This window comes from Larkinella sp. C7 (assembly GCF_006149005.1).
Classification (GTDB): Bacteria; Bacteroidota; Bacteroidia; order Cytophagales; family Spirosomataceae; genus Larkinella.
The window spans coordinates 230,687-288,357 of the sequence record NZ_VBSL01000004.1 but is presented as its reverse complement, the minus strand read 5'-3'; the positions used below and the strand labels follow the sequence as shown (position 1 = coordinate 288,357).

Below are 57,671 nucleotides of genomic sequence, written 5' to 3'. Positions count from 1 at the left end.
CCCAGTAACATCGGCCACTCCGTATTCCGACTCAGGGTTACCCACCCCAGCAGGCCAATGGCTGCCAGCACCGTAAGTTGCAGGTGGGGAAAATCCCAGATCCGAATCCACCAGGCATCGACCCGAATCAGGTGTATGAACGAAATGGTGGTTATGACAAATGCGTATCCAATCAGAAAAGTGTCTATCGTGCTCATTTCAGGTTCAGTGGGTCATTCGTATCGTAAAACCGGAAAGCAAGTTAGAGGTTTAATCCTGAAATATATTTTTAAGAACCGGCAAGATCGGCCCTAAGCTATTTTCTGGCTCTCAGGCTTGTAAATAACACGCTTTTGCGATAGGTTTGCAGCATGAGAATGGCACCAATGCTTTAATCTTCCCTCCTGCGGTCGCTCCGACCTTGGGCCTTTTTTAGGCCTGTTTTCATATTGTCTTCTTGTCTTCACAAAAAACCTGGCTGGCTCCGGCACAGCTTTCTACCGATGTCTGTTCTTTTCAATCAGGAACAACGCGAACAATTTATCCAGGATGGATTTATTCGCATCAACCAGGCCTTCTCCTCCGAAACCGCCCGACAGACCCGAAATATTCTCTGGAAAGACCTGAACGCTGACCCGGACAATCCGGCAACCTGGACCCAACCGGTTATCCGGCTGGGCATGTATTCCCAGGAACCGTTCGTCCAGGCGGCTAATTCGCCCATTCTCCACCAGGCTTTCGATGAACTCGTCGGTCCGGGCCGCTGGCTTCCCTGCCGAAGCATGGGTACGTTTCCGGTTCGTTTCCCATCGGATACCGACCCCGGCGATACCGGCTGGCACGTCGACGCTAGTTTTCCGGGCGACGATCCAACAGACTACTGGACGTGGCGGGTAAACGTCCGGTCAAAAGGCCGGGGGCTGCTGATGCTCTTTCTTTTTTCGGATGTCAGCGAACGCGATGCGCCGACCCGCATCCGCGTCGGCTCCCACCAGGATGTCGCCCGCCTGCTCAAACCGGCGGGCGAAGCCGGGCTATCGTTTCCGGAACTGGCCGGAAAGCTGGCGGAATTACCGCAACGAAACGCAGTGTTGGCCACTGGAAAAGCCGGGACGGTGTATCTCTGCCACCCTTTTCTGGCCCATGCCGCTCAGCCCCACCACGGCCGGGAACCCCGTTTTTTAGCCCAACCGCCACTTCTGCTCCGGCAAGAATTGCAGATTGAAGGAGTGAAAGGGGCGTATTATCCGGTGGAAGAAGCCATTCGGCTGGCTTTGATTTTGTAATTTCAAATGAAAAATGATGAATGTCGAATGTAAAAGTGCATGGCGTATCCACCTACTTTTGCATTTAATATTCATCATTTTTCATTTATCATTCCTTGTATTTTCCCCTTGAAAATAATCACAATGCGTTTTCAGCACACACTGCGGACATTTGGGGAAACTCCAGGTACAGACCCGCTGGCCGTGCCAGTAAAAGTGGCGGTGGAAATTGAATAAAACCGTTGCATCCTGCGGCAAATAGGCCAGCAAAATGGCGTGGGCTTTCTCGGCGCTGACTTTCGGCCCCAGAATTCCCAGTCGCTGCGTTACCCGGTGAACGTGCGTATCGACGGGCAAAACCGGCTTCTGAAAGTTGAAAAGCAGCAGCAGGGTCGACGTTTTCGGACCGACTCCGGGCAAGGCGTTCAGCCAGGTCATGGCTTCTTCGGTGGTCATGTCCCGCAAAAAGTCGATGTTGGCTTCCCCGCGTTCGGCAATGATCCGACTCAGAATCTGTTTGATATACGGTGCTTTCACCTCCGGATAATTGGCGGTTTGGATTGCCGCCGTCAGTTCCTCCACTGGTGCATCCCGAATGGCTTCCCACGAACCAAAACGCTCCATCATGGTGCGAAACGCCGTGACCTCATTGGCGTGGGTGGTGCGGTGCGACAAAACCGTCGCAATCAACTCGTGCAGGGGTTCAAGCCGTCCGCGAATAGCCTGAATACCGTACTGTTGATTGAGGAGTTCGTGTACCAGTCGCGTTTTCTCGCTTTGATCCAGGGTTGTCATCGAAAAAAATGATTTTTGTCAGAACAACCGAATGTTTATCGACTTGGTTAATTGTCGTTGTACTTTTGCGGTTCCTTACCGCCCATTCTGCGAACCCAAATGACGACAACTTTCCTTCGTAACTCCCTTTGCCTGTGTCTGCTGACACTACTAGCCCTCACCGGTTTTTCCCAAACCCCTACCCAAACCATTCGCGGAACCGTCTACGACGCCAGCCAGAATCGACCGCTGGTCGGGGCTTCCGTAGTGGTTCAAAATTCAAAATCGGGTGCAATCACGGATGACCAGGGCCATTTCCGGCTGACCAACCTTCCCATAGGCCGTCATCAGCTCAGTGTTTCGTTCGTCGGGTACGAACCGTCGGTGATCAATGAGGTGCTGGTGGAATCCGGCAAGGAACAGGTGCTGGAAATTTACCTGCAACCCGGTGTGACCCAACTGGGCGAAGCCACGGCCATTGGCACCCGCACCGACCGCACGATCAGCGCCGAACACATCACCATCGAACAGGTGCTGCGGTTTCCGGCCAGCTACCTCGACCCCGCCCGGCTGGCGACAGCCTATGCGGGCGTGGTGACGACCAACGACGGTACCAACAACATTTCCGTGCGCGGCAACTCGCCCAACAGCCTGATCTGGCGGCTCGAAGGCGTCGAAATCGTAAATCCCAACCACCAGAGCAACGCCGGAACCATCGGCGACCGGCCCACGGCAAACGGCGGTGGCGTCAATATGCTGAGCGCCCAGTTGCTCGGCACAACCCGCTTTCTGACGGGGGCTTTCTCGCCCGAATACGGCAACTCGGTCGGTGGCGTCATGGACATGAGCCTGCGTCCGGGCAACAACGAACGCCATGAATTCATCGCCCAGGCGGGGTTGATCGGCCTCGATCTGGCGGCTGAAGGGCCGATTTCAAAGCAGAAAGGGTCGTCGTATCTGGTCAATTACCGGTATTCCTTTACGGGTCTGCTCGGCGCAATGGGTGTCACGTTCGGGGGCGAAGACATCCGGTTTCAGGATCTGTCGTTCAACCTGACCTTCCCGACCCGCAAAGGCGGACGGTTTACGGCGTTTGGCGTTTTGGGCAACAGCAGCAACGATTTTACGGCTCTGGCCACCGACGAACAGACGCAGGACAAAGACCGCAACTCCATCTCGTTTACGACGAAAATGGCCGCCGGGGGCTTGACCCTCTCCCAGCCCATCGGTACGCGCTTGCTGTGGAAATCCGCCCTGGTGTTGTCGGCCAACAACAGCGCCCGGAATCTGGAATCGCCGGGTGATGCACGTTTCCGGCCGAACTACGAGATGGACGACCAGTCCGGCTCGCGGTATTCGCTGACGAGTTCGCTGAACTATCGGATCAACGCCCGGAACAGCTTCAAAGCCGGTCTGTACCTGACCCGCGCCTATAATTCGGTGAATGTCTGGAAAGATGTGAACCCTTTTTTTATTGGCAGTTCGGCGAACAACGCCCTGTTCGCGGGATCACTGGAGGGCTGGATGATTCAGCCGTATGTGAATTACCAGTGGTTGCCAGCGGACAACGTTACGGTGAATGCGGGTTTGTTTTACAACACGTTTACCTTCAACCAAAGCCGGTCGCTCGAACCCCGGGCGTCGGTTCGCTGGGAAGTGCGACCGGGAAAAGCACTGACCGTTGCTTACGGTTTACACAGCCAGCCGCAACTGCCGCAGGTGTATCTGGCGAAACGAAATCCGGAAAACAAAATGCTGTTTAACAACGAAGACCTGGGCTTTACCAAAGCGCACCACATCGTTGCGGGGTACACGCACCAGCTCAGTCCGGATAGTTACTGGAAAATTGAAGGGTATTCGCAAATGTTGTTCGATGTACCGATCAGCACCGTTTCGGGCAGCAAGTTTTCGGCTGTGAACCTCATCGAAGCCTACGTCAGTGAACCGCTGGTCAATGCCGGGAAAGCCCGGAACCGGGGCGTTGAACTGACCTACCAGAAGTATTTATCGAAAAATTATTACGTGCTGGCATCCGGTTCGGTCTACGAATCGCGGTATCAGGCCGCCGATGGCGTCTGGCGCAGCACCCGGTTCGACGGCGGTTTTACGTCGGGCCTGACTGCCGGCAAAGAGTGGACCAAAAGCCGGGAAACCCGAAGCCGGATCTGGGGCGTCAACGGCCGGATTTCGTACCTGGGCGGCTTGCGCGACCGACCCATCGATGCGGTTTTGTCGCAGCAAGCCGGCACGACGGTCTACAGCAGCGAGGAGTTTAGCGTGCATTTCCCGGCGTATTTCCGCACCGATCTGCGGATTTACTGGAAAAAAAGCAAAGCCCGCTACAGCCGGACCCTTTCCCTGGATTTGCAGAACCTGACCAACGCGCAAAATGCTTTTTACAGCTATTTTGATGCGTTTCAGGGAAAAGTCGTGCAGAAATACCAGTTGGGGTTGATTCCGATTCTGAATTACCGCTGGGAATTTTAACGGATTGCGTCGTTCTGGTTTTTCGGAAACGGGCGGTACTTCACGAAGATTTTAATCCAGACGCGACGCGCTAACCGGAAGAAAAACGGCGTCAGGATAATCAGCGATGGTATGAGTCCCCACAGATAGGCGATTACATCGACTTCCAACAAAACGCCAACCAACACGAAGGTGGTGATGATCCAGGCCACGTAAAATGAATAGCTTACGTAGAGCGAGCCGGTATAAAAACCGGGTTCAGGCTCGAAACTCTGGCCACATACAGAACAGTTCTTGTGCATCTGATCGAATTTCTTCAGATTAAACGCACTTTTGGTTACAAAAAAGTCTCCTTCGTGACAGTACGGACACTTGTTGAATAATATGCTGTATAGTTTCGTACCTTTTCGCATGGACAATCAGAAGGGAAGCTATTTTCCAACCCGGAAAGCCTAAAATTAGTTGATTTTTGCCGGCTATTTCATAAACCGTATCCTATCATCACATTTGCATCCAAAAAGATGATACGAGCATGGTTTCAAAAAAAGATGATTTTGCTCACAAAATCCAACCGATTCAGGCGGTAGGTTTGTCAAAAAATTAATCTGATCATTCGTCATTTCGTTTCCATACCATGCACAATCTGGTTCCCATCGTTAGCCCGGAGCAGGCCGTCGAAGTCATTCAATCCGGCAATCGGGTGTTTGTTCACAGCGTTGCCCAAACGCCCCACCGGCTGATTGCGGCCATGGTCGGGCGGGCATCAGCCGCCGGGCTGCGTGACATTGAAGTGTGTCACATGCACACGGAAGGCCATCTGCCCTATTGCGAAGAGCAGTACGCCGGGATTTTCAGGCCGAACTCGTTTTTCATCGGGGCCAACATGCGCAAGCAGGTCAATGCCGGCATCGCCGATTACGTTCCGATTTTTCTGAGTGAAATTCCGTTGCTGTTCCAACGCCATATTCTGCCCCTCGATGTCGCCCTCATCCAGGTATCGCCCCCCGATCAACACGGTTTTTGTTCGCTCGGCCCTTCGGTAGACATTTCATTAAGCGCCGTTAAATCCGCCAAATACGTGATCGCCCAGATTAATCCGAACGTTCCGCGGACCCACGGCGATGGCATTATCCACGTCAAAACGATCCACGCGGCTGTCGAATGCGACGATCCTTTGTACGAAATGCCGCTGAAACCGGCGACGGTGACCGAACAGAAAATTGGCCGCTTTGTGGCTGAACTGGTGGAAGATGGGGCCACGCTGCAAATGGGCATCGGCGGGATTCCGAACGCGGTGCTGGCGGAATTGATTTACCACCAGAAACTGGGAATTCATACCGAAATGTTCTCCGACGGCGTGATCGATCTGGTCGAGCGGGGTGTCATTACCAACGAACTCAAGAAAGCCATTCCGTACAAACTGGTTTCCTGCTTTGCGATGGGAACGCGCCGATTGTATGATTTCATCGACGACAACCCCGCCGTGGTGATGAAGGAAGTTACCTACACCAACGACACGGCCATTATCCGCCGGAATCCGAAGGTAACCGCCATCAACAGCGCCATCGAAGTGGATCTGACGGGTCAGGTGTGCGCCGATACGATTGGAACCTATCAATATTCCGGCGTGGGTGGGCAGATGGATTTTGTGAGGGGAGCCTCGCTCTCGGAAGGCGGCAAACCAATTATTGCCCTGCCCTCGGTGACGAAATACGGCGAAAGCAAGATTGTGCCGTTCCTGAAAGAAGGCGCTGGCGTGACGACCACCCGCGCCCACGTCCACTACATCGTGACCGAATACGGGGTGGCGTATCTGTACGGTAAAAACCTCCGCCAACGCGCCCGCGCGCTCATCAACATCGCCCACCCCGACCACCGCGAGTCGCTGGAACGGCAGGCGCATGAGCGGTTTAAGGTGTTCGAATAAACGGCTTTAGGTTTCTGTCTGATCAAACAAAACCGTCAGCATCCGCTCAAACTCGGTTTGGATCGGTGCCGAAATGATAATTTCTTCGTCCGAAACCGGGTGTAGAAAACGGATTTCCAGCGCGTGTAACAACATGGTTTCCATCCCGAAATGCTCCTTAAACAGCTTGTTCTGTTTGTTGCAGCCGTGTGGCCGGTCGCCAATGATCGGGTGGAAGATGTGCGCCAGGTGCTTCCGGAGCTGGTGAAACCGGCCGGTTGTCGGTTTTAGTTCGACCAGTGAATAGCGCGAAGTGGCGTGTTTCCCAAACGGCAGTGCCACTTCGGTGCGCTGGAGCGTTTTCAGTTTTGTAAAAGCGTCCTGGGTCACGCCCGGTCCGACGCTTCGGTCGTCGCGCCGGAGCGGATAGTCGATTTCCAGTTCGTCGTCGGTGTAGCCCCGCACAATGGCCCGGTAGGTTTTGTGTACCTTCCCTTCGGCAAACTGCTGCTGCATGGCGGAATTCAGGGCTTCATTCAGTGCAAAGAGCAGAACACCCCCGGTTTTTCGATCCAGCCGATGAACCGGATACACCCGCTGCCCCAACTGATCGCGCAGAAGCTGAACCGCAAATTCGCTGGCATCACTGGCGATCATCGACCGATGCACCAGCAACCCGTGCGGTTTGTTAATCGCCACCAGATCAGGAGACTGATACAAAATTTCGAGCGGTTTTCGCTCGCGGGGCACTTCCCAAACCGGTTGTTCCTCGCCCATCAATACTTCGCCAGCAGGTTCAATAATTTCTGGTCCAGTTTGTGACCGTACCAGTCTTCATACGCCACGTCGGCCCGTTTGGAATCCAGCACCCCAAAATCTCCGCTGAATTCCCAGAGCGCAAAACCGATGCCGTTGCTCGTCAGAATGTCGAGCACATCGCCAAACCAGGCCAGAAAAACGTCGTGCGGGGTTTTGTTCCAGGCGCCACATTCGCCACAATGCACGCCGACGCCCTTATTGACCAGTTCGATCCACGGTTTGTAAAACGTTTCCAGCATCGCGCGGCTCAGGTATTTATCGCCCACCTGTCCCGGCCACTTCGGCATCGGCAGGTTCTCGGGATCTTTGTTGGCCCAGGGGGCTTTGTAGTGCGAAATAATGCCCGGATTGTAGCCCCGACAACTCTGCGCAATGTCCAGATCGGTGATTTCGGGAATCACCGACGAGCCCACATCGTTGCCATCGGCAATCACGAGGTGTTTCGGGTTCTCCTTGCGAATGGCTTCCAGAGCTGCCAGCGCTACTTTCCGATACACCGCTCCCGGCACCGAACTCCGTTTGGAAAGCTGGTCGTTCATGTCTTCCCGCATACTCGGCTCGTTCAGCAGATCGAAGCTGATTTTCTGATCGGACACGTTTTTGTAGCGTTTCGCCCAGAAGTTCCAGTGAAAATTAAACGCGTCCTGCGCGGGCTGATCGGTCCAGAGGTTGTAGGGTTCGTGAAACCCAGCGTTGACACAGTAGCCCGGTGCGCGGTGCAGGTTCAGGCTGACGTGGAGGTTGTGTTTATGGGCCATTGCCACCAGTCTGTCGATGCGTTCCACGGCCTGCTCGTCGATCTGATAGACTTCGTCGGGTGTGATGTTGCGGCTCCGGTCGAACTTCAGATAGGCCGGATACGCCATCGGCAGCCGGACAAAATCGAAACCCCAGTCGCGCATCCATTTGAAGTGCTCTTCGGCGGTCGGCTTCCGGCCCTGCGCCGGATTGGGTGAAAAGAAATCCAGCAGGTTAAAGCCTTTCCATTTCGGCAGTTTGTTTTTGGCAGCCGGAGCCGACGATGCGGCAAAAACCGCCGGGCCGGAAGTCGTCACGGCTGCGGCCAAAAGGCTGGTATTTTGAAGAAACGTTCGGCGTTGCATGAAAGATTATGGAATAGATACGGTGCAAACTTACTCAAAAACCGACCTGATCACCGCATGGCCCAGAGACATCCCTCACTTATGAATCTTTTCCACTTCGCTTTGTAACTTCAAAACCGTCTGTCTGTCGTCCTGTTCGATCACCAGAGCCGGATTGTCTTCGGAGCCGTTTCGCTTGATCTTTGATCCTTTGATGGTCTTTTCAATTTCCGCTTTGTGGACTTCTACTACCTTCCCTTCGGCATGACCGCTGGCGTATTTCCAGCGTACCAAGTCTCCCTTCCTGACCATGTTTTCCGTTTTTAGTTGACTAGGCCAGTAACCACGTGTGCTAAATAAATGTTTGGGCGCTCCGGTATGGTCACGTGGGTGATACCCCGTAACCTAAAACAACGAAACCTCTCCCCGGCAGATGGGTTTAGTCAATACATTAACGTCAGAAAAAATCATGAAAGCCGCTATCATCAATCATTATGGAGATGCTCACGAACTACACGTTCAGGAGGTACCGCAACCCACCATCGATTCCATCGACGATCCGCACCAGGTTCTGATCCGTGTGCATGCGGCCGGAATCAATCCGATGGACACCAAAGCACGGGAAGGCGGTATGAAATTCCTGCAATCAGGTCATTTCCCCAAGATTCTGGGGGCCGAGTGCGCGGGCGTGGTCGAAGCCGTCGGATTGATGGTGAAGGAGATCAAGCCCGGCGACCGGGTGGTGGCCTCATTGGGTTTGGCCGGAGGAGGCTATGCCGAATACGTCGTCGCGAAAGACAAGAACGTGATCAAACTGCCCGATGCCGTGGATTTTTCCCAGGCTGCGGCCATGCCCATAGCCGCCGGAACGGCGTTGCAGGCCTTGCGGGACAAAGGAAACCTGCGTCCGGGCGATCAGGTGCTGATCAATGGTGCCACCGGGGGCGTCGGCACGTTTGCCATCCAGATTGCCAAATTGCTGGGCGGTCAGGTCACGGCGGTTTGCAGCACGGAAGGTGCCGCGCTCGCCCGCCAGTTAGGGGCCGATCACATCATCGATTACCATACCGCCGATTTTACGAAAAGCATTGAAACCTACAACATTGTTTTCGACGCGGTGGGCAAAAGTTCGTTCGACGAATGCCGGAATATTTTAACCGAAAATGGTATATATGTTACCACCCTACCATCGCCGAAACAGATGCTGGAGCAGGTGGTGACGATTTTCACGGAGCAAAAAGCGGAGTCGATTCTGTTCACGTTTAGTCAGGAGGATATGAACTGGCTGCTGAAACAGGTGGCCGACGGCCAGTTGCTCGTGGTTATCGAGCGGACCTATCGCCTGGACGAACTCGCGCTGGCCCATGCCGAAAGTGAAGCCGGCCATGTGAAGGGGAAACTGGTCGTGGAAGTCGTGTCAGACCCAAAGACGAAAACGGAATAGGCTACAACCATCACTTACCCGACCCAGGTTGGGTAAGTGCCCCCGACTCCCTGCGCTGTTACCAGAAACTCGACACGTTGCGCGAAAAAAGCCATCCCAATTGATATCGGTAAATATGGAAAAGTTATCATACTGTTAAATTAAGCGGTTTTTTCGTCATTTCGGTACTAAAAAAAAGTATCTTTACTAACCCACAACTCTCAACCCGAAATGACGGACAGCAGAAGAGAATTTCTCAAAAAAGCCGCCTTGCTAGCCGGTGGCACAAGCCTGTTTCAGGCTCTCCCCGACTCGATCCAGAAAGCCCTCGCCATCGACCCCCAGCCGGGCAGCACCTTTCAGGATGCCGAACACATCGTCATTCTGATGCAGGAAAACCGCTCCTTCGACCATTGCTACGGGTCGCTGCGGGGCGTTCGGGGATTCAACGATCCGCGGGCGATTACGCTCCCCAACAAAAACCCGGTTTGGCTCCAGACCAATGCCGCCGGTGAAACCTACGCCCCCTTCCGGCTGAATTTGAAAGATACCAAAGCCACCTGGATGAGTTCGCTCCCCCACTCCTGGACCAATCAGGTGGATGCCCGCAACGACGGGAAATACGACAAGTGGCTGGATTCCAAGCAATCTGGCCGGAAAGAATATGCCAAAATGCCCTTGACAATGGGCTATTACAACCGGCAGGACATTCCGTTTTACTACGCCCTGGCCGATGCCTTTACGGTTTGTGACCAGAATTTCTGCTCGTCCCTGACCGGCACTACGCCCAACCGACTCTACCTCTGGACCGGCACCATCCGGGAAAAACCGGACCGGAACGTGAAAGCGAATGTTCGGAATGAGGACGTCGATTACGACGATCCGGCCCACTGGAAAACCTTTCCCGAGCGGCTGGAAGAAAACGGCATCTCGTGGCGAATTTACCAGAACGAACTGAGTTTACCCGTCGGCTTTGAAGGTGAAGAAGAGGGCTGGCTGGCCAATTTTACGGATAATCCCATCGAGTGGTTCGAACAGTACAACGTCGGTTTCTCGGAAGCCTACCAGCGTTTTCTGGCCAAAAAACTCCCCGAACTGCCGGGCGAAATTCAGGCTTTGACTGCCAAAATCAATGCATTGCCCGAAACTTCCAGCGAACTCCCCAAACTGAAGCGGGAGCTGAGCCGGAAAGAACAGGAACTGAAAATGGGCCGGGAACACCAGGTGAAATACAGCCGGGAAAACTACGCCAAATTGTCGCAGCGGGAGAAAAACCTGCACGAGAAAGCCTTTACAACCAACAAAAACGACCCGCATTACCACGAACTGACAAAGCTGAAATACCACGACGGGAGTATGGAACGGGAAGTTGAAATTCCGAAAGGCGATGTGTTGCACCAGTTTCGGACGGATGTAAAAAACCGCACGCTGCCGACGGTTTCGTGGGTGGTGGCCCCCGAAAACTACTCCGATCACCCCGGCGCGGCCTGGTACGGAGCGTGGTACATTTCCGAAATGCTCGACATCCTGACCCAAAATCCGGATGTCTGGAAAAAGACGGTTTTCATCTTGTGTTACGACGAAAACGACGGTTATTTCGACCACGTTCCCCCGTTTGTAGCCCCCCACCCCGACAAGCCCGAAACCGGCAAAGTCTCCAAAGGCATCGACACCAGCGTCGAGCACGTCTACATGGAGCATGAGTTGCAACGCAAAAGCCCGAACGCCCGGAAAGAAGCGCGGGCTGGTGCCATCGGGTTGGGGTACCGCGTGCCGCTCGTGATTGCCTCGCCCTGGAGCCGGGGCGGCAAGGTGTCGTCGGAGGTTTTCGATCACACGTCCATTCTCCAGTTTCTGGAAGTGTTTCTGAGCAAGAAAACCGGCAAGAAAATCGAAGAGTCAAACATCAGTGCCTGGCGACGGACGGTTTGCGGAGATTTGACCTCGGTGTTCCGGCCCTACAAAGGCGAGAAAATACCGATGCCGGCTTTTGTAGAGAAAAACGAGTTTGTCGAAAGCATCCACAAAGCCCAGTTCAAGGAACTGCCATCCGATTTCAAGGTGCTGACGACCGACGAAATCAACAAAATCAAAAAGGCTCCCTACGCGTCTCCGCTCATGCCCCGGCAGGAGAAAGGCCTGCGGTCGTCCCTCGCGATTCCGTACGAATTATACGCCGATGGGCATTTCGATCCGGACCAGAAAGCATTTGACATCACGCTGAAAGCTGGAAATGACGTTTTTGGAGCGAAGTCGGCGGGCTCGCCCTTCACGGTGTATGCGCTGAACAACTTCGTGTCGGAAAACGAAAACGCCGAGCGCGATGTGCAGGTTCGGAATTATGCCGTAGCCGCCGGAGACCGCCTGAGCGACCGCTGGGACATTCGGGAATTCGGGAACGAGACCTACCAGTTCCGGGTCAACGGCCCCAACGGTTTTTTCCGCGAGTTCATCGGAACCGGCAACGATCCACGGATTTCGGTTCAGTGCGACTACCAGCGTACGGTTCCGCAGGCCAACACCTTAACCGGTTCGGTTGAACTCAACATCACCAACCTCGATCCGGCCCGGGCGTTCACCATCGACGTGAAAGACAACGCCTACCAAACCGGCACCCAGACCCAAACCCTGGCCGCAGCCGGTTCGAAAGGAAGCCGGATCAGCCTGATTCTGGACCTGAGCCGCAGCTTCGGCTGGTATGATTTCAGCGTGACCGTAGACGGCCATCCGGTTTTCGAGAAGCGGTATGCCGGTCGGGTTGAAACCGGAAAAGAAGGTTTTACGGACCCGGTAATGGGTGGTGAGTTGGTTTGAGGGGAATCGAAAGCTAGGATTCTTTTGGCAACCGATTCAATACCAATTTAGGCTACATCCCATAAACCCTGATCTGCAAAGGCCAGGGTTTATTTATTTTACATTGAGGCAGCACGATAGGAATGGATTAAGAAGCCGTTTGTAAAATCGGCCCCAATCCCCTTACTTGCCAATCTGTATGAAACCGTCGATCTGGAATCTCCTTCTGCTGCTGTACTGTAGCACGGCTTTGGCCCAACCGCTTCCCACACCCGCTAACCTGACTGCGATCCAACAGGCTGAAAAACAGGTGGTCGTGCTCAACAACCCATCTGGACTGGTGCCGGTCATCGACCTTCTAAACATAAAGACCGCTATTGTGAATGGCCGTTACGCCCAGCAGGCGGTTTTTGATAGTCTGGCGGCCAAATACAGTCCGGTTACGGGCTTTTCACTCGGTGCAGCTCCGACCGATTCTGTTTTGTTTGACTTGCATGACCGGCTGAAACTGTATAATCTGGTCATTATTACGTTATCGGACTCCTCCCCCTTTGGTCCCAAGCTGCTGAATTTCATCGCCGATCAACAGGCGATCAATAAAGTTGTGGTGGTGCTGGCCGGAAGCGGAAAAAACCTGGCCGGTCTGGAATCCCTGCGTTGCCCTATCCTCTGGTATCCGGCCAATACCGCCGAAGGTGCCTCGGCCGCAGCCCAGATCCTTTTTGGTGGTATGGCTTCTGCCAATCGCCTTGAAACCACCTATAGCACCCTTTTCAAAGCAGGCAGCGGGCATTCGACGCCTAAAATCCGGCTGGGGTATTCGATCCCGGAGGCTGTAACGGTAAATAGTAAACGCCTGAAGGCGATTGATTCGCTGATGGCCGTAGCCATTGCCGATCACGTGACCCCCGGTGCGGTGGTTCTGCTGGCCAAAGACGGTAAAGTCATCTTTCACAAAGCGTATGGGCATCACACCTACGCGCGGGATGCCGTGACGAAAGCCGATGATCTGTTCGACCTGGCTTCGGTCACGAAAGTCAGTGCGACCACCCCGGCGGTTATGCGGTTGCTGGATCAAAAGGCGCTGGACCTGAAAACGCCCATCAGCACCTACGTGGCCCGAACCCGGACCATTCCGGACAAAGCAACGGTCACCATCCGGGAGGCCCTGCTCCACGAAGCGGGCTATACACCGTACATCAAATTCTACGAACAACTCAAACCGCTGGATCTCAGCTTCGACTCGTCGGCAGCCTATCCGACCAAAGTGGCCGACCGGTTTTTCCTCCGGGCCAATTATTTCGAAGAGGTCATGTGGCCCGTCACTTTGCAGTCGAAAGGCGGGACGCGGGGCAAATTCGTGTACAGCGATGTGAGCATGTACATGATGAAGGAAGTGATCGAAACGGTTTCGCACCAGAAGCTCGACGAGTTTGTTCAGAACGAGTTTTACCGGCCGCTCGGCATGACATCGACGGGCTATTTGCCCCGAAACCGCTTTCCCCGTTCCCGGATTGTGCCGACCACCGAAAACGACAACTGGTTCCGCAACATGCGCGTACAGGGTTACGTCAACGATCCGGGTGCGGCCATGGCGGGAGGTGTTGAAGGCCATGCCGGGCTGTTCGCCAACGCCAACGATCTGGCCATTCTCTACCAGATGTATCTGAACAAGGGTTCTTACGGCGGTCGCACCTACATCCAGCCCGCTACGGTGGATCTCTTCACGGCGGAACAATCGAAAACCAGTGGTCGGGGCTACGGTTTTGCACGGGCACCGAATCCGAAACAAGGTGCCAAAGCGTATCCATCGGCCCTGGCCTATGGACACAGCGGTTATACCGGCACCTACGTCTGGGTCGATCCGAAATACAACCTGGTCTACATTTGCCTGACCAACCGGGTGTATCCCGACGATTCCAAAACCTACGGCAAACCTACCCTGAACATCCGGGCGCTGATTCTGGACCGGTTTTACGAAGCCGTGGTGCAGGGCCGGTAAAACCGACCGCAAACTACCGGCATTTCTTCTCCTTCGTCAGTCCCAAAAGTAGCAGGGATTGACTCATTTGTGACAGCTTTTTCAGGCGTTGAAGCGGACCTTTGATTCATTCAAACGGACCAAAACAAAACTTTCATACGCCATGAAAACGCTCTCCAAATCCCTGCTCGTTGCTTTTCTGCTGACCTTGACCAGTGTCTCTGTTACGAAGGCCGATGTCTATATGTCTTTCGTACATCCCAAAAAACCGGTCACTTTCCAGAGTAGCCTATTTACCACCACCGAAGGCAAGCTGCGGATTGCGTTGAATAAACAAACCGGCGGAACTGTTCAGATTCAGATCGTTAACCGGGCGGGGGCTGAAGTGTTCAGCAAGCAAATTGGGAAAAACCGTCAAAACGCCCGGCTGCAACTGGACGTCCGGAACCTGCCCGACGGCGTCTATCAGGTCTCCATCACCAACGGCGTAGAAACCACCACCCAGGAATTAACGCTGGCCACTACGCCACCGGTGACGGCCACGCCCCGACTGATTGCGTTTCAGTAAAACCGCATCGACCAGTCAATGCGGTAACATCCCGGACTGATTATATCCACCCCGAAAGGCTGGCCCCGCAAGCGGTCAGCTTTTTTATTAACCAAAGCGAAGCCAGTTCGATCGCCAATCCTTTCGTACCTTGCTATTCTAACCCCAATTAACCAGCTATGAAACAACTTGCCCTCCTACGCCCTCAATCAACACGGACCTCATCAGGCAACTTAGCCGGTTGTTTCTTTCTGATGCTCTGGTTGCTGGTCTCGACCAACCTGTTGGCTCAGGATAAAAAGAAAATAACCGGCAAATCCGCAAACCGGGGTCATTCTAAAACCGCTGCGGGGTATGGCGGACCGAAAGACTGGAAACTGGGCGTTGCTCTGTATACGTTCAATCGGTTTCCGTTTCCCGAGCAACTCGCCAAGGCGGACAGCGCGGGGTTGAAATTTGTGGAAGGCTACACCTTTGGCCGGGCCGGAGCCGATCTCAGGGATTCGCTCCTCATGAATCTGTCGTGGTCGGGCATTGCCAAACTCAAGCAGCAGGTCAGCGACAAAGGCCTCCTGATGGAATCTATTTATTTGACCGGCGGCAAAACCATTGACAAATGGACGCATGAATTTGAATTAGCCAAAAAATTGAATGTAAAGTACGTCACGGCAGAACCGCCTGTAAATCTCTGGGATAGCGTGGATAGTCTGGCGGGTGTGTACGGCCTGAAAGTTGCTCTCCACAATCACTGGAAGGGCGTGAGTGCCTACTGGCATCCGGATTCGGTGCTGGCGGCCCTTAAAAACCATCCTAATTTCATGGTTTGCGCCGACATCGGTCACTGGCCCAAGAGCGGCATCAATCCGGTCGAGGGGCTGAAAAAACTGGAGGGTCACCTGATTGCCCTGCATTTGAAAGACATTGCCGCCTACAACGATCCGAAATTGAAAGATGTGCCGGTTGGCACGGGCGTCATCGATTTCCCGGAAGTCTTCAGGGAATTACAGCGGCAGCACTTTACCGGACATATTATTATTGAGCGGGATACGCAGGATAAACCCAGCAACTTATCTTCGGTGATTCAAACGGTCCGCTATTACAACGAGCAGTTGGGCCTGACACCGAGCCGGGGGAAATAAATGTTTTTATCGAAGGTAATCAGTATTGTGACGCCACTCATGCTGATGGCGCTGATCGGGGTGGTCATGATTGTCTACGGACTTTTGAACACCGGTCAGGAAAACAACATTCTCCAGTTTTTTTTCGGCATTCCCATTGCCCTGGGTTTCGCCGGAATGCATTTTTTAATTCGTCGGGTGCTGGAAAGAAACAACCTTCGGATCTGGATCCTGGAGACGCTGATCGTTGCCGCCCTGTGGCTGATTTACCCTCATCTTTAGTCGAGCCAGTTCTGTTTACGGACTAGGCTATTGAAGTCAATAGAAAACCGCCAGCCAGATGGTTTCTTCGTCTTCTTTCGTCCAGTCAACCCGGTGTTTGACATGAGCGGGCAGGTTCAGGTACGTGCCGGGGGTCAATCCGATGGGTTCGTCAACGCCCTCGATCCGCAGCCGGGCCGCCCCCTTTACGACCAACACCCATTCGTTTTCCGGCTGATCGTACCAGAAACCGTCCGGTGAAGTGTGCCCTTTGGAGACGATGCGTTCGATTTTGATGCCTTTCTCCGCCATCAGCTCTTCAAAATGTTCATCAGGCAGCGAGTCCGGAATGGCCGCAAACAGATTGCCAATGTTCATCGGTTAGTGGAACGTATTTAACGTGAATTCAGGATTCTTTTCAGCGCAAAATATGAATAGTCGACCCCTTTTTTTGACCCGTTAGGGTCACCACAGCGCAGCGTCAGTAGATAAAACCGGTCCTAGCGTGCCCATGTACCGTCAGGTACATAACCGTTGTGTACCTGACGGCACACGTAGCCGCATATGGGAAACAATTTCTAACGACGCTGCGCTGTGGTGACCCTAACGGGTCAAAAATATACGGGTCATCTGCCGAAAACTGCAAACTTTTACGATTTCTTCGCCACGGTCACGGCTTTTTTGGCCGGGCCAACGGGTTTCTTTCCTGTCGACGGTTTCTTGTTTTTCGCCCCATCGGGATACTTCTGCGTCATCGTCACCGGGTCCCAATGCACGACTTTGTTTTCGAAATAACTCTCGTTGCAGGCCAGAACCGGGGCGGCTGCGCGGAAACCGAAAACCGGGTCTTCGATGGTTCCCTGACTGCCCGCCCGCATGTTCGTAAAGAAATCTGCGAAGTGTTTGGCGTGGGCGTCGTCGTCTTTCGGAGCTTCGAATTTAACTTCTTTTACCGGCTCGGCAGTGCGGGTTTCGGGCGGGTATTTGGCGTCGTATTGCTCCACAAATTTCTTCTGCACATCTTCCGTGAACGTGAAGAAGCTATCATAATTCCCGTAGCCCGGCGCAATCGGCAGTCTTTTCTTGGTCATAATCAGGTTGTTCTCCGAAAACTCGACCGTGCCTTCGTTGCCGATGATCCGGGTTACGTTGCTGATCTTGCCGGCATTCGCGAAATTGACGCGCAATACCATCTGAAACGCTTCGTGCTGCTCCGTTTTCGGATAATCCATGATGCTCGTCATCACATCCGGCACATCCCGGTTTTCTTTCCAGTACGCCAGGTTACCCGACGAATACACCCGCGTCGGCCCCAGCGTGTTGGTCACGTAATGAACACCCGTAATCAGGTGAATGAACAGGTCACCGGCGACACCCGTGCCGTAATCTTTGAAGTTCCGCCAGCGGAAAAACCGGATCGGGTCGAACGGACGCTTCGGCGCATCGCCCAGAAACCGGTCCCAATCGACAGTCTGCGGTGAAGCATCGGGCGGCACGGAGTAATTCCAGGCACCGATGGCGTTGAAACGGTCGCTGTTGGATTCGATGTAGTTGATCTGCCCGATTTCACCGGCCTCGATCAGTCGTTTCGCTTCCTTGAACGACGCACTGCTGATGCGCTGGCTGCCCACCTGCATGGTTTTTCCCGATTTTTTCCAGGCATCGATTACGGCTTTGCCTTCGTTGAGGTGCTGAACCATCGGTTTTTCGCAATAGACGTGTTTTCCGGCTTTCAAAGCGGCAATCGTAATGTGGTCGTGCCAGTGGTCGGGCGTGACCACCAGAACGGCATCCACGTCTTTGCGGGCTAGTATTTCGCGGTAATCACGCGTCGTGTAGACCTGTTGTCCAAAAGCGGTCCGCGCGTGTTCGAGCCGTCCGGAATAGAGATCGGCCACGGCCACCAGTTCCACATCCGGGTTGCGCAAAGCTGCCTGGGTGTCGAAATTCCCCTGAATCCCCATGCCGATGGTGGCAATGCGGATCTTGTCGTTGGGGCTGACCTTTTTCAGATCCCGTATGATATTGAAAGGCTTGGCGACGCTCTGGGTGGCCACCAGCGCCGAAGCGGCTGACAATCCCTTGATAAAGTCGCGACGATTGGAATGCATGGAGTTTCTTGGGTTTTGGCAGTTCAAAAAAAAGCACATTTGCGTTTGAATATACGCAAATGTGCCGAAACTGGACTAGTAAACGCTCTATTTAACCACAAACAGCGCTTACCGGGTATACAACGCCCCTTTGGCAATGGTCGATTCGTATTCGCCACTGATGGTCTCCAGAAACTTGCCGGTTACCCAGCCAATGTCCGAATTTCGGATGAACACAAACCGCTTGGGAGCCGAGGGCGTCGAATAGGTTTTCATGATGGACTCGAGCCACAAAGCCCCAGCAATGAGCTGTTTTTCAGTCAGTTGATCCCGAACCGTGCTGATTTCCTGCTCGGCTTTGCTGCGAAGGGCCGTGTCGGTGATGTCTTTCACATTGGGATGCGTCAGGGCCTGGTAATCATCCATCACCATTTTTTTAAACCGCTCCACGTCATCCATTGAAATAGCAACCGCCGTGGTTCCGGTTTTTTCGGGATGCAGGTACGTCACCAGCGCCCAGGCCACATCACCCCCCAGCCCCACCGTCCGGCGTTGCTGCAGTCCCGCACCACTGGTTTTGAAACGGGGTGCCAGGGCCGTATCCGCCACGGTTTTGATCACCCGCTGGGCTTCCTTTTTAAACGCGTCCGTGTTCAGCGAACGCTTGCTTTCAATCTGGCTCACCAGCGTGTTCATCCCCACTGGCATTTCAATCGGGTGAAACGTCTTGTCCGCATCGAAATAACCGCCCACCGTGACATCGCTGCCGATGTTGAGTGATGAGGTGGTCGGCCACACTTTACGGGGAATGGACCCGACGGTGAAGAGTTCGGCTTCGCGGTCGATGGAAAGCGTGGTGTCGATGCGCAGATTGCCCGTCGGCAACGCTCGCGACAACTGGTCGTAGAGCATCTTTTTCGTCGCCGGGGTCTTGGCCAGTCCCTCCTTCATTTCGTTGCTGAACACAATGAAAATCCGTTCGGTCGGTATGTTGTAGCGGCTGATCGTGTCGAGACAGACTTTCAACGCATTCTGCCCGGCTGCCAGCGACTTCGAGGCATCGGCCACAAAACTGACGTTGGGAACCTCAAACCGCGTTTTGATATCTTTTTCGTAAAAATCGCTTTCGTACTTCGTCTTGAAAATCGCCAGCTTCACATCTGAAGCCCCAAACTGAATACCGGCGTACAGATTTTTACCGGAAATGTCCCGAATCAGTTCATTGACACCCCAGGCACTGGCAACATACCGCAGCTTCTCGTAGCGACTCCGGGCGATTTTCAGGTAATAGTCGGCGTTTTCGCTGTTGTTATTTTCGTAATGGGCCAGTCCGAGCAGCTCGCAGGCAAAAGCTTCCCAATACGGGTTGGTGCCCCGAACGGCCGGTAACGCCCTCTCCAACAGGTTGATGGCGTCCTGCGGTTTGTCCAGCGCCCGGAGCGTGTTGGCAAGTTTGATGTACCGAATGGCCTGAACGGTGCTGGTGGCTTTCTGGGCAAAACCGACCTGGACCAGCAGAAAAAGAAGGATGGACAGAGAAAAAAGGCGTTTCATATCTCGCTTGGGTTAACAGCAGGATATATACGCAGAAAAGACCAAAAGCGATTTCGGGCCGCCCAAAACCGGGTGGCCGGTCCGGGCGGTTTCCGTCAACACTAGTTCCTACAAATTCCGCCAGCTACCGGCGTCAAACAGGTTTTCAACGCCTTTACTGTGCAGGATGGCTTTGGCGCGGGCGCTGCGCATTCCGGACGCACAACACAGAATCAGGGGTTTCTGATAGCCTTTGATCGTGCTGAGTTTGGATTCGAGCTGATCGAGGGGAATGTTGACCGCCCCCGCCACATGCCCACCGGCAAACTCGCCCGGCGAGCGGACGTCGATGATCAGGGCACCCTGCGAGCGGATTTCGTCAAACTGGCTGGTATCGGACGTGCCGAACAGACTTTTTATGAGATTCATCATGAAAATGCTTTTTTAAGGTTGATGGTGTAAAACTAAGGCTTTGGAAATACCGGTTCCGTGACAATTGTCACGTTCATCTTTTTTCGTGACTCGCCGGATCGCATCGCAAAAAAACCGGTTCAGATACGGATCCCGTCTTTTCGTATAAACCGCCATGGCCAACCGGCACGGCACCGATAGGTTTGTGGTGACCAAGGTCATTCACACCAAACAACTTCATTGTCCATGAAAACCGTACTGAGCACCCTGCTGCTGGGCTTTACCCTGCTGAGTTTGACCCACTGCAAAAAATCGGAGGTAGACGCACCGGCCGAAATGCGTTGCAAACTGACCGCCATCGACCGTGGCAACGGCAACAAACACCAGTATGGCTACAACGCGGCTGGCTATGTCAGCCAGTTGACCGTCAACTTCAAGGGGCCGACCGGCGGCAGTGCCGAGCATGTGTACGTTTACACCTTTGCATACAACAGCGCGAATCAGATAACCGGCGCAACGATTACCGTCGACGGAAAAACACCCGACCAACTCACCGACTGGGGCATTGGCAGTGGCCTCAAATGCCGCTGGACCGACGGTAAACTCACGGCAATCGAAGACCTCGTTGGCACCCAAACCATCCTGACCACCACCATCCAGTACGATGCCGAGGGGCGCATTCTGCGCTTCAAGGGTGTTCCGGCCAGTAAAGACGAACCCACGTTTGAAAAAGTTTTTTCATACGACGCGAACGGAAACAGCACCTACCAGTATCTGGAAGACGGAACAAAATATTATGCGGAAGCCCACGTCTACGATTCCTCCACCCAAAGCCCCGAATCGCTGCTGGCCAAACGGGGTTTACCGTTCGATGTTTTTAATCTCTACCCCTGGAAGCAAACCATCCTGAAGGGATTCGAAAGCGATGAATTCGATGAGTCGGGAAAAGTAACCGCTCACAAGACGTTCCAGATCACCAACGTGGTCAAAAACAACCACAACTATGCGGTTTCGCAAACAGTCGAAGAAGGCAACACGAAGCGGGTGAATACGTTTGGGCTGGCGGATTGTGATTGAAATTCCGTTCTACTCACCGAATAATCCGCACTTCCTTTGGCCCGCTCACGTCCGTCTGAATTTTGCCGCCCGCCAGTTTGGTGTGCTTCACTTTCACAATGCCGTACGGCGTGGGGAAGGTTCCTTCGGCGAAGGTCAAATCCTCCAGATGCGGTTCGATTTTGAGGACTTTGCAGCCCGGTTCTACCACCTTGATGCCCAGCACGTGCTCCGTCAGCCAGGGCGTGGGGCCGGACGCCCAGCCGTGGGCCAGGCTGTGCCGGAAACCGACGTAGCAATAGGCCCCGCAGTCGCCGTGAATGTCTTTTTGACCTGCCTTCACCAGTTCGTCGATGCGCCCGGCATTTTTCACCCAATCCAGGTTGAAATCTTCCCAGAACGTTGTCGCACCGAGCTTGAGCATGCCGCCCCAGAATTCGCGGATGTTGGCCAGAGCGGTTTTGTAATCACCGGCTTTGGCCTGCGCCTGGAGCATGTAATAGCCGTAAAAGGTCGAGAAGTTGCGCGCGCCGTTCACCGCCAGCACGTCCTTATTGGCTTTTTCGGCGGGCATCAACCCGGAGAGCGCGAGCAAAGCCGCCCCCTGTTTGGAGTCGTTGGGATCGGGAACGTACTGCTTCAGCCGGGCGACCGCATCGGCGCATTTTTTGGCCGTGGCCGCGTCGTTCAGAATGCGGCTCAAATCCCCGGCGGCATTCAGCGACAGCACGAGCATCGACTGCAACCCGGCGTGAATACCTTTCGGATTTTCGCTCGACGGCCAGTCCAGAAACCGGGTTCCGTCCAGCTTTTCGCTGTTCTTGTCGTCAATTTTCTGGATCAGCAAATCGACCAGTTTCACCAGATATTCTTTTTGTTGTTTCAGATAGTCGAGGTTGCCGTTTTGCAAATACCAGTCTTTCTGAATCAGAATCCACCACATCGAATAGGTGCTGATGCCGTTCATCCAGCCGGGGAGGGGCGTAATGTCGCGCGCCAGATCAAGGCTTTTCGGCACCACCTCGTTGTAGCCAAAGACGGCGTTGATGGTCGCCACTTCGGGGTGCATATCGCCCACCCACACCAGCCGGTCGCGCTTGATGCCATCCCAGAGGTAATCCTGCATGTTCAGATGCACGGTGTAGGCGCCGGTCGCCCAGATTTTATTCAGCAGTTCGTCGCTGCTCCGAAACGAGCCGAGGTAGGGAATATCCCGAAACACAAAAATAGCCCGCAACTCCTTCAGCAGTAGCTCGGTATTGCCATCGACGAGGTCGATCCGAACGAAGCGAAAACCGGTATTGCCGATTTCCAGTTTGCCCAGCCACGGCACCTGAACCGTCAGATCGCGGATGGCGTGGTCGTTGGTGGCATTCTGCTTGGGTTCGATGTCGGCCATTGCTTCACTGGCCGATTCGCCAAACCGAATCCGGACGGAGATCGGCTTGCTTTCCTTCCACTGCCCCGTCACGATCTGCAAACCGCCGTGAAGTTCCCGTCCAAAGTCCAGCAGCAGACTCGCTTTGCCGTTGGCGTCACTTTTCAGCGAACACATATCTTTGCCCGACAAATCCGCCTGCCCGTTTCCCACTTTCAACAGCCGCTCGGCATTGCGAATGGTGCCGGTTTGCCACAGAATGTTGACGGGCGACAAAAACCGCCGGACAGTGGCTTCGGTTTGGGCTTCCTTGGCGCGGTTGGTTTCAAAAATCGGCGGAAGCTGGGCCTGTGCGAAGCCGATCAGAATAAGGCAAAAGAAAAGAGTCAGCGGAGCAGCGTGTTTCACCGGGTATATTCGATTCACGTGGTTTTGGACCAACGAAGATGGCAGCGTCAGAAGATCGACGATGTACTTTTTCATAATTGAACAGGAAGGGTTTAGGAAACCAAAGGCCGATGTTAAACCGGCACATTGAATGCGGGTAAGGCGGCTTTCAATTGCTCCGGATTTATAAAGTGAATGGCGTGAATCCCCAGTTCTTCCGCAGCTTTTATATTCCGCAGGTTATCATCGATGAAAAGGGCTTCCGTTGGTTCGATGGCATACCGGTTCAGCAGCGTCCGGTAAAAAGAAGGGAACGGTTTGCGGTCTTTTTCATCCCCGGAAACCACAATACCATCAAACCAGGACAGAAACTCGAAGCGTTCGAGGGCAATCGGGAACGTCTCCGACGACCAGTTGGTGAGCGCATAGAGCTTGTAATTCCCACTGTCCCGAATCGTTTTCAGCAGTGCCACCGTGCCCGGTATTTCGCCCCGCAGCATTTCGGGCCAGCGGTCGTAGAAAACCCGAATGTTCTCCTCGTGCTCCGGAAACTGGGCAATCAACACCCGCGTCGCTTCGGCCAGCGAACGACCTCCGTCCTGTTCTTCATTCCAGGCGGGGGTACAAACCGTCGCCAGAAAATGATGCATTTCGTCTTCCTTAAAAATTTTCTCGTACAGGTAATGCGGGTTCCAGTCGATCAAAACCGCCCCCAAATCAAATACAATGGTGTTAATCATGTCGTTGAATGCAATGAGCCAATTCGTTTTTTAATTTTTGCCCAATAACTTAAAAATTATCGGTTTTATATACCGTTTGCCCCTGCCTTTCCTCATTTCCGACGCCTGGATTTCTTAGCTCCCGGTGGGTTTCGTACCAATTATCCCAATAAAAGTGAAGCTTTCATTTTTGCAACATTGTTGCATTTATAAAAAATACCGTACTTTTGCGTCGTTCATTACCAACCACAAGCCAACACCAACTTATGGCCGCCTTCTCTTCAAAAGCCGATTACATCGGCATTACCGGTTCCGTACTTTGCATCATTCACTGCCTCATCACACCTATTTTGCTCATTTCGTCCAGCCTGCTGGCGGATCGAACGCTGCGGATTGGCTTTCTAAGCCTGGATTATGTGTTCATTGGAGTCAATATCGTCGCCGTCTATTTTGCCACCCGCCGGGCCAGCCAGCGGCTGGTCAAGGTGGGCTTGTGGGCCTTTTTGGGCCTTTTCGCCGGAGCGCTATTGCTGGAAGACGTTCACGAAGCGTTTGAATACCTGGCCTACACGGCTTCTGCCGGGTTAATTGGCTGTCACCTGCTCAACCTGCGCGCTCACGCGCACAACCACACGCACTGACGATCACCCCCTTTCTTCAATTCAAGCATTCACCCTGAATCGGCTTCCCGTTACGGCTTTGAGCGTTTTTTTAGGGGCCGGTAAAACGACTTTACTTACCGCTTCACCTGCTCATCGGGTTGTTTGGCGACCGACAAAACGAACTGGTGATGATCGGACAGGATCTGGATACTGAACAGGTGACGCAGGAGTTGCGGGCGAGTTTGTGTACCGAACCCGGGTTGAAGCAGCCGGGCGCCGGTCCAATGATTCGTTTCCGGTTTGGGAATAGAGCGCGAATCGGTCGATCTGTTGCTTTAAATAGACACACTCTTGCAACCCTGTTGCAATTTATGTAGATTTCGGCCCACTTCTCCTCTGAAACAACCTGTACCATGAAATGCATTCTTTCACTGATCGTTCCGCTTGCCTTCAGCCTGGGAGCCTGTTCCCGTTCAGACCAAAAAGATCCTCTGCTTGAGGAAGCCGCCAAATTTCACCACGAAGCTACCCAGATTCAGGCCGTTATCGAACCCCAAATCGAGCAAATCGATTCGCTCAAAATCCTGCTGGCAAACCGTACGGAACCCGTTGCGCTGGCGACCGTAACGTCGCTCGATAGTCTGAAAAAGGCGTTTGAACAATGGGAAGAAAACCTGGTCGAGGTGCCGGGAATGCCGCACGAACACCACCACGAACACGGCAAACACGAGCATCACCACCATGCGGATGCCACGCTGAAAGATTTGCCCGCCGATAAAATGCGCGATTTGCAACTGGGCATGCTCGACAACATCCGGCAGATTCAGGAACGAACCGAATCGACTTTCTCCCAGGTCAGGTCGGTTCTGCGCTAGTTACCGTTCAGTCCATTCCGCTTTTTCCAGAATGTAGTTCAATTCGTAAATATTATCCGCATTCAGCCGGAAGGTACCCCGAAAAGTCCGTCGTTCGTCGGTTTTAAACCGGCGAACCGGACTTTTAAATTTGAGCATGACAATGGATTCGGGTCCGGCAGCCCCGCAGAAAAAACACTGCGCCATCGGAAACCGGGATACCACGTAGGCAGAATGATCAACGTCCAGCGGGATGACGTAACCCGTTATCGCAACGGTTTTTCCGTCCAGTACTTTCACCGAAGGCCCAAAATTTGGATACAGCATGATGACGTTTTCTTCGGGATACCATTTCTTTTTAAACTTCACATCCTGCAACCGTTCCCAGCTAACGGGTTGTGGTTCAACCCCAAAAGCAGTGAATGTTCCCAGGCCCCATGAAAGCATCAATACCAGCCGTACCATATCATCGTCATTTTATTTGCAACATTGTTGCAAATATAGAATTATTTGATTCATACAGATGTTCTTCCACCTGGCAGAGAACAAAAAAGCCAGTTCGTTTACATCAGAAGAACCTTTATGAACAAACCATCAACTCCCTCCTACGACGTCATCATCATTGGCGGCAGTTACGCCGGCCTGAGCGCGGCCCTCGTCTTAGGCCGTTCCTTGTGGACGGTTCTGGTACTCGATAGCGGCCAGCCCGCCAACCGGCAGACGCCCCACTCCCACAGTTTCCTGACCCGTGACGGCGAAACGCCCGCCGAACTGACGCGGATCGCCCGGCAGCAGGCCCTGGCCTACCCGACCGTCAGCCTACAGGATGCGACGGTTACCACCGTTCAGCCATCGGATTCTTCATTTCTGGTGCGAACGAACGAGGGCGAAGTTTTTACGGCCAAACGGCTTATTCTGGCGACCGGTTTAACCGACCTTCTGCCTGACCTCCCCGGTTTTGCCGAATGCTGGGGCATTTCGGTTCTACACTGCCCGTTTTGCCACGGCTACGAGGTGAAAGACCAGGTTGTCGGGGTACTGGGCAATGGGGACGAGGGGTTCGGATTAGCGAAATTGATCCACCACTGGAACCCGGGCCTGACCTTGTTCACCAACGGCCCGTCTACCCTGACCCCGGAACAAAACGCCAAACTACACCAACATGCCATTCCGATCATCGAAACCCCACTCGTGGCCCTGCAACACCGGAACGGTCAGCTCGATGCGCTGAAACTGGCCGATCAGTCGGTGAAACCTTTACAGGCTTTGTATGCGCGCCCGGCGATGCAGCAGTCGAACGATCTGGCGCTGCAATTGGGCTGTGAACTGGATGAGATGGGCTTCATCAAAGTCAATGAATTTGGAAAGACCAGCGTTGAAGGGGTGTTTGCCGCCGGCGATAACCAGACCATGATGCGGCAGGTGTTGATCGCAGCCACCAACGGACTGCGGGCGGCTGTGATGATCACGCGGGAACTGATGGAGGAAAAATTCTGAATGGGTTGCGGTATGAAGAAAAATTAATTTCAGGTTCAGGTTGGCCTTAAAGCGCGTCGTTAGTTTTGCTACCGTAATCAACAGTAAAGAACATCTACGAATGAAAACCAACGCAAAACTCATGACCGGCCTGTTACTGACAGGCTGCCTGCTGGCCCCTCATCTGTACGCCCAAACCGCTCCGGATCAGCCCAACGGACCCGAAGTAACCACCCTCTCCCCCGGTTTGGCTCCACCCGCCTTCGTTCAGCCGCGACCGGAAAGGCCCGGTGGCCCCGGCCGGCACCCCGGCCACCGACCCGACCGTCGGGAAGCCCGTGGCCCCCTGGGACGGCGGGAAGGGCTGACGGCCCTGACCACGGTGACCGGAACCGTCGGCCAGTTGACGGGCAATGACGATTTTATATTGAACGGTTTTACGCTCAAAAATGCGTCCGGCAGCGTCACCACGGTAAAATTTCCGGCGCACCTCGGCCAGTCGGTTCAGCAGGCAGTGAAAGCAGGCGGCAACGTTAGTGTAACCGGTTTTTCCGAAACAACCCCCAGGGGTGAAAACCTCTTTCGGATGACGAGTTTGACGGCGGGTAAAACAACGGTGACCGACGCTCCTCCAGTCGCATTGTCCACCCCTCCCGCCACACCGACGATGAGTACCGTTACCGGAAAAATCGCGGATTACCAGCTCGACCGCGAAGGACGCGTCAACGGGTTGATTTTATCCACCTCGGGGGATGCGAAAACGATTGTACGGATTCCGTCGAATGTGGTCGCTCAACTGTCGAATCTGGCGACCAAAGGCAGCACAATTACCGTGCAGGGTTTTGCCAAAATTCCGCACGAGGGGCAGGTGCAACTCGAAAAAGCGACCATTCTCCGCGCATCGGTGTTGACCATCAACGGCCAGCAGTATCTGGTCCGGTAAGTCCTGTTTTCAAAACCGCTCCGGCTTAAGGAAAGGCCGGAGCGGTTTTGTTTTGGTTCGATTCTCTCCTACTTTTAGCCGCCACCTACATCCGTTGCATTTCTGCGTTTTTCATGAAAATTCTGGTTATCGAAGACGAGCGCAAACTGGGCCGGTTTATCAAACAGGGCCTGGAACAGAACGGCCACGTCGCCGACCTCACACACTCCGGTTCCGAAGGGCTCGACCAGTTGGCCGGTGGGTTGTACGACCTGGTGCTGCTCGATCTGATGTTGCCGGGCCAAACCGGTTTTGAGGTACTGAAAAACCTCCGGGCTTTTGGATTAACCGTGCCCGTGATGATCCTGTCGGCGCTGAGTGATCCGGCTACGGTGGTGCAGGGCCTGGACCTGGGCGCGGTCGACTACCTCCGCAAACCGTTCGATTTTGACGAGTTGCTGGCCCGAATCCGCATCCTGCAACGCCGGACAACCACCAGCGACAACGTGGTGCTGCGGGTGGCGGACCTGGAAATGCGGCTTATCTCACACGAAGTTATCAAAGGCGGAATCAGCCTGAACCTGACCAACCGCGAATTCGCCCTGCTGGAACTGCTGCTGCGCCGGGCCGGGCAACTGATCACCAAAAACGAAATCGCCGAAAAAGTCTGGTCGGCCGACTACGATATGGGCAGCAACGTGATTGAAGTACACATTTACCAACTGCGTAAAAAGCTGGATGCGAGCGGCATAGCGGGGCTGATCGAAACGCAGGTGGGTCGGGGCTATCGACTCAAAACGCCATGAGCTTGCGCAGCCGGATCGTGCTGGCCGTGCTGGCGGTTTTTGCCCTCATCAGTGGAGCGGCAGGATATCTTATGCTTACCCGCGCTGAAGCCGGTTTGCAACGGGCTTTCGACCGCGCCACCCAAACCCGGGCGGCCTGGCTTCTGGCGCTCGTCAGTGTCGACCCCGTCGTGATTCCCTTGCCCACCGAAACCGAGCGAATGCGGGTAGTTTACCGCAGCTACGGCCAGCGTCGCGAGTTGTTCCGCAGCCCTGGTTTTCCGGGCGAAACCAGCCGCCTTTCAAACCGGACCTCCTACCGATCCATCACCGTCGAAGGCTCACCCGTTCAAACGCCCGACGGGCAGCTTCAACTGACGCTGGCCGTGCCGGATGAAAGCTTGCGGCAGGACATCGGACGACTTCGGTGGGTGTTCGGACTGAGCTGGGTGCTCAGTCTGATTCTGGCGTTCGGAGCGGGGTATGGGGTGGCTGGCTGGCTCCTGCAACCCATCCAACGCATTGTGAAACAAGTCGATGCGATCAATCATGCCAGCGCCATCGACCCGATCGAATTACCCAAAACCCAGGATGAACTCTATCATCTCACGGCGACCTTGAACCGAATGCTGGCCCGAATTCGGGAAAGCGTCGAGGGCCAGCGGCATTTTTTCGGGGCGGCCGCGCACGAACTTCGCACGCCCCTGACGGTGATGAAAACCGGTTTGCAGGTTACCCTGAAACAGGGTCATCTCGATGCCGGAACCGCGACGTTTCTGAGCGGGCAACTGGAGGAAGTGAGCCGATTGACGCGCCTGATCAACGAGTTTCTGACGCTGAGCCAGCCCGACACCATCGCGCCGGTTCTCAAACTTTCCGCCGTCGATCTTCCGGAATTACTGGACAACTGTCTGCGGCAACTGGCCTCGCTGACGGCCGAGTATGGGGTCACGACGGTTTTCGACCGCTCCGGTTTCTCCGACGCCATTTTACAAACGGATGCCCTCAAACTGGAACACATCCTGTTGAATCTGATCGAAAATGCCGTCAAATACGCCGTTTCGGATAGCGTGGTCACCATCCGGCTCCAAAAATCCGGGCAATGGCGGGTTCAAATCGAAAACCGGACAATGCGGGAGAGTGGCCCGACGCTCGATCTGCGACAAGCCTATTACCGGGCCGATCCGTTCAAAGAAGGCCACGGTCTGGGGCTCTGGATTACGCACCGCTTAACCACGCTGCTGGGCGGGACTCTGCAACTGGACTGGAAAGCCCACACCTTCACCAGCGCGTTGAGTTTGCCGGTTTCGAGCCCGGATTTATCAACCTTTAGTCGGTGATTTTCACCCGTTTGGCTTTGGTCGGCAGCCAGACCTGCATCGGGCTTTTGCCGCGATTGGCCCAGACGTAATACGGAATGGCCGTGATTCTCTTCTTCTCCGTCACCACACTCGCGCCATCGGCCGACGGCCCCACCACCGGCACCTCGGCCTGAATCGACACCACCGGCTCCGTGCTCACCTGATAGGCCTGGGTTGTAAACGCCGTTTGATCAGGTACCATCAGGTTCCAGGCCTGGCCATTGTTGTCGGCTCCTTCCACGCAATAGACCAACGGCCCGCGCTGAATGGCAACCCGGTCATTGGCGGCCACCAGTTCTTTTTTCGCGACCACCCGTTTCACCTCCATCGGCAGCGTCAGCTCGATTACATCGCCTTTCTGCCACGTCCGGTTCACCACGGCATAGCCATTTTCTTCCCGGTAATCGACCGGTTTTCCGTTTAGTGTCACCGTAAACTTCGCCGGACGCTCCTCCTGAAACCGGTATAGATCACCCGGCACCGGCACGTTGCTGACCCAGCCCGGAATGCGCAGATGCAGGGCGTAAGGCGTCTTCTTGACCGGATTTACCGTGAGTTTCACACCGCCATCCCAGGGGTAGTTCGTCTCCATCTGAACCGAAACGTCGGTCTTGCCGATTTTCAGCGTTGTGTTGCTGCCAATGTAGAGATTGACCCAAAGCCCGGAATCGTTTTTGCCATAAATATAATCGCCGAGCGACGCCACCAGGCGGGCAATGTTCGACGGGCAGCAGGCCGTTCCAAACCAGGCACTCCGGGCCGTATTGCCGTTGGAAGCCAGCGGATTACCGTAGAAAAACCGGTCGCCACTCAGGCTCAGGCCGTCGAGCGCTCCGTTGTACAGACTCCGTTCCAGCACGTCGATGTATTTGGCTTCGCCAGTGAGCAGGTTCATCCGCTGGTTCCAGAAAACCATCCCGACCGACGCACAGGTTTCGCAATACGCCGTTTCGTTGGGCAGGTCATAATCCAGCGAAAAGCCTTCGTTTTGACCCGACGAGCCAATGCCGCCCGTGATGTACATATTGCGGTACACCACATCTTCCCAGACGGTTTTCATGGCATTCATATAGCCCGCGTCACCGGTGGTGGCTGCTACATCGGCCGCCCCCGTGTAGAGGTACATTGCGCGAACCGCGTGTCCGGTAATCTCCTTCTGATTCTTCACCGGTGTGGCATCCTGGCAGTATTCCGGCGACTTCCACTGGTCCCAGATCTTGCCGACGCCGAAGCCCCGCCCCCGCTGATCCAGAAACCAGTCGGCCAGTTTCAGATACCGGTCATTTTTAGTCAGGTGATACAACTTCATCAACGCCAGTTCTATTTCCTGATGCCCGCTTACCCAGTGGCGGTTGGGTTGCCGGAACGTCACATCGAGGTGGTCGGCAAAACAGATGGCGACGTCCAGTAATTTCCGTTTACCGGTGGTGTTGTAATAGGCCACGGCGGCTTCGATGAGGTGACCCGCGCAGTAGTCTTCGTGCTTTTCCATATCGGTCCAGCGCTGGTCTAAACCGACGAGCGAATAATACGTATTGAGGTATCCGTCAGGTTGTTGGGCGGCTGCGATCTTGTCGATCCACTCATCGGCTTTCTTTTCAAGTTCGGCGTCGGGGCGGTTTTTCAGCGAATAGGCAATGGCTTCCAGGGCTTTGTAGACATCGCTGTCGTCGTAGTAGACGCCTTCGTGTTTTTCGTGCTTTCCACGCTGCACCTTCTCGAAATTCCGGATGCGCCCCGTCTTTTCTTCGGTCTGGAAAATGCAGGCCTGCAAGGTGGCCGTAGCCACTTTATCAAGCTTCGGACGCCAGAACCGGTCGGTGATGTTGACCTGCGAAAAACTGACGGGTTCGAAGCGTTTGACCGGTATTTGCGCATCGGCAATCAGGCCTGCCGTCGTAGTCAAAACCGCAGCAAAAAATCGAATTCGGGTGATCATGGGGTTCAGAAAGCGTTAGGAATACCGTGAAGGGATGCTCAAAAATAGAACTTGAAACGGATTATTTCTATGGCAAGCGCGGCTAATGGCGTAAATTGCGGAGCCGTCTACCAAACAACCTTTGTCGGTCACCCATGCTCAACCTATCGGCTCCCTCTGCGTATTGTCTGGAAACGGTGACGATCCCGACGCTAACCGACGGAACCCTCTTCAAACACAGTGCCGCATCCGCCTTTTCTTCAGGGAGTTATACTGAGATTATGGCAATCGAACTGACCGTCGATCAGGGTAGGTTTACCCTGACAGCCCGGGATATTCAGCGTACGGAAGTAGTCGTCAGCCAGTCGGAAGAAGCTCTCTGCATTTCCTGTTCGTGTCTGGCTCCGAAAGACCGGTTGTGTGAGCACCAGGTTCAGGTTTTATCGGCGATTGTCAGACGAAAGGAATTTCGAATTTTCTTTGACCAGGCCCTGCGGTACGAGGCCATCAAACCCGTCGCCAGAGACTACGGTCTGGAGAATGAGCGCCAACTGGATGCGTTTTTTCTGGTAGACTACGAGAATAAAACCCTCACAATCAAACCGAATCGACCGGAATTACTGCGGTTCAACCCGGCCGACAAAGCGTTGCTGGTATCGACCCTGGTACCAAAACCGGGTCGGCCCGAAACGGTATCGGAGGAAACGGCATCGAAGCTGCAGCGAATTGTCGTCTTTACGAAACACCGCTATTCCGATCATTTCGGGCTGGAACTGTTTGAAGCGCCAACGACGCGGGAAGGCAACGTAAAAAATCCGTTCACCCCGGTTCAGCCGCTGGAAGCGATCAACCGGATAAAGCAACTGAACGAATTAAAATTCTATTCGGCACTCGTCCGATTTCAGCATACCCACCGCACTAAAAAAAACGAATCGGACCTGGAAGCGTTGCGGTTTGTGGCCGAAAACCCCGCCAAACTGGCGTTTTATTCCCATTCGAGCGGCATTTCTGAAAACATTTCCTCCCAGTCTCTCATCCCGGTAAAACTCAAAATTCTGGTGGGCGACCTGCGGTTGTGGGTTCGCCAAGTCGATCCGTTTTACGAAATCCGGGGTTCACTCGTGCTGGAGGGCACCACGCAGGAGCTCCACAAACTCGTTCTTAAATACGATTACTTCATTCTGCTGCACGACACGCTTCATCTCATTGATAACCCTGACTATCTGCGGGTTATTGAATTTTTCAGCAAAAAAAATACCCGAATCATACTGCACCAGTCGAAATACCGCGAATTTCAGGAAGCGGTTTTGGCCAAACTGGAAAACCAGATTCGGATTACGTATTCGTATCTGCAACCGGCAACACCCGCGCAGCTCGAAGAAAACGGCTTTAATCTGGAACGCGAACACCTCCTGTATCTGGCCGACTCCGAAGATTACGTTATCCTGACGCCGGTAATGAAATATGGAACCGTTGAGGTGCCGGTATTGTCCAAAAAACAGATTTATTCAGTTGACAGCCAGGGAAAACCGTTTACGGTGGAGCGCGACGACGAAGCGGAAATTCAGTTTACGATGGCGATTGCCAGCCAGCACCCTGATTTTCAGAGCCAGCTCGGCCGACCTGAGTTTTATTTACACAAAAGCCAGGTGTTGGATGAAAACTGGTTTCTGGACGCTTTCGACGCCTGGAAAAGCCAGAACATCCGGGTTCTCGGTTTCAATTCCCTGAAAAACAACCGCCTGAATCCCCACAAGGCCAAGGTGTCGGTGGTGGTCAACAGTGGTCTGAACTGGTTCGAAACCCAACTGGGGCTGTCGTATGGCAAGCAAAAAGTTTCCTTGAAACACCTGCACAAAGCAATCAAAAACAAGAGCCGGTTTGTGCCGCTCGACGACGGAACGCAGGGACTGCTGCCGACCGAATGGCTTGAGCGGTTTTCGGCCTATTTTCAGGCGGGTGAAGTGGTGGATGACGTGATTCGGACGCCCCGGATTCGTTTTTCGGACTTGCGAAAGGTGTACGACGACGGGCAACTCAGCAGCGGGGTGTCGGACGAAATCAAGACGCTGGCCGCCCAATTCGCCGACTCTCAGTCGATTCCGTCCGTTGCCATCCCCACCGAGTTGCACGCTACGCTTCGGGATTACCAGAAAGAGGGCGTATACTGGCTGAACTTCCTGGACGAGCTGGGATTTGGCGGCTGCCTGGCCGACGACATGGGCCTCGGAAAAACACTCCAGATCCTGGCTTTTCTGCTGGTTCAGAAAGCCAAAAACCGTACCCGGGCCAACCTGGTCGTAGTACCGACGTCTCTCCTGTTCAACTGGCAGGCCGAAGTGGCGAAATTTGCGCCCACGCTCCGGCTCTACACCTTCTATGGAACCAACCGCAGCCTGAAGAAGAAAGACATCGACCAGTACGACATCATTCTGACCTCCTACGGCACGCTGTTGTCAGACATCCGGTTTTTAAAAGACCATGCGTTCAATTGCATTGTACTCGACGAGTCGCAGGCCATCAAAAACCCGGAATCGCAACGCTATCAGGCGGTTATGCTGTTGCAATCGCGCACGAGGTTTGTCCTGACCGGAACCCCCATTGAAAACCATACCTTCGATCTGTTCGGACAGCTTTCGTTTGCCTGTCCGGGTTTGTTGGGCAATTACCACTATTTTCGGGCGCATTATTCCACGCCCATCGACAAATTCGATGACCGGAAACGCGCCCGCGAACTTCAGCAGAAAATCAGCCCGTTCATTTTGCGCCGAACCAAAGCACAGGTCGCCACCGAATTGCCCGACAAGACGGAGATGATTCTGCACTGCGAAATGGGGCCGGAACAACGGAAAGTCTACGACGCTTACGAACGCGAGTTCCGCACGTTTCTGCTGACGGCGCAGGACGGCGACATTCCCCGGGAGCGTCTTCACGTGTTGCAGGGACTCACCAAACTGCGGCAGATTTGCAACTCGCCGGTTTTGCTCAACGACGATGAATTTTACGGGGACGCATCGGCCAAGATCGACATGCTGATCGAGCAGATTGAAAACAAGTCACCGCAGCACAAAATTCTGGTTTTCTCGCAGTTCGTTACCATGCTCGACCTGATCCGGAACGAGCTAAAAACCAGACAGATTGGCTTCGAATACCTCACCGGCCAAACCACCAACCGGGAAGCCTGCGTCAACCGGTTTCAAACCGACGAAACCGTCCGGGTGTTTCTGATTAGCCTGAAAGCGGGCGGAACGGGCCTCAATTTAACCCAGGCCGACTACGTTTATCTGGTCGATCCGTGGTGGAACCCGGCGGTGGAAAACCAGGCCATCGACCGGAGTTACCGCATGGGTCAGAAGAAAAATGTGGTGGCCGTGCGTCTGATCTGCCCGGATACCATCGAAGACAAAATTCTTCAGCTTCAGGAATCCAAAAAAGACCTGGCCGATCACCTCATCAAAACCGACGCGTCCATTCTGAAATCACTGAATCGGACCGATTTACTGAGTTTGTTGCATTGATCCATTATCGTTAACTCCATTGAAATGTCTATCAGTCCGTTCCTTTCTTTACAAAATGCCACCGTTCGCCGGCCCACTGGCCTTGTTTTACAGAACCTCACCTGGACGCTGAAACCCGGTGAACACTGGGCAATTCTGGGGCCAACGAGTTCGGGAAAAAGCACGTTCCTCGATGCCCTGAGCGGGCGGTTGCCCGTAGCGAGTGGCGCGTATGCTCACCCGGTTGGTGTTCTGCGGGAAGTGGTCGAGCCGGTGGCGAATGATTACCGGTTCGACCGGCAGGTGGCTTCGTCGGCCCGGTATTACCAACAGCGGTTTAATGCCGATTCGGCGGAAGAATCGCCGACGGTTTGGGAGGTTTTGCAACACCGGATCAAACCCACCGGAACCGTCAATGAGAATTCGATCGAATTACCACCACCGGCTTTTCCGGAAGATTGGCTGCTCGAAGTGGCTGACTGGGTGCATATTACGCACTTGCTGGATCGGCACCTTACCTCCCTTTCCAACGGCGAAACCCGGCGGACGCTGCTGGCCCGCTCACTCCTGCGCCGTCCCGAAATTCTGCTGCTCGACAACCCCTTCGGTGGTCTGGACGTCAGCAGCCGCGAACGGCTGCACGGGATTTTGAACCGGATTGCCGCCGAAGGAACGACGCTGGTCCTGGTGACGACACTGCGCGAAATTCCGGATTGCATTACGCACGTCGCTGAATTGTCAGACGGCCAGATCAGTTGGCAGGGACCCAAATCAGAAATGCCCGCACTGCCCGAATCCGCCCCCGAAACCCTGACCGACCCGGCCCTGCTTCCCCGCTGGCTGAACACCTCCGCTATCTCGTTCAAAAATGCGATTGAAATGCGGAATGTGACGGTGAGTTACGGCGAGAAAGTGGTGTTGGACACCATCAACTGGGACGTGAAACGGGGTGAGAAATGGGCGGTTTTGGGACCCAACGGTTCGGGCAAATCGACCTTGCTGAGTTTGATTACTGCCGACAATCCGCAAAGTTACCGCAATGATTATGAACTGTTTGACCGGAAACGCGGCACCGGCGAAAGCATCTGGGACATCAAACGCAACATCGGTTTTGTTTCGCCGGAACTCCACCTCTATTTCCCCCGCGAGCAACCCGTCTGGAAAGTGGTGGCGTCGGGTCTGTTCGACACGGCGGGATTGTTCCGCAAATTGACCCCGGACCAAACCGGGCAGGTGGAGTTCATGCTGGATTTGTTGCGCATCCAGCCCCTGCGCGACAAGCGGCTCGACCAACTCTCGACGGGCGAACAACGCTGGGTGTTGCTGGCCCGCGCCCTGGTGAAAAACCCGCCCCTGCTCGTGCTGGACGAACCCTGCCAGAACCTCGATCCGGCCCACATCGCCCGGTTCCGGGATCTGGTTGATGAACTGTGCCAATCGCCGGAACGGACGCTGCTGTATGTGTCGCACTACGCCGAGGAAATTCCGACCTGCGTGACGAAGGTGCTGCGGCTGGATGCGGGAAAAGGCACGATAGATACGCTATGACCCACACAAACCGGTTGGCATTCTGTGGTCGTAACCACCGAACACTCAATAAGTCTGTTATTCAAAACCGCCGGTAAGTATCTTTCTGTCAGCATACAACCTGACGATCATGGCGACTAAAACCGTTACCTTCCTCTACCTCACCGGTATCAAAAGCCCCTTGTTCTCGAACGCTTTCCTGCGCGGAAGCTGGGACGAAACCGGCCACTCTTCCGATCTCTGGACCGATACGCCCATGCTGGAAATCACCGGCGACGATGGCTGTCCGGCGTTTCAGGCAACCGTCCCGCTTCAGGACGATGGCGACGAAACCTTTTTTCACTGGGGCGTTCGGCTGGATGGCCCCGAACGACCGAACCAGTGGGGCATTCCGACGGAAGTGCCGAATCCATATTCCGTAGACCGGTTCCGTTCGTTTCGACTGAATGCCGAATCCGATAGCCAGACCGAACGGTATTACCTCACCTTCAGTCGGCGGTTGGGGGCCAACAAGGTGTATTCCGAAACCGATGCCGAACCGGGTCTTCAATTCTCGGTGTGGGCGCCCAACGCGCAGGTTGTTCAGGTGGTTTTCGGGTTGCCGGATTCGGGCTATATTGCCAATGATGGAACCGGCATCGATCCAACCCGACCACCCATTCCGCTGGGCAAACCGTCCGACGACGGAATTTGGAAAAGTGCGATTCTGCCCGGATTTAAAACCTACGAGCGCCTACCGTATATGTACCAACTGGTAAATGCGCAGGGCGAAACCGTGTATCGAACCGACATCTTTTCCCGCAGCCAGATCGGGTGTGGAGCCATCAATCCGGAAAATAACCCAAGCTGGCCCGGCACCGTCGAAACCCTGGATGGTGCCATCAGTTGCAGCCTGATTATTGATCCCGACACCATCAGCCGCGATTTTGAACCACCGGTCGGCCAACCGCCGGTTCTCATTCCGGCCGCTGAATTCTGGGCGGATGAGTTTACACCCAACCTGCCGCTCCCCGCACACGTGGACGATCTGGTGATTTACGAATTGCACATCGGCTCCCTCGGTTTCGGGAAAGACCGACCGGGCGACCTGACGGATGCGCTGGCCCTGCTGGATTACCTGACGGCCCTGGGAATTAACACCATCGAGTTGTTGCCGATGGCCGAATTCACCGGCAGCATTGCCTGGGGTTACGGCGGAACGCACCACTTTGTGATCGAATCCAGCGCCGGTGGGCGCGACCAATACCGTCATTTTGTGCGCGAATGCCACCGCCGGGGCATCGCCGTGCTTCAGGATGTGGTCTATAACCATTACAATTATGCCGCCAACCGGGCGCAGTGGCAGTATGATTCAACGCGGCCCGAAGACAACATCTACTACTGGTACGAAGGACATTCGAGCGATTACGTGCATTCCGACGGTGGTTATCTCGACAACGGTTCGAGCGGCTGGACACCCCGGTTTTCGGAAGAAGTCGTTCGGCAGCAATTCATCAGCAGTGCGGCTTTTCTGATCGACGAAATGCACATCGACGGTTTGCGGGTCGATCTAACGCAGGCCATTCACCGCGATAATGTGCTCCACGCCAACGGCCATTCGGTGGGTCGTGCCAACCAGTTCGGGCAGAAACTGCTGCGCGAATGGAGCCGCACGCTGAAAATGATCCGCCCCAACGTCATGCTGATTGCGGAGGATCACACGGGCTGGGATGCCGTCACCAAACCGGCGGCTGGCGGTGGGCTGGGCTTCGATGCAACCTGGTACGTCGATTTCTACCACCACCTGATTGGCGACGCCAAAGGCCAGGATTCGAAAGCCCGGCTACTCGAAAAAGCCGGTTTTGGGTACGACGATCCACTGCCCATGCGCCAGTTTGCGGCTTCGCTCCACCAGAGCCAGTACAACACGGTGGTTTTTCACGAATCGCACGACGAAGCCGGGAACCACGACGGTCCGCTGGCGGAAAGCACGGCGCGGACGATGGTGGTGGCGGTGAACAACGCCGAGATGACGCCCACCACCCGGTTTTGGGCCGAAAGACGCTCCCGAACGGTTTTTGGTTTATCGCTGCTCTCCGCCGGAACACCGATGTTTTTCATGGGCGAAGAAATTGGCGCCCGGAATCGCTACAAATACGATACGTTCATCCATTTACGGGAAGATCTGCTGGGAGAACGCAACGGTTCGGGCGCCAACATGTACCGGTTTTACCAGGATTTGATTGCCGTCAACAAGCGCCTGCACGCCATTCGCAGCCGGAACATTGACATTCTGCACGCCCAGGACAACAGCCGGGTGATTGCCTTCAAAAGGTGGCTCGGCCAGGAGCAGGTGCTGATCGTCGCCAGTCTGAACAACATGCCCTTCGATAGCTATACGATCCACAGTGATGCTTACCGGTTGCCAACGGGCGGCTGGAAGGAAATTTTCAACAGTGATTCTGAACTCTACGGCGGGGCCAATGTGGGCAATGGCGGGGCCATTCACCAGGCGGCAAATGGCTCCATTACAGTTGCCTTGCCAGCCAATGGTTTGGTGTTGTTTGTGTTGCAATGATCCGGTTGGGTGATCCGCATCGTCATGTCATCGGCGTCACCCACCGCACCATCATCATAACCATTATAACCATCATCCATCATCCATCATCCATCATCCATACCCCGGATTGCATCCGGGGCTAGTGATGTCAGCCCGTTGGGCTGGTTGTCGGTTGTGTTTCAGGGTTTTTCGGGGGCGGTGGCGACGGCAATTTTGGAATCGGCGGTGCCGTAATACAAAAACCACTGGCCTTTGTAGGGGACTAAACCTTCGATAAAACACACGTGGTTGATCTGGCCGACCATTTCGTAGGGCTGATCCGGTTTCAGGAAATAGGTTTCGGAGCGGTCGATGAGTTTGGTGGGCTCGCTGGCATCAAAGAGCAACTGACCGGCCGCATAGGTTCCGTCCGGTAAATCCCGGTCGCCATCTTTCCCGTGGTTCATGCCATTGTACAGCAGCACAATACCGTTGGCGGTTAACAAAGCGGGTGGGCCGGGTTCCAGCAGGCGGTAATCGTGTTTGTCTTTCCGCCGTTCGGCCACCGCAAACAGCTTGCCGCTGGTCGTTTCAACGGGCGTCCAGTGGATGAGGTCCGGCGACGATGCGCAATACAGTTGTGGCTGGTCTCCCCAGTACATCCAGTATTTGCCGTTGATTTTCTCGGCCACCAACCGGCTCCCGATGCGCCTGCATACGATCGAACCCGATTTCGACCATTCATTGCGGTATTTCAGATCATCGAACGCGAGCCCTTGTTTTTTCCAGTTGATCAGGTTTTTGGAGGTTGCCACGCAAAGCCGGGCCTTGTCGCCGTCGTAGGCCGTATAGGTCATCACATATACCCGATTCGGGCTTTCCACAATCCTGGGATCTTCACAGCCGCCCTCCCACTCATACACCTTCATGGGGTCGTTGTCGGGGTAAAAAACCGGTTTGGGACGTCGCTTGAAATGGATGCCGTCTGTGCTGACGGCCAGTCCCAACCGCGAGGTTCCGGCGTGTTTGCCCACGGTATCTTCGGCCCGGTAAATCATGCAGATTTTGCCTTTTCGAACCACCACCGCCGGGTTAAAAACGTCTTTTTCTTCCCAGCGCACGGTTTCGCCCCGCAACGGACAGTCAAACGTAGTCGTTTTTTTCGCATCCAAAACCGGGTTGGCGGCATGTTGCTTCGTGAATTCGCCAATCATCCACGGTTTATAGGGCGACTGGGCGTAAGCCGTGACGTGGAATACGAGTACGACAAGCGATAAAAAGGAACGATGTAACATGAGTAATTGCGAAAGTAATGATTGGAGATTCAACGGATACCAACGGGTTTAATTGGTGAAAATCCGTTTAATCCGGTCAATCCGTGTTCCCATCCAAAAAATCAGTCCCAACATACGGGAATTTAGGTTAAGAACCGCAATTATCCGGTTCAGGTTATAAAAACCGCAGTTGATCCCCTTAAAACTTGAACTGCAACCCGATTCCCGCCAATTTTGGGGGAAATAAACAACAAAGACCAATGAAACGATTATTTTTATTTGCAATGCTACTGGCGGTTTTCGTTGGCGGCTTGTCCGGGTGTAACCGCGAAGACGTCGGACCACTGCAGGAAGGCGAGAAAGCTTTTTTGCTGACGGGTTTCGACCGCCTGGAAATGGGCAGCGGTTTTGATGTTACGCTGGAGAACGGCCCGGGTTTTAAGATCATGGCCAAAGGCGATCAGCGCAACCTGGATGATCTGGATGTGGTGGTCCGCAACGGCACCCTGTCCGCTAATTACCGCACGAACAAAAGCCGGAAATACAATACCGCCTTCACGATTACGATGCCCCACCTACGGGGTGCCAACTTCTCCGGCGGGGTACACGCCAAGGTAAAGGGCTTCGCGAATCTGACCGACCTGGACATCGAACTCTCCGGCGGAGCGCACGGAACCTGGGAAGTGATTGCCACCCGCACAAATGCGGTGGTTTCCGGCGGCTCGAAGCTGCAACTGATCGAATCCAAAATCACGACGGGTGGTGATGATTCCATTACCAGTTTGATGAACCAGCTCACCGTCGATGCCTCCGGCGGCTCCCACGTCGAAGCCTTCGACTACGCGGCTCAGTCCGTAAACGTGAAAGCGTCGGGAGCCAGCCACGCCGAAATTACCGTGACCCAATCGTTGACGGCGGAAGCCAGCGGGGCCAGCAAAATCCGGTACAAAGGAAATCCGGCCAACATCAACCAAAGGGCCAACGACGCCAGTAAAATAGAGAAATACTAAACCCTGACAGCGGCCCCAGGGCCCTGTCAGCGGTTAAAAGCCTCCCCAACTATACACACTACTGTCCACCCCGTTCCGGAAAAAGCGAAAACCGCTGACAGGACCACTGGCCGCTGTCGGGGTTTTCGCTGCATTTTGAGATTCATTTGCCGGTAAAATGGCAAAAAAAGGCAAATTTACGTACCTTTGCACCTTCATTTCAACAAGGAGAGCAATCGAATGATTTCAGTACAAAACGTCTCACTCCGCTACGGCAAGCGGGTTTTATTCGACGACGTCAACATAAAATTCACCGCGGGCAACTGCTACGGGGTGATCGGCGCCAACGGAGCGGGCAAATCAACGTTTTTGAAAATCCTGTCGGGCGAAATTGAACCCCAGACGGGTTCAGTCGTCATCACACCCGGCGAACGGCTCTCGGTGTTGAACCAGAACCAGTTTGCCTACGATGACTTTCCGGTTCTGCAAACCGTCATCATGGGCAACAAACGCCTGTATGACATCATGCAGGAAAAGGACGCCCTCTACGCCAAAACCGACTTTACGGATGCCGACGGCGAGCGGGCGGCCAACCTCGAAGGCGAATTTGCGGAGATGAACGGCTGGGATGCCGAGTCGGACGCGGCTTCGTTGCTGAGCGGTTTGGGCATCAAAGAAGATCTTCACTACAGCCAGATGGCCGATCTGAACGGTTCCGAAAAAGTGCGGGTGCTGCTGGCCCAGGCACTGTTTGGCAATCCGGATATTCTGCTGCTGGATGAACCGACCAACAACCTCGACGTTGAATCGAGCCTGTGGCTGGAAAACTACCTGGCCAATTTCAAGAATACCGTGATCGTGGTTTCCCACGACCGCCACTTTCTGGATCAGGTTTGTACGCAAGTCGTTGATATTGACTTCTCTAAAGTGCGGCTTTTTACCGGCAACTATTCGTTCTGGTATGAATCGAGCCAACTGGCCCTGAAACAACGGCAGGACCAGAACAAGCGGACGGAAGACAAACGCAAGGAACTGGAGGAATTTATCCGGCGGTTTTCGGCCAATGCTTCCAAGTCGAAACAGGCTACCAGCCGGGCGAAATTGCTCGAAAAACTGACGCTCGACGACATTGCGCCTTCATCCCGGAAATATCCCTACATCAATTTCAAACCGGAACGCGAACCCGGCGACCAGATTCTGAACGTCGAAAACCTGACGTATACGAGCGAAGACGGCGCCCGGCTGTTCACCAACCTGTCGTTTTCGATGCGCAAGGGCGACAAGGTGTTCCTGTTCAGCCGCGATGGTCTGGCCGTGACGGCCCTGTTCGATATTCTGGCCGGTGAACGCAAAGCCGACTCGGGTGAGTTCAAATGGGGCGTTACCATCACGCCATCGTATTTCCCGAATGATACCGGTCGTGATAAATATTTCCAGAATGACCTGAACCTCGTGGACTGGCTGCGGCAGTTTTCCGTGGAGAAAGACGAAAGTTTCATCCGTGGTTTTCTAGGCCGGATGCTGTTTTCGGGTGAAGAGTCGCTCAAAAAATCGACGGTTTTATCCGGGGGCGAAAAAGTGCGGTGTATGCTTTCCAAAGTCATGCTTTCGGGTGCCAACCTGCTGCTGCTGGATGAACCGACCAACCACCTCGACCTCGAATCCATTACGGCCCTCAACAACGGCCTCATCGACTTCAAAGGCCCGATTTTGTTCACTTCGCATGACCACCAGTTTGGCGAAACCATCGCCACCCGCATCATCGAAATAGCGCCCAAAGGCCACCTCGATAAACTGATGACCTACGACGAGTACCTCACCGATGATAATGTGAAGGAACAACGCGAAGCGCTTTATAAATAAGGTTTACGGTTTTTAGTGGTTTACGGTTGCTGACGCATTCTACATTTGTTATTCGATATTCAATATTCGTTATTGATGAATGCGTCAGCAACCGTATACCGTACCCCTCAATCCACTCTTCCTTTCTCTGCATCGGCGGCATTGTCATTGTGCCGACGTTTCCGGGCGAAGGTATCCTTGCCAAAGCGGTACGAAAAGGCCACTCCAACCCGACGCGTATCGGTGGCCTGGGTATGAAACGCATCGGCCTGTTTCAGACTAACGGTTCGGTCTTTTAGTTTCCACGAATGAAACAGATCTTCTGCTAACAATCGAACACTTCCCTTGTCTTTTAACACTTTCTTTTGCACCGCCAGATTGATCCGATAACGCGGATCCGTTATCCTTTGTCCATTCAGATCTTTGGTGACAAAAAAACCGGTTATCTCGCCATTCCAGCCCTTATCAAATTTTAATTGATTGACGAGATTCATTCTGGCTTGGTAGATTGCGGGGTTAAGTTTTTCAGAATAAGCCACGCCATTTAATGCCATGTGGGAAATGGTTAAGTTGGCATTTAAAGTCCACCATTTTGTGAGTGATTGGGTCAGATTGGTTGCCATTGCCAGAATACGACCACTGGCCACGTTGTTTGGACTGGTAATAAAAATGCCATCAATGGCTTGTGTCGTCTGGAAAATCACATCGGTAAAATAATTGTATTGCAACGCAATGCCGAAGTTATTTTTATGCTGGTATTTTACCTCATATTGAAAATGGTATTGCGGTTTCAACAACGGATTTCCGGAGATATAGGAATAGGCATCCCGGTAAAATAAAAACGGATTTAGCAGTTGGTAATTCGGGCGATTGATACGACGGGCTATGCTCACGGTCAGGGCATTATTACCCAGACTATCCAGCTTATACCGTAAAAATGCCGTTGGAAACAGGCGCATGTATTGTATATCAAATGCGGTTTCTTTTACTTCTGCATTTCCCATCTGACGGCCATTTACCAGCGTATTTTCCAGTCGAAAACCGAGTTGGGCGTCCATCCGTTTCCACGTTTTACGGCTGTTGAGGTAAGCCGCCTGGATGGCTTCCCGGTAGATGAAATGGTTTGATTTGCCATAATCCGGCGTTTGGGTAGTGTCTGAAACGGAATAGTAACGGGAATCCGTATCGTTGGTTACAAAACTGGATTTAAATCCAGCTTCTACAACAGCCTTATTTTTTAAGGGATGCACGTAATCAGCTTTAGCTGTATAAATGGCGATTTCAGAGGGCAGATTATACAGAAAGTCCCTGCGGTTTATAAACAATTCGTCGGCACTGCTGATCATCGTAGTGAGCCGTTGTTCGCCCGTTGTCAGGTGGGTAATGTAGTTGACATCGGCCGTGAGTTCCCGTCCCTCCGGGTTGAATTTATGCTGAAAATTCCCATTTACGCCCACATTACGCCAGTTAAAATTACCCTCGGTATCCCCCTTTCTCAGCGAGTCTAAAACAGAATCGGCTCCACTGTTTTTACTGAAATAATTGAGCCTTTCCTGCTTGGAACGATTCAGATAATTAACAACAAACCCGTAGGTTGTTCTGGACGAAACGGCATAATCCATGCCCAGTCTGGTCGTGATTCCGGGAACTTTATACGTAAGGTTATTCCGTAAAGCGACCGAGGAGTTAATGGATGAATTCTCATTGTAAAAGGTTCGGTTATACGAATCATCTGCGTAATCGGCATCCCGGCTATACCCTAAACTACCAAACAGATTCATCTTTTTGCGGTTGAAATTGACGTTGATCACATTATTGGTTCGTGCCGTCACGCCCTGGCTGTAACTGGCGGAAATATCCCCGACAATGCCCTGCACCCGGTTTTTTTTCAAACGAATGTTAATGATGCTCGTGCCAGCCGCATCGTATTTAGCGGGCGGGTTGGTCATCAGTTCAATTTTATCCAGCGAACCGCCAGGCAATGATTTCAGATACGATGCTAAATCCGGCCCCGACAGGTAGGTCGGCCGACCGTCGATCAAAACCAGCACACCTGCTTTTCCGTTCAGGCTAATTTCGCCATCGGTGCCGACCGTGACGCCGGGCGTTTTTTCGAGCACTTCCAGCGTGTTGCTGCCGACACTGCTCACCATCGCATCCACATTCACGACGGTTTTGTCAATCTCCTGTTCAATCAAGGGTCGTTTGGCTACTACGACCACTTCGTTCAGCATTGTTTTTGAGGGCATTAAAATAATTACCGGCAACGAAACCTCCGGGTGCTGGTCGTCGATGGTCAGGGGGCCACTCCGGTAATCGTTGCAGCCAACACTTGACACACGCAGAAAATACCGGTTGGTAGTCAGGTTTTTAAGCTCAAATTTGCCATTTCCGTTGGTGATTTCACCCTGCACCAGGGTCGAGTCCGAAGCGCTTAACAAACGCACGGTCGCGCCCGGTACGGTTTCATTTTGCGAATCTTTAACGACTCCGCGAATGGTTTTAGGAGTTACCTGAGCCAACGCTGAAAAGGCAATAAGCAGAAAGCTGATGAAAAAAAATGACTTCATAGTTTGGTCGTTCTAACGGCAATTGTCCTACTTGCCGAGCAAATATGAATGGTGCGACGACCGTCGTCAATAAATCAGGCCATACCGCACTGACCGGCTGACAGAATGCGGATTTGAGGGGTTAAAACACCTGGTGCAGCTCTACACGGTTTCCGTCAGCGTTTTTTCCGAGTTCATCCGGGATGTTTACCGGAGTGGAAAATTTTGGTCAGCTTTGGAATTCAAACCAGCCCATGCGGTTGCAACAAATATGAAAAAAGGAGAGAATGCGGACTTTGCGGGACTAACAGGGCTTCAAAAACACCTGGTTTTTAGCATCATTGCAGCCATACCAATCTACCTCGCGAGTAATTTGTATACCCAATCCATCGTGACGCGGGATGATGAAGAAGCTGCTTTTGCCGCCACCGCGTTCTTTTTGGGAGGCATTTACACCGGTCGGTACCTTTCGTTGGTGTGGGTATCAAAAAAAATACCACTCCGCCTTTTTATTGGCTTATCACTTTTCAGCCTTCTCTGCATTTGCTGGATTTTTTTTCACGCCGATTTTCCGCTCAAAGAAAACCGGATTTTCCTCAATTTAATCTTGTTTTATCTGCCACTTTTCCTGATGAGTATTGCCATTGGGATGCTCATTAAACTGGGGCGAATAACTGTTGAAAATCAGCTTCAGGAATCGAAAGCCGTGGCTGAACAGAGCCAAAGCGAATTACATCTGCTTCAGTCCCAGTTAAGCCCCCATTTTCTATTTAATACCCTGAATAATTTATACGGCATTTCGATTTCCCAACACGAGAAAATTCCAACTTTGTTGTTAAAGCTTTCTGATTTACTCCGGTATTCGGTGTATGATGCCAAGGAATTGTTTGTGCCCTTGCGGGACGAACTGGCCTACATCAACAATTACATCGATTTCGAGAAAATACGCATTGGCGACCGGCTTACACTCACGACTACGATGGAAGATCTGTCCTATGCCGATATAAAAATTGCGCCCATGTTGCTCATTGTTTTTATCGAAAATGCCTTCAAGCATTCCAAAAACACGACAGAACCGTATATTTCGATTGATATTCACCTGAAAACCTGGGGAAATTTTCTTCTATTTTCCGTAAAGAATTCACACGGTGAAACGTCTGGTGAGGGCGGTTTTCTGGAAAAAAACAGCGGTTTGGGGTTGGCGAATGTGAAGAAAAGACTTGATTTGCTGTACTCAAACGTCTACGAACTCACCATACAGGACGAAGACGGTTTTTACCAGGTCATGTTGCAACTGAAAGTAAAATGAACCCAATCCGATGTTTAATCGTGGATGACGAACCCATTGCCCGGGAAATTATCCAGACGTACTGCGGTCATTTCCCGAATTTAAAAGTCGTAGCGTCCTGCAGCAATGCGCTGGAAGCCAAAGCCGAACTTCAAAAACAGCCCATTGATATTCTCTTTCTGGACATCAATATGCCAGTTTTGAATGGGATTTCTTTTCTAAAAACACTCAGGAATCAACCGCAGGTTATCTTCACAACAGCCTACAAAGAATATGCGGTGGATGCCTTCGATTTGTCGGCCATCGATTATTTATTAAAACCGTTCTCGCTGGAAAGGTTCATTGTTGCCGTAGACAAAGCGCTGGAACGATTACAGCCTAACCCTGTAATTACTCAAGAAATTACGGAGAAAAACACAGAAGATTATCTCTTCATAAAAACCGACGGAAAAATTTACAAAATCTTCTATTCAGATTTGTTATACGCGGAAGCCAGCGGCAATTACACCAAAATTATAACGACGCAATACACAATTCTGCCCGGCATGACCTTTTCCAGCTTCGAAGAATTGCTACCCAAATCCCAGTTTCTGCGAGTCCATCGCTCCTTCCTTGTCAATAAATCGAAGATCACGCACATCGAAGGAAACCGGGTGTTTATTGGCAAAAATGAAATTCCAATCGGCAGTAATTACCGGGACGTTTTTTTGAAATCGCTGGGATTGTAACGCAGCTTTATTCTCCATCAACACAAAAGCTGGATAGCAAGTGGGTCCGGTACCCGGTAAAACAAAATACAAAAAGGGGTTTAGAATCGCTTGGAAATCCGGTTGTGGGTCACCGTCCGTTGCTGGTTCGATTTAAACCGGGCATCTTCCACCGCCGACAAAGCCGCGTGTTTGGTAGCCCGACCCTGAACCCTCTCGCGCCACTTTCGCCACGAGGCCGGTTTCAGTTGCCGGCGCATGAGGTCGATCACTTCCTGTTCCGACAACCCAAACTGAGCTTCGATGGCGTCAAAGGGGGTGCGGTCTTCCCAAGCCATTTCGACAATGCGGTCCAGGTCTGTTTCTCTAAGTTCAAGTGCCGCTTTGGAACGTTTCATACCGTCACAACGAACCCGGCTTTCACATAATTCCCCCGCACTGTCCCAGGCAAAAACAAATGCGTTGAACGCGTGTTTGAAGCCTGACCTTAAACCGGGGGGCCAAAAAGAATGTTGAACACCTCGCGGGCAGATTTCGCCTTTCGCAGGTCGCGGCCAATCTCAACCCAGACGTGGAAGTTCAGATACACCGGATTATACGACTCCACTGGTTTGGTCAGGCCGTAGACCGGTGCTTCGTCCTCTTCCTGAAAGGTGCCGAACAGCCGATCCCAGATAATGAGCGATGAACCAAAATTCTTGTCGAGGTAGCGGTCGTTGCTGCCGTGGTGGACCCGGTGATGGGAAGGCGTCACGAAGAAAAATTCAAACCAGCGTGGCAATTTGCCGATCATTTCGGTATGAATCCAGAATTGGTACAACAAATCGATCTGGTAGCAGGTCAGGATGACTACCGGATTAATGCCTGACAACCAGGCCGGTATAAAGAACACCAATTTCAAATGCTGGGTCCACGAATTGCGGAAAGCCGTCGAGAAATTCAGGTGCTCGGACGAATGGTGCGTGACGTGGGTAGCCCACCAAACGCGCTGTTTGTGGGCAATCCAGTGCGCCAGGTAATTGCAGAAATCGATCAGCGCGTAGGCCAGCAGCCAGGTCCACCACCGGGTTTCGAGCCGCCAGGGCGTGAGGTGATAGAAAAACAATGCCATCCCGAAAACACTGGTTTTCAGAATGGCATTGATCAGCAGACTTCCGGCCCCAATGCCCACCGACGACCAGAAATCACGGCTTTGATATCGGTGTTCCTCGTCGTGGCGGGTCAGCCAGAACTCGATCAGTACGGAGCCAAACACCACCGGAGCGGCATAGGCTGTCAGGGGGAGCAGTTCGTGCTCCAGTTGTTGCAAGTCCATCAGGTCGTTGTTATTTACTGTTCGACCCTATGACAGTCAATTGAAGCCTTCCCCCTATTGAAAGATGAAAAAATAAATAACGAACACTGAATATTGAATAGCGAATAACGAAGTGAGTGCGCTGGATCTCGGCACTCACTTCGTTATTCACTATTCAACATTCAGTGTTCGTTATTCTTTATTGAATAAACGCCTATCAAAGTTGTGCGCTTCCCGATGGTAATTCGCTCGGCTGATTCAGCGCGGCTTCGACATCATCTTTTTCCATGATTTCCTTAAACCGGTACAGGTCTTTTTCGATCATGTGCGAAAACGTCGGATTGAAGAGCTTCATGAGCGCACTGCCGATCTGACCCACCGGTGGCCGGTAGTGGATCGTGGCCAGAATTTCGGTTCCAAAACCGTCTGCCGAATCCCGAAACCGCACCTCGCCCGCGTTGTCGACCCGGGCACCTTCTACCGACTTCCAGACCAGTCGCTCGTTGGGTGTTTCGTGGATAAGCTGCGCATCCCATTCCAAGGTTCCAATGGCTTCGGCCACGGCTCCTCCAGACGACGAAGCTTGGGCAATCCAGTGGGAATGCGTCGAATCCAGTTGACGTACTTCTTTCAGGTGGGACATAAACCGGGGCAAATTCTCCAGTTTCCGCCAGAATTGATATACCTCTTCACGGGGCTTGTAAATGGTCATGCCGGCCGAAATTTCGATGGGTTTCACCGCCGTTGCTTCACCCTGCGCCGTATTTCGACCCACAGCCTCACTCACAGGACAATGACCCGACAAACCCCGGTAGGCCAAATAACCGCCCGCGGCTGCCAGCAGAAGTCCGCTTAACGAGCCCCCTTTCAGGCCAAAGGCTACGAGCAAAGCTCCTCCGGCAGTCGACCAAACCCGCTCTTCTTCTCCGACATTGATTCGGCTCGATCCGCTTACAACCGGTTCGATTCCGGACTGCCCCGAAACCGGTGTTCCTGTATTCGTCATACCTTTCTTTTTTTGCGTTCTAGTTTGCAGAATAACCCGATTCCGGTACAGATGTTTGGAAATTTTCGGTACTGGCAAACTTCTTCTGAATAGAAACCACAGTTGGTGACCAAATGGATGGAATTCAAGCCCCCGGTACTTTGATTATTGCGATTAAATGATTAACTATGGTTTCTTGTTGACGAACATCGTCAATCATAATCTCTTAAGTCTGTACACGTAAATTTTTGAACATGGGAAAAGGAGATGTTAAAACCAAGCGTGGTAAAATCTGGCGCGGTTCATACGGCGTAACACGCCCCAAACTGAAGGATCAACGAGGGAAAATAGACAAAGTTGTTAAGGAATAACTACCTATTTTTCACAAAAAAGCCCCGCCTTTGGACTGGCGGGGCTTTTTTATGGTATACCTTTTGCGGCAATTCATCCGAACTCTGCCTCCTGCCATGGCCAAAAATAAACCGACCGGACCAAGGACTAACCCGTCGCGTCCACAGACGCACCCTGCCGCTTCTCCCTCCCTAAAACCGACTCAGACAGCACCGCCCGTGCTGGCGAACCAGGGCATACAAACCAACCTCTGGCTCCCTTTGCTGCTTCTGACCGTGCTTGTCGCTTACGTTTTCGGGTTCAGCAACGGGTTTGTAGACTGGGATGATTCGGAATATGTTTTCGGAAATCCGTACGTTCTGGAACCCACCGCCGGTCACGTCCGCATGTTGCTAAAGTCGGTGGTTGCACTAAATTACCATCCGTTAACGATGCTGTCACTGGCCGCCAATTCAGCTTTATTCGGCCCGGAATCCACCTCATTTATTGTTACCAACACCGCAATCCATCTTCTCAACACGCTGCTGATTTTCCTTTTTTCGTATCAATTAACCCATAGAAATCAGTGGGTTGCGCTATTCGTGGCCGCAGTATGGGGGCTGCACCCCATGCACGTCGAGTCGGTCATCTGGGTTTCGGAACGAAAGGATGTCCTCTACACCTTTTTCTTCCTCTCAGCCTGTCTGACCTACCTTCGCTACCGGAAATCAGGGGCAACGATCTGGTTATTTTTCACCTTTTTTTTGTTTGTAGCATCATGTATGGCAAAAGCGATGGCCGTCGTGCTGCCATTTGTTTTGCTTTTGATCGACTATTGGAAAGCGGGAGATCAGGACCTCAAAAAAACTTTTCAACCGGCCGTTCTATTCGAAAAATTACCGTTTCTGCTGGTAGCGGTTTTCGTAGGCCTGGTGGCAACCAACGTGCAGGCCGGGGGCGATTTTCACGGCTGGCTACTCCGGATTGCGGAGAAAAAAGACGCCGTCGGGCAGGAACCCTTTGCCGCCCGCTGGCTGGTGTACGGCAGCTACGGTTTTCTGATGTACCTGATCAAACTCATTGCCCCCTTCCGTCTGTCGGCATTTTACCCCTATCCCGAAAACGTCCGGAACATCGAGCCGCAACATTGGCTGGGACCGGTAGCTTTTTTGCTGGTGGTTGGCTACGCTGTCTGGCAGTTGCTGACCGCCAAAACCGAACGGCAGCGGCTGGTGGTTTTCGGTATCGGTTTTTTCCTGATCACTATTTTCCTGGTATTGCAATTCATGACCGTTGGAGCCGCCCTCATGGCCGACCGGTACAGCTACCTCTCCTACTTTGGCTTGATCTTCCTGATTGTCTACGGTTTATATTTTCTGACGGGCGAATCGCCTTCCCGGTTTCGATTGGCCACCATCGGTTTAAGTGTCTTTACCGCCTTGTGTTTTTACCGAACTATTCAACAGGTAAAAGTCTGGAAAAACACCGAAACGCTCTGGCTCCATGCGCTACAATACTACCCCGACAACGATCAGATGCGCGAAGGGTTGGGTGATTATTATGGCAAAAATAACCGCATCGACGAAGCCATGCAGCAATTCAAAACCGCCGTGGAGAATGGCACCAACCGCTATCATTGCTTCGAAGGACTGGGCAATGCCTACGGACTGAAAAATGACTTTCCGAAGGCGCTGGAAATGTATAACCAGGCCATCCGAATGGATTCGACCAAGAGCGATGTGTATTATAACCGGGGGTTAACCTACAACAAAACCAGCCGTTTCCAGGACGCCCTGCGTGACTTCAACAAAGCCCTGGCGCTGGCACCCGGCAAAGATTCGGTGGTGCTGACGGCACGCGGTTTTACGTACCTGCAACTCAAATACTACAAAGAATCCCTGGCTGATTACGAACGATATCTGCGCTACAAACCCAATGATCCGACGGCCCTCCACAACCGGGGTGTCGACCGGTTTTACCTCGGCGACCGCGCCGGAGCTTTAGCCGACATACGCCGGGCGGTGGCGCTAAAACCGGATTATGAAGAAGCGAAGAATAACCTCCGGCAGTTGGAACAGGCGGGGCAGTAGCTGTTTTTTGGTATATTTACGCTCCACCATTTTCAGTAACTTACATGGGTAAATTTCACGATGCCATCAAGTCTCCCCACCAGACTTTCATCAAAAAACAACATATTTTTTTCGTTAGCACCGCCCCGCTGCGTGCCGATGGGCGCGTCAATCTCTCGCCCAAAGGACTGGACTGTTTCCGGGTTTTGTCGGACAACCAGGTGGGCTACATGGACCTGATCAGCAGCGGCAACGAAACCTCCGCCCACACGCTGGAAAATGGCCGCATCACGATCATGTTCTGCTCGTTTGAAGGCCCGCCCCTGATTTTGCGGCTGTATGGCAAAGGGCGAACGGTTTTGCCCGGTTCGGACGAATGGGCCATGTATGCACCGAATTTCACAATTTATCCGAGTACCCGGCAGCTTATTTTGGCCGACATCGACCTGGTGCAAACCTCCTGCGGGTTTGGCGTACCATTGTTCGATTACGTTGGCGAGCGTGATATCCACTTTGAGTGGGCTGAAAAAACCGGCAAAAAAGGGCTTGAGGACTACGTTACCGAAAAAAATCTGACGAGTCTCGACGGGTTGCCAACGAGCATTGGTCTGGAAAGAATAGAATCATTACGGCACTAATACCACGACGCCCCTTTTTTGCAACCGCCTGCCATCCGGTTTTTCCTGATCCAGCCGGTACGAGTAGGTTCCCGGCGGAACGGTTTTTCCCTGTTGCTTACCATCCCAACCGGTCAGGGCATCTTCCGTCGAAAAAACCACCTCGCCCCAGCGATTGAAAATCGTCAGCGTTGCCTTTCCGCTTAATAGCCCCTGAAGCTGCCAGTGATCGTTGATGCCGTCGGCGTTGGGACTGAAAGCGTCGGGCATAAAAACCGTCGAGTCGGAAACCGGTGCGGGTTCGGGTGGTTTGGGGGGCGTATAACACACCTCGGCAGAAGGCGCAGCCTGTAAACAGGTATCCGCGAGAATGAGTCGAAAACAAACCGCCACCGTGGTATCCGCTTCCAGCCTGACCGTTGCATTCACTGCGTCAGAACGTTGGCTGGTTTGGACGTACGTACCGCCGGGCGACCGCTGTTCAATCCGGTAGCGGTTTCCGCCGGGATTGCTGATGGTCAGATCGATTGATTGGGGCCCAACGGCCCGCACCTGATCGATGACGGGGGTGATCGCTTTCGTATCGGGCCGGAAAAAAACCCGGGTTGTGCCGCCACAATTGCCGTAAAGATGTACCCCGCGAACAGAAATAAATCGTTGCTTATCATCGGCGTAAGTATGAACGCCCACGGGAGAAACACCACCGAGCTGCTCCTGGGTGCCATCGCCCCAATCGACCCGGTACCAGTCATATTGGTATTCCGCCGACTTCGGAATGGTGACCATCACCCGCGTTTGACAGCCCGTCAGCACCAGTTCGGGCGGCAGCGTGTCATATACCTGAACGATGGCGCACGCCCGAAGCTGGCGTCCGTCCTGTTCCGAATATTGCAGAACCCGGAATAGTCCGGGCTTTTGATACGTAAAAACCGAGTCCCGGATCAGCTCCGAATCTTTCACCGCCCCTCCCTGATAATCATACACATACCGAACGTTCGTCACATTTCGGAGGCCGCTCGTGGCCTTGATTTTCAAAGGCAGGCAACCGATACCGGGGCTAATTTGAAGCGCACCCGTAAACTGACCGGCTGTGGGTGTACACTGATCCGGCTGGGCGAGGCAAAAGCGGGAAATGAAAAGAAAGAATACAAGGTAGAGAATCCCGGAACGATGCGTTACGGCTTTTGCGAGATTCATCGGTCGGGTAGTTTACACTAGGTCAACTTCACCGATTGGCCGGATTTGGCCGCCCGATAAATCGCTTCCACAATTCGGATGTCACGCAGTCCTTCTTCGCCGGGGGCTATCAACGGTTTGTTGTTCATGATGGCGTCAGCATCGTCGTCCATCTGCATGGCCTGCTGGCGGGGAACGTCGTAGGGATGCTTGATTTTCACCCCACCCGATGCTTCGCCCGTCTGACCGTTGTAGGCCGAATACGGTTCCATTTTCAGAAACCCTTTTTCACCGGTCACATGCAGGAAATTCATGTTGATCCCGAAACTGGTCTGAACAGCCGCCCGCGCCCCGCTCGGAAACACGAGTTGGGCCATTGTCGTCTCGTCCAGTCCGTTTTTGTAGATTTCGGGCCGGGTCGTATACTGCTGGGCGGTAACCGAAATCGGTTCTTCACCCGTTGCCAGCCGCGCGCCCTGCAACACGTAAACGCCCATGTCATACATGACGCCCCCGCCCATTTCCTTTTTCTGCTTCCAGTGGGTGGTGCGGTTGTCGTTGTACCCCGCCGAGCAACTCACCATTTTGATCTTGCCGATTTTGCCGTCACGCAAAAACTTGATGTATTCCTGCGTGTTCGGTTCGTGTTGCAGCCGATAGCCGACGGCCAGCGAGCGTTTGTTCTGCTTACAGGCGTTGATCATGTCCTGGCACTCCTTCTCCGTCATGGCCATCGGTTTTTCCACCCAGACGTGTTTACCCGCCTTGGCCGCCCGGATCACATACTCGCGGTGCATAGACGGGGGCAAAATCACGTACACCACATCGATGTCGGGGTTGTCCGCAATCTGGTCGAAGTTCTGGTAGTTGTACACATTCTTTTCGGGAATGTTGTACTTCTTCGCCCAGGTCTCGGCTTTCGAAGGCGTTCCGGTGACAATACCGGCCAGGTAACAATTTTTGGTCAGTTGCAAGGCCGGCGCGATCAGGTCCGTGCTGTAATAGCCCAGGCCCACCAGAGCTACACCCAGGCGGTCTTTTTTGGGCGACTGCGCAATGGTCAATGGCGTGAACGCCAGTGAAGAAGCAATGAGACCGGTTTGTTGCAGAAAAATCCGTCGAGTAGCCATAAGGGAATGATGAGTTATGAATGATGGACGATGAATGAAATCGGTTTGGAAATTGCGCCAGCCCATCCCTCATTCATCGTCCATCATTCATCATTTATTCGTCGTAGCTTAAATTATACTGCTTCAACACATCGGCCGGAACGCCTTCCCACTGGTTGGGGGTGTTGCCGACGTAGCCGAGGTCTTTGATGCCCATTTGGCTGGTGAAAAAACCGGTCGCCACAAACCCGCGCATCATGTTGAAAAACGCGACACCCTGCGACATTTCCGGCTTGGCTTTGCCTGGGTAGGCGATTTCGTCCACGATTTCGATTTGCTGGGCTTTGAGGCAATCGGCAAATTTCTTGCCAAACCGCTTCGTACAGACGTTGTCGAGCCAGCGAAGCCCACCGCGCATCGGCGTCTGCCACTGCGGCTGGTCTTTCATCATAAACTCGATGAACGCCGGGGTTCCGGCCTGTGACGCACTACCGGATTTGGCATCGGCCGGAATGATGATGTCGCCCAGTACCGTGACGGTTTTCAGTTCGTGGGGCGTGAAAAACTTGTCGGCATTCAGTTTGGCATCGCGCTCCGCTTCAAATTTCTGACGACCACCGGGGATTTTCACCGGTTTGACATCGGGGGGCATGATGGATTCAGCAGCGGAAATCTGCGGGTTCAAACCGGCAAATCCAAGGCTGCTGAGGGTTATGGCTTTGAGAGAATCTCTACGTTTCATATTTATGCGGGTTTACGGTTTACGGTTTTCAGTTTACGGTTGGCTGACGCATTCATTTCGTGTGTGCGTCAGCCAACCGTAAACTGAAAACCGTAAACCGACTACCATAAATTAGATATTCTTTTGTTTGACTTGATCGATGATGTAGTCGGAAGTCCGCCAGGAGTTGGCCAGGATCGTCCACGTCACGTTTTTGTCGCCCTGCGACGGGAAAGCAGCCGCATCGACCACGAACAGATTCTTGACGTCGTGCGCCTGCGAATACTTGTTCAGCACCGAGGTTTTCGGGTCGTTCCCCATCCGCGCCGTACCGATTTCGTGGATAATTTTACCGGGAGCCTCCAGACCGTAGTTGGTTTCCGGACCCGGTTTTTTACCCAGCGCAATACCGCCCATCGCATGGATGATTTCCTCGAAGGTGTCCTGCATGTGTTTGGCCTGCTTGATCTCCGCTTCGCCCCATTTGTAGTTGAAACGCAGCGTTGGGATCCCATACTTATCGACCGTGTTCGGGTCAATTTCGCAGTAGTTGCTTTCCAGCGGCACGGGTTCGCCCCGACCGGCCATCCCGATGTTGGCTCCGTAGAACCGGCGGAAATCATCTTTCAGATCCGCACCGTAGCCACCGGCTGCTTTCGGTTTGCCATCACGACCCGGCACTATGCTGTTCCGGCCTTCCATCCCGAAGCCAAAACCGTACATCGGCATACCCATACCGCCACCGTATTCGATGTGATAGCCGCGTGGGAAATCGAGTTTCTTGTTATCGAGCCACCAGGGTGAATAAACGTGCGCACCACCAACCCCATCTTCATTATACCGCTTGCGATCCATCAGGGCCGGAATGAAAGCCCCGCGTGAAGCACCCGTCGAATCGTTGAGGTATTTTCCAACCACACCGCTGGAATTGGCGAGTCCGTTCTGGAAACGCGCCGACTTGGAGTTGAGCAGCAAACGCGCCGTCTCGCAGGTACTGGCGGCCAGAACCACCACTTTGCCCATCACCGACTGTTCGGTCATGGTCGGCACATCGACGTAGGACACGCCGGTTGCCAAACCAGTTTTCGGATCGGTAATCACTTCACGGGCCATCGCACCGTTGATCAGCGTAACCCGACCGGTTTTCACCGCCGGAATACACAACACCGACGACGACGAGAAGTCGGCGTAGGCCTGACAGGCCCGGCCACACTGGGCGCAGTAGAAACAGCCGCCCCGGTCGTGTATGGGTTTGGTCAGAATCGAAAGCCGC

General features: G+C 53.4%; 50 protein-coding genes (2 of these 50 running past the window's edge). 27 read left to right on the top strand and 23 right to left on the bottom strand.

What is annotated here, in order from left to right:
- A protein-coding gene (locus FH871_RS12240; protein WP_138991716.1) for an endonuclease/exonuclease/phosphatase family protein crosses the window boundary here: on the bottom strand, positions 1-197 show its start. The gene continues 877 nt to the left of window position 1, outside the view; 197 of the gene's 1,074 nt are visible here — the first part of the coding sequence; the start codon lies at positions 195-197; its stop codon lies beyond the left edge, outside the window.
- A gap of 285 nt (positions 198-482) precedes the next feature.
- Here FH871_RS12240 and FH871_RS12235 point away from each other — a divergent pair, with 285 nt between their 5' ends.
- The gene (locus FH871_RS12235) at positions 483-1,265 is read left to right on the top strand and encodes a phytanoyl-CoA dioxygenase family protein (protein ID WP_138991715.1); all 783 of its coding nucleotides are present in this window, start codon (positions 483-485) and stop codon (positions 1,263-1,265) included.
- Between the two features lie 81 nt (positions 1,266-1,346).
- Here FH871_RS12235 and nth read toward each other — a convergent pair whose 3' ends face one another.
- Positions 1,347-2,039, bottom strand: a complete 693-nt coding sequence (nth, locus tag FH871_RS12230) for an endonuclease III (protein ID WP_138991714.1) — start codon at positions 2,037-2,039, stop codon at positions 1,347-1,349.
- A gap of 99 nt (positions 2,040-2,138) precedes the next feature.
- Between nth and FH871_RS12225 the strand changes: the two genes are divergently transcribed.
- Positions 2,139-4,505 (top strand): TonB-dependent receptor, encoded by a 2,367-nt coding sequence (locus tag FH871_RS12225; protein WP_138991713.1) that lies wholly within the window; start codon positions 2,139-2,141, stop codon positions 4,503-4,505.
- Here FH871_RS12225 and FH871_RS12220 read toward each other — a convergent pair.
- Positions 4,502-4,897, bottom strand: a complete 396-nt coding sequence (locus FH871_RS12220) for a DUF983 domain-containing protein (protein WP_138991712.1) — start codon at positions 4,895-4,897, stop codon at positions 4,502-4,504. The genes FH871_RS12225 and FH871_RS12220 overlap by 4 nt on opposite strands.
- Before the next feature lie 221 nt (positions 4,898-5,118).
- Here FH871_RS12220 and FH871_RS12215 point away from each other — a divergent pair, with 221 nt between their 5' ends.
- Complete coding sequence (locus tag FH871_RS12215) at positions 5,119-6,411, top strand: acetyl-CoA hydrolase/transferase family protein (protein ID WP_138991711.1); 1,293 nt, start codon at positions 5,119-5,121, stop codon at positions 6,409-6,411.
- Between the two features lie 6 nt (positions 6,412-6,417).
- Here the strand turns inward: FH871_RS12215 and FH871_RS12210 are convergent, their stop codons facing one another.
- From FH871_RS12210 to FH871_RS12200, 3 genes are all read right to left on the bottom strand, one after another.
- The gene (locus FH871_RS12210; RefSeq protein WP_138991710.1) at positions 6,418-7,167 is read right to left on the bottom strand and encodes a pseudouridine synthase; all 750 of its coding nucleotides are present in this window, start codon (positions 7,165-7,167) and stop codon (positions 6,418-6,420) included.
- Positions 7,167-8,312: a cellulase family glycosylhydrolase gene (locus FH871_RS12205; RefSeq protein ID WP_138991709.1), complete on the bottom strand. Its 1,146-nt coding sequence runs from the start codon at positions 8,310-8,312 to the stop codon at positions 7,167-7,169. The genes FH871_RS12210 and FH871_RS12205 overlap by 1 nt, the downstream gene beginning before the upstream one ends.
- 75 nt (positions 8,313-8,387) lie before the next feature.
- Positions 8,388-8,603 (bottom strand): DUF2945 domain-containing protein, encoded by a 216-nt coding sequence (locus FH871_RS12200; RefSeq protein ID WP_138991708.1) that lies wholly within the window; start codon positions 8,601-8,603, stop codon positions 8,388-8,390.
- Between the two features lie 157 nt (positions 8,604-8,760).
- Between FH871_RS12200 and FH871_RS12195 the strand changes: the two genes are divergently transcribed.
- From FH871_RS12195 to FH871_RS12170, 6 genes are all read left to right on the top strand, one after another.
- A complete protein-coding gene (locus FH871_RS12195) occupies positions 8,761-9,735 on the top strand; it encodes an NAD(P)-dependent alcohol dehydrogenase (RefSeq protein ID WP_171062832.1) in 975 nt (324 codons plus the stop codon).
- 210 nt (positions 9,736-9,945) lie between these two features.
- The gene (locus FH871_RS12190) at positions 9,946-12,528 is read left to right on the top strand and encodes a phosphocholine-specific phospholipase C (protein ID WP_138991706.1); all 2,583 of its coding nucleotides are present in this window, start codon (positions 9,946-9,948) and stop codon (positions 12,526-12,528) included.
- A 178-nt stretch (positions 12,529-12,706) separates the two neighbouring features.
- Entirely contained in the window at positions 12,707-14,509 is a 1,803-nt protein-coding gene (locus FH871_RS12185) for a serine hydrolase (RefSeq protein WP_138991705.1), read from the top strand.
- 142 nt (positions 14,510-14,651) lie between these two features.
- Entirely contained in the window at positions 14,652-15,056 is a 405-nt protein-coding gene (locus FH871_RS12180) for a T9SS type A sorting domain-containing protein (protein ID WP_138991704.1), read from the top strand.
- A 158-nt stretch (positions 15,057-15,214) separates the two neighbouring features.
- Positions 15,215-16,174 carry a sugar phosphate isomerase/epimerase gene (locus FH871_RS12175; protein ID WP_229317242.1) on the top strand — a complete coding sequence of 320 codons (960 nt, stop codon included), beginning with the start codon at positions 15,215-15,217 and terminating at the stop codon, positions 16,172-16,174.
- Positions 16,175-16,435 (top strand): hypothetical protein, encoded by a 261-nt coding sequence (locus FH871_RS12170; protein ID WP_138991703.1) that lies wholly within the window; start codon positions 16,175-16,177, stop codon positions 16,433-16,435. It begins immediately after the preceding gene.
- A 36-nt stretch (positions 16,436-16,471) separates the two neighbouring features.
- Here the strand turns inward: FH871_RS12170 and FH871_RS12165 are convergent, their stop codons facing one another.
- The 4 genes from FH871_RS12165 to FH871_RS12150 all read right to left on the bottom strand — a co-directional run bounded on the left by FH871_RS12165 (position 16,472) and on the right by FH871_RS12150 (position 20,469).
- The gene (locus FH871_RS12165; RefSeq protein WP_138991702.1) at positions 16,472-16,792 is read right to left on the bottom strand and encodes a cupin domain-containing protein; all 321 of its coding nucleotides are present in this window, start codon (positions 16,790-16,792) and stop codon (positions 16,472-16,474) included.
- Between the two features lie 272 nt (positions 16,793-17,064).
- Positions 17,065-18,525, bottom strand: a complete 1,461-nt coding sequence (locus FH871_RS12160) for a Gfo/Idh/MocA family protein (RefSeq protein WP_138991701.1) — start codon at positions 18,523-18,525, stop codon at positions 17,065-17,067.
- Positions 18,526-18,633: 108 nt separating this feature from the next.
- Complete coding sequence (locus FH871_RS12155) at positions 18,634-20,058, bottom strand: tetratricopeptide repeat protein (protein ID WP_138991700.1); 1,425 nt, start codon at positions 20,056-20,058, stop codon at positions 18,634-18,636.
- A gap of 108 nt (positions 20,059-20,166) precedes the next feature.
- Positions 20,167-20,469 carry a rhodanese-like domain-containing protein gene (locus tag FH871_RS12150; RefSeq protein WP_138991699.1) on the bottom strand — a complete coding sequence of 101 codons (303 nt, stop codon included), beginning with the start codon at positions 20,467-20,469 and terminating at the stop codon, positions 20,167-20,169.
- Between the two features lie 225 nt (positions 20,470-20,694).
- Here FH871_RS12150 and FH871_RS12145 point away from each other — a divergent pair, with 225 nt between their 5' ends.
- A complete protein-coding gene (locus tag FH871_RS12145) occupies positions 20,695-21,525 on the top strand; it encodes a hypothetical protein (protein ID WP_138991698.1) in 831 nt (276 codons plus the stop codon).
- 13 nt (positions 21,526-21,538) lie between these two features.
- On the opposite strand, the gene FH871_RS12140 is transcribed toward FH871_RS12145, so the two are convergent.
- On the bottom strand, positions 21,539-23,365 hold the full coding sequence (locus FH871_RS12140) for an alpha-L-rhamnosidase C-terminal domain-containing protein (protein WP_171062831.1): 1,827 nt from the start codon (positions 23,363-23,365) through the stop codon (positions 21,539-21,541).
- Between the two features lie 38 nt (positions 23,366-23,403).
- The gene (locus tag FH871_RS12135) at positions 23,404-24,009 is read right to left on the bottom strand and encodes an HAD family phosphatase (protein WP_138991697.1); all 606 of its coding nucleotides are present in this window, start codon (positions 24,007-24,009) and stop codon (positions 23,404-23,406) included.
- Positions 24,010-24,254: 245 nt separating this feature from the next.
- Here FH871_RS12135 and FH871_RS12130 point away from each other — a divergent pair, with 245 nt between their 5' ends.
- The 3 genes from FH871_RS12130 to FH871_RS12120 all read left to right on the top strand — a co-directional run bounded on the left by FH871_RS12130 (position 24,255) and on the right by FH871_RS12120 (position 25,465).
- Positions 24,255-24,629 (top strand): MerC domain-containing protein, encoded by a 375-nt coding sequence (locus FH871_RS12130; RefSeq protein ID WP_138991696.1) that lies wholly within the window; start codon positions 24,255-24,257, stop codon positions 24,627-24,629.
- Between the two features lie 149 nt (positions 24,630-24,778).
- On the top strand, positions 24,779-24,967 hold the full coding sequence (locus FH871_RS34160; protein ID WP_138991695.1) for a hypothetical protein: 189 nt from the start codon (positions 24,779-24,781) through the stop codon (positions 24,965-24,967).
- Between the two features lie 36 nt (positions 24,968-25,003).
- A complete protein-coding gene (locus FH871_RS12120) occupies positions 25,004-25,465 on the top strand; it encodes a hypothetical protein (RefSeq protein ID WP_138991694.1) in 462 nt (153 codons plus the stop codon).
- Here the strand turns inward: FH871_RS12120 and FH871_RS12115 are convergent, their stop codons facing one another.
- Entirely contained in the window at positions 25,466-25,909 is a 444-nt protein-coding gene (locus FH871_RS12115; RefSeq protein ID WP_138991693.1) for a DUF3299 domain-containing protein, read from the bottom strand.
- Between the two features lie 117 nt (positions 25,910-26,026).
- Here FH871_RS12115 and FH871_RS12110 point away from each other — a divergent pair, with 117 nt between their 5' ends.
- From FH871_RS12110 to FH871_RS12095, 4 genes are all read left to right on the top strand, one after another.
- The gene (locus FH871_RS12110) at positions 26,027-26,941 is read left to right on the top strand and encodes an NAD(P)/FAD-dependent oxidoreductase (protein WP_138991692.1); all 915 of its coding nucleotides are present in this window, start codon (positions 26,027-26,029) and stop codon (positions 26,939-26,941) included.
- A 100-nt stretch (positions 26,942-27,041) separates the two neighbouring features.
- Positions 27,042-27,863, top strand: a complete 822-nt coding sequence (locus FH871_RS12105; protein ID WP_138991691.1) for a hypothetical protein — start codon at positions 27,042-27,044, stop codon at positions 27,861-27,863.
- A gap of 113 nt (positions 27,864-27,976) precedes the next feature.
- Positions 27,977-28,648, top strand: a complete 672-nt coding sequence (locus FH871_RS12100; RefSeq protein WP_138991690.1) for a response regulator transcription factor — start codon at positions 27,977-27,979, stop codon at positions 28,646-28,648.
- On the top strand, positions 28,645-29,967 hold the full coding sequence (locus FH871_RS12095) for a HAMP domain-containing sensor histidine kinase (protein ID WP_138991689.1): 1,323 nt from the start codon (positions 28,645-28,647) through the stop codon (positions 29,965-29,967). The genes FH871_RS12100 and FH871_RS12095 overlap by 4 nt, the downstream gene beginning before the upstream one ends.
- Here the strand turns inward: FH871_RS12095 and FH871_RS12090 are convergent.
- Positions 29,957-31,927 carry a glycoside hydrolase family 127 protein gene (locus FH871_RS12090; protein WP_138991688.1) on the bottom strand — a complete coding sequence of 657 codons (1,971 nt, stop codon included), beginning with the start codon at positions 31,925-31,927 and terminating at the stop codon, positions 29,957-29,959. The two genes, FH871_RS12095 and FH871_RS12090, sit on opposite strands and share 11 nt — an antisense overlap.
- A 134-nt stretch (positions 31,928-32,061) precedes the next feature.
- Between FH871_RS12090 and FH871_RS12085 the strand changes: the two genes are divergently transcribed.
- From FH871_RS12085 to FH871_RS12075, 3 genes are all read left to right on the top strand, one after another.
- Positions 32,062-35,424, top strand: a complete 3,363-nt coding sequence (locus tag FH871_RS12085; protein ID WP_138991687.1) for a DEAD/DEAH box helicase — start codon at positions 32,062-32,064, stop codon at positions 35,422-35,424.
- A 24-nt stretch (positions 35,425-35,448) separates the two neighbouring features.
- Positions 35,449-36,951, top strand: coding sequence for an ATP-binding cassette domain-containing protein (locus tag FH871_RS12080; RefSeq protein ID WP_138991686.1), 1,503 nt, complete (start codon positions 35,449-35,451; stop codon positions 36,949-36,951).
- 109 nt (positions 36,952-37,060) lie between these two features.
- On the top strand, positions 37,061-39,487 hold the full coding sequence (locus tag FH871_RS12075) for an alpha-amylase family glycosyl hydrolase (protein WP_138991685.1): 2,427 nt from the start codon (positions 37,061-37,063) through the stop codon (positions 39,485-39,487).
- A 161-nt stretch (positions 39,488-39,648) separates the two neighbouring features.
- Here FH871_RS12075 and FH871_RS12070 read toward each other — a convergent pair whose 3' ends face one another.
- The gene (locus FH871_RS12070) at positions 39,649-40,743 is read right to left on the bottom strand and encodes a glycoside hydrolase family 130 protein (protein ID WP_138991684.1); all 1,095 of its coding nucleotides are present in this window, start codon (positions 40,741-40,743) and stop codon (positions 39,649-39,651) included.
- A 239-nt stretch (positions 40,744-40,982) separates the two neighbouring features.
- On the opposite strand from FH871_RS12070, the gene FH871_RS12065 reads away from it, so the two are divergent.
- Together FH871_RS12065 and FH871_RS12060 are read left to right on the top strand one after the other, a co-directional pair.
- The gene (locus FH871_RS12065) at positions 40,983-41,732 is read left to right on the top strand and encodes a head GIN domain-containing protein (protein ID WP_138991683.1); all 750 of its coding nucleotides are present in this window, start codon (positions 40,983-40,985) and stop codon (positions 41,730-41,732) included.
- A gap of 219 nt (positions 41,733-41,951) precedes the next feature.
- Positions 41,952-43,574, top strand: coding sequence for an ABC-F family ATP-binding cassette domain-containing protein (locus FH871_RS12060; RefSeq protein ID WP_138991682.1), 1,623 nt, complete (start codon positions 41,952-41,954; stop codon positions 43,572-43,574).
- Between the two features lie 107 nt (positions 43,575-43,681).
- Here the strand turns inward: FH871_RS12060 and FH871_RS12055 are convergent, their stop codons facing one another.
- Positions 43,682-46,123 (bottom strand): outer membrane beta-barrel family protein, encoded by a 2,442-nt coding sequence (locus FH871_RS12055; protein WP_138991681.1) that lies wholly within the window; start codon positions 46,121-46,123, stop codon positions 43,682-43,684.
- A gap of 250 nt (positions 46,124-46,373) precedes the next feature.
- Here FH871_RS12055 and FH871_RS12050 point away from each other — a divergent pair, with 250 nt between their 5' ends.
- Both FH871_RS12050 and FH871_RS12045 read left to right on the top strand, forming a co-directional pair.
- A complete protein-coding gene (locus FH871_RS12050; protein ID WP_138991680.1) occupies positions 46,374-47,411 on the top strand; it encodes a sensor histidine kinase in 1,038 nt (345 codons plus the stop codon).
- On the top strand, positions 47,408-48,118 hold the full coding sequence (locus FH871_RS12045; protein WP_138991679.1) for a LytTR family DNA-binding domain-containing protein: 711 nt from the start codon (positions 47,408-47,410) through the stop codon (positions 48,116-48,118). Before FH871_RS12050 ends, FH871_RS12045 begins: the two co-directional genes overlap by 4 nt.
- 80 nt (positions 48,119-48,198) lie before the next feature.
- Here FH871_RS12045 and FH871_RS12040 read toward each other — a convergent pair whose 3' ends face one another.
- The 3 genes from FH871_RS12040 to FH871_RS12030 all read right to left on the bottom strand — a co-directional run bounded on the left by FH871_RS12040 (position 48,199) and on the right by FH871_RS12030 (position 50,397).
- Positions 48,199-48,495, bottom strand: a complete 297-nt coding sequence (locus FH871_RS12040) for a TIGR03643 family protein (RefSeq protein ID WP_138991678.1) — start codon at positions 48,493-48,495, stop codon at positions 48,199-48,201.
- An 89-nt stretch (positions 48,496-48,584) separates the two neighbouring features.
- The gene (locus tag FH871_RS12035; RefSeq protein ID WP_138991677.1) at positions 48,585-49,412 is read right to left on the bottom strand and encodes a sterol desaturase family protein; all 828 of its coding nucleotides are present in this window, start codon (positions 49,410-49,412) and stop codon (positions 48,585-48,587) included.
- A 196-nt stretch (positions 49,413-49,608) separates the two neighbouring features.
- Entirely contained in the window at positions 49,609-50,397 is a 789-nt protein-coding gene (locus FH871_RS12030) for an SRPBCC family protein (RefSeq protein WP_138991676.1), read from the bottom strand.
- 233 nt (positions 50,398-50,630) lie between these two features.
- Between FH871_RS12030 and FH871_RS12025 the strand changes: the two genes are divergently transcribed.
- The 3 genes from FH871_RS12025 (at position 50,631) to FH871_RS12015 (ending at position 53,413) form a co-directional block, all read left to right on the top strand.
- Entirely contained in the window at positions 50,631-50,747 is a 117-nt protein-coding gene (locus FH871_RS12025) for a 30S ribosomal protein THX (RefSeq protein WP_138991675.1), read from the top strand.
- Positions 50,748-50,843: 96 nt separating this feature from the next.
- On the top strand, positions 50,844-52,796 hold the full coding sequence (locus FH871_RS12020) for a tetratricopeptide repeat protein (RefSeq protein WP_171062830.1): 1,953 nt from the start codon (positions 50,844-50,846) through the stop codon (positions 52,794-52,796).
- Between the two features lie 44 nt (positions 52,797-52,840).
- Complete coding sequence (locus FH871_RS12015) at positions 52,841-53,413, top strand: pyridoxamine 5'-phosphate oxidase family protein (protein ID WP_138991673.1); 573 nt, start codon at positions 52,841-52,843, stop codon at positions 53,411-53,413.
- On the opposite strand, the gene FH871_RS12010 is transcribed toward FH871_RS12015, so the two are convergent.
- The 4 genes from FH871_RS12010 to FH871_RS11995 form a co-directional block, all read right to left on the bottom strand.
- The gene (locus tag FH871_RS12010) at positions 53,402-54,589 is read right to left on the bottom strand and encodes a gliding motility-associated C-terminal domain-containing protein (RefSeq protein WP_138991672.1); all 1,188 of its coding nucleotides are present in this window, start codon (positions 54,587-54,589) and stop codon (positions 53,402-53,404) included. The two genes, FH871_RS12015 and FH871_RS12010, sit on opposite strands and share 12 nt — an antisense overlap.
- 17 nt (positions 54,590-54,606) lie before the next feature.
- A complete protein-coding gene (locus FH871_RS12005) occupies positions 54,607-55,698 on the bottom strand; it encodes a Gfo/Idh/MocA family protein (protein WP_138991671.1) in 1,092 nt (363 codons plus the stop codon).
- 94 nt (positions 55,699-55,792) lie between these two features.
- A complete protein-coding gene (locus tag FH871_RS12000; RefSeq protein ID WP_114408942.1) occupies positions 55,793-56,419 on the bottom strand; it encodes a gluconate 2-dehydrogenase subunit 3 family protein in 627 nt (208 codons plus the stop codon).
- 111 nt (positions 56,420-56,530) lie between these two features.
- Positions 56,531-57,671 carry the 3' portion of a GMC oxidoreductase gene (locus FH871_RS11995; RefSeq protein ID WP_138991670.1) on the bottom strand. Its footprint extends 602 nt past the window's final position, so the window shows 1,141 of its 1,743 coding nt (coding positions 603-1,743); its start codon lies off the right edge, out of view; its stop codon occupies positions 56,531-56,533.

Bases quoted from the DNA above. Each gene is read 5' to 3' on its own strand.
- FH871_RS12235 (WP_138991715.1), top strand. From the start codon at position 483: ATGTCTGTTCTTTTCAATCAGGAACAACGCGAACAATTTATCCAGGAT.
- nth (WP_138991714.1), bottom strand. From the start codon at position 2,039: ATGACAACCCTGGATCAAAGCGAGAAAACGCGACTGGTACACGAACTC.
- FH871_RS12225 (WP_138991713.1), top strand. From the start codon at position 2,139: ATGACGACAACTTTCCTTCGTAACTCCCTTTGCCTGTGTCTGCTGACA.
- FH871_RS12220 (WP_138991712.1), bottom strand. From the start codon at position 4,897: ATGCGAAAAGGTACGAAACTATACAGCATATTATTCAACAAGTGTCCG.
- FH871_RS12215 (WP_138991711.1), top strand. From the start codon at position 5,119: ATGCACAATCTGGTTCCCATCGTTAGCCCGGAGCAGGCCGTCGAAGTC.
- FH871_RS12210 (WP_138991710.1), bottom strand. From the start codon at position 7,167: ATGGGCGAGGAACAACCGGTTTGGGAAGTGCCCCGCGAGCGAAAACCG.
- FH871_RS12205 (WP_138991709.1), bottom strand. From the start codon at position 8,312: ATGCAACGCCGAACGTTTCTTCAAAATACCAGCCTTTTGGCCGCAGCC.
- FH871_RS12200 (WP_138991708.1), bottom strand. From the start codon at position 8,603: ATGGTCAGGAAGGGAGACTTGGTACGCTGGAAATACGCCAGCGGTCAT.
- FH871_RS12195 (WP_171062832.1), top strand. From the start codon at position 8,761: ATGAAAGCCGCTATCATCAATCATTATGGAGATGCTCACGAACTACAC.
- FH871_RS12190 (WP_138991706.1), top strand. From the start codon at position 9,946: ATGACGGACAGCAGAAGAGAATTTCTCAAAAAAGCCGCCTTGCTAGCC.
- FH871_RS12185 (WP_138991705.1), top strand. From the start codon at position 12,707: ATGAAACCGTCGATCTGGAATCTCCTTCTGCTGCTGTACTGTAGCACG.
- FH871_RS12180 (WP_138991704.1), top strand. From the start codon at position 14,652: ATGAAAACGCTCTCCAAATCCCTGCTCGTTGCTTTTCTGCTGACCTTG.
- FH871_RS12175 (WP_229317242.1), top strand. From the start codon at position 15,215: ATGAAACAACTTGCCCTCCTACGCCCTCAATCAACACGGACCTCATCA.
- FH871_RS12170 (WP_138991703.1), top strand. From the start codon at position 16,175: ATGTTTTTATCGAAGGTAATCAGTATTGTGACGCCACTCATGCTGATG.
- FH871_RS12165 (WP_138991702.1), bottom strand. From the start codon at position 16,792: ATGAACATTGGCAATCTGTTTGCGGCCATTCCGGACTCGCTGCCTGAT.
- FH871_RS12160 (WP_138991701.1), bottom strand. From the start codon at position 18,525: ATGCATTCCAATCGTCGCGACTTTATCAAGGGATTGTCAGCCGCTTCG.
- FH871_RS12155 (WP_138991700.1), bottom strand. From the start codon at position 20,058: ATGAAACGCCTTTTTTCTCTGTCCATCCTTCTTTTTCTGCTGGTCCAG.
- FH871_RS12150 (WP_138991699.1), bottom strand. From the start codon at position 20,469: ATGATGAATCTCATAAAAAGTCTGTTCGGCACGTCCGATACCAGCCAG.
- FH871_RS12145 (WP_138991698.1), top strand. From the start codon at position 20,695: ATGAAAACCGTACTGAGCACCCTGCTGCTGGGCTTTACCCTGCTGAGT.
- FH871_RS12140 (WP_171062831.1), bottom strand. From the start codon at position 23,365: ATGAAAAAGTACATCGTCGATCTTCTGACGCTGCCATCTTCGTTGGTC.
- FH871_RS12135 (WP_138991697.1), bottom strand. From the start codon at position 24,009: ATGATTAACACCATTGTATTTGATTTGGGGGCGGTTTTGATCGACTGG.
- FH871_RS12130 (WP_138991696.1), top strand. From the start codon at position 24,255: ATGGCCGCCTTCTCTTCAAAAGCCGATTACATCGGCATTACCGGTTCC.
- FH871_RS34160 (WP_138991695.1), top strand. From the start codon at position 24,779: ATGATCGGACAGGATCTGGATACTGAACAGGTGACGCAGGAGTTGCGG.
- FH871_RS12120 (WP_138991694.1), top strand. From the start codon at position 25,004: ATGAAATGCATTCTTTCACTGATCGTTCCGCTTGCCTTCAGCCTGGGA.
- FH871_RS12115 (WP_138991693.1), bottom strand. From the start codon at position 25,909: ATGGTACGGCTGGTATTGATGCTTTCATGGGGCCTGGGAACATTCACT.
- FH871_RS12110 (WP_138991692.1), top strand. From the start codon at position 26,027: ATGAACAAACCATCAACTCCCTCCTACGACGTCATCATCATTGGCGGC.
- FH871_RS12105 (WP_138991691.1), top strand. From the start codon at position 27,042: ATGAAAACCAACGCAAAACTCATGACCGGCCTGTTACTGACAGGCTGC.
- FH871_RS12100 (WP_138991690.1), top strand. From the start codon at position 27,977: ATGAAAATTCTGGTTATCGAAGACGAGCGCAAACTGGGCCGGTTTATC.
- FH871_RS12095 (WP_138991689.1), top strand. From the start codon at position 28,645: ATGAGCTTGCGCAGCCGGATCGTGCTGGCCGTGCTGGCGGTTTTTGCC.
- FH871_RS12090 (WP_138991688.1), bottom strand. From the start codon at position 31,927: ATGATCACCCGAATTCGATTTTTTGCTGCGGTTTTGACTACGACGGCA.
- FH871_RS12085 (WP_138991687.1), top strand. From the start codon at position 32,062: ATGCTCAACCTATCGGCTCCCTCTGCGTATTGTCTGGAAACGGTGACG.
- FH871_RS12080 (WP_138991686.1), top strand. From the start codon at position 35,449: ATGTCTATCAGTCCGTTCCTTTCTTTACAAAATGCCACCGTTCGCCGG.
- FH871_RS12075 (WP_138991685.1), top strand. From the start codon at position 37,061: ATGGCGACTAAAACCGTTACCTTCCTCTACCTCACCGGTATCAAAAGC.
- FH871_RS12070 (WP_138991684.1), bottom strand. From the start codon at position 40,743: ATGTTACATCGTTCCTTTTTATCGCTTGTCGTACTCGTATTCCACGTC.
- FH871_RS12065 (WP_138991683.1), top strand. From the start codon at position 40,983: ATGAAACGATTATTTTTATTTGCAATGCTACTGGCGGTTTTCGTTGGC.
- FH871_RS12060 (WP_138991682.1), top strand. From the start codon at position 41,952: ATGATTTCAGTACAAAACGTCTCACTCCGCTACGGCAAGCGGGTTTTA.
- FH871_RS12055 (WP_138991681.1), bottom strand. From the start codon at position 46,123: ATGAAGTCATTTTTTTTCATCAGCTTTCTGCTTATTGCCTTTTCAGCG.
- FH871_RS12050 (WP_138991680.1), top strand. From the start codon at position 46,374: ATGAAAAAAGGAGAGAATGCGGACTTTGCGGGACTAACAGGGCTTCAA.
- FH871_RS12045 (WP_138991679.1), top strand. From the start codon at position 47,408: ATGAACCCAATCCGATGTTTAATCGTGGATGACGAACCCATTGCCCGG.
- FH871_RS12040 (WP_138991678.1), bottom strand. From the start codon at position 48,495: ATGAAACGTTCCAAAGCGGCACTTGAACTTAGAGAAACAGACCTGGAC.
- FH871_RS12035 (WP_138991677.1), bottom strand. From the start codon at position 49,412: ATGGACTTGCAACAACTGGAGCACGAACTGCTCCCCCTGACAGCCTAT.
- FH871_RS12030 (WP_138991676.1), bottom strand. From the start codon at position 50,397: ATGACGAATACAGGAACACCGGTTTCGGGGCAGTCCGGAATCGAACCG.
- FH871_RS12025 (WP_138991675.1), top strand. From the start codon at position 50,631: ATGGGAAAAGGAGATGTTAAAACCAAGCGTGGTAAAATCTGGCGCGGT.
- FH871_RS12020 (WP_171062830.1), top strand. From the start codon at position 50,844: ATGGCCAAAAATAAACCGACCGGACCAAGGACTAACCCGTCGCGTCCA.
- FH871_RS12015 (WP_138991673.1), top strand. From the start codon at position 52,841: ATGGGTAAATTTCACGATGCCATCAAGTCTCCCCACCAGACTTTCATC.
- FH871_RS12010 (WP_138991672.1), bottom strand. From the start codon at position 54,589: ATGAATCTCGCAAAAGCCGTAACGCATCGTTCCGGGATTCTCTACCTT.
- FH871_RS12005 (WP_138991671.1), bottom strand. From the start codon at position 55,698: ATGGCTACTCGACGGATTTTTCTGCAACAAACCGGTCTCATTGCTTCT.
- FH871_RS12000 (WP_114408942.1), bottom strand. From the start codon at position 56,419: ATGAAACGTAGAGATTCTCTCAAAGCCATAACCCTCAGCAGCCTTGGA.